We start from the raw sequence: 56,558 nt of genomic DNA on the forward strand, positions 1-56,558 counted from the left end.
GCTGCGCAGCTGATCCCGCTGTCGACGATCGGCATGATGCAGTACATGACCCCGACGATGCAGATGCTCTGGGCGGTGTTTGTGATGCACGAAGACCTCGCGATGATGCGCCTGATCGGCTTCTGCATCATTTGGGTATCCGTGGCGGTGTTCCTCACCGATATTTGGCTTCAACGAAAAGCCAAAACGATCTAGCGGTTTTACTCGACCGCCACCGGCCGGATCCCGAATTGGCCCCACGCGGCGTCGTCAGGCAATGCTTCTACCACCGCGATACCTGGCGCCTTCGCTACGTCGCGCAGCTGCTCTGCTGCGGAGTACACCACCACCGCGACCACGCTTTCTGGCGCGGGCAGCACTGAACTGCGCGTCGCGCCACCAATCGGCTCCGGCACTGGCACTGCCGGTTTATCGCGGTACACCGCGGCGCTGAGCCGCTGCACTGAGATGGCATCGAGGGGAGCCAGGTCACCAGGGCGTTCGAGGGTGACCAGTGCAAAGCAATCCCCCGTGGCGCTGTCAACGGTCGCCTGAGCGCGCGAGTGGTACTCCGGGAAGGTTTCCCCGGTCTCCATCCCGACGACATCACCATTATTGTTTCGCGGCGGGGTGGAATGATCTGTGAATTGTGCCCACACCAATGCCCCGGCGATGATCATGCAGGAGACCGCCGCGACTCCGCGACGAATCATGCCCGCAACACATCCAAAGCGTGTTGTAAATCAGCTGGGTACGGAGACTCCACCACCATGTAGCGCCCGTCAGCCGGGTGATGGAACCCCAGGGACACGGCGTGCAGCCACTGTCGCGTGAGCCCCAACCGCTTATTGAGCTTCGGGTCCGAACCGTACATCGGGTCGCCGCAGCACGGGTGGTGCAGCGAAGAAAAATGCACACGAATCTGGTGGGTACGCCCGGTTTCCAAGTGAACGTCCAGCAATGTAGCTTCCCGGAACGCCTCCAGCGTCTCATAGTGCGTAACCGACGGTTTGCCGTCAGTGGTCACGGCGAAACGCCAGCCGGCGGAAGGATGCCTACCGATCGGGGCTTCAATGGTGCCTGTCAGTGGGTCGGGATGGCCCTGCACCAGCGCGTGGTAGGTCTTGTCTACCGTGCGGTCACGGAACGCCCGTTTCAGCACTGTGTACGCCCGCTCCGAGGCGGCTACCACCATGACACCCGAGGTTCCCACGTCCAGGCGCTGCACGATACCTTTGCGTTCCGGCGGGCCAGAGGTGGAAATGCGGAAACCTGCTGCGGCGAGCCCGCCGACCACCGTGGGGCCCTCCCATCCGACCGTCGGGTGTGCTGCCACGCCCACTGGCTTATCGACGGCAATAATGTCGTCATCCGAGTAGAGAATATTCATCCCCGGAACCAGCTCCTCTTTGGGCACCAATGGCTGCTCTGGCTCGGGGAGAGTGACATCGAGCCACGCATCCACGGTCAGCCGGTCTGATTTTCCGACGGGATGGCCGTCGACAAGCACGTCGCCGGCCGTGGCCAGTTCAGCGGCGACGGTGCGGGAAATGCCGAGGAGTTTGGCGAGAGCGGCGTCGACACGCATGCCCGCCAGCCCCTCAGGGACAGGAAGTTGCCTTGTTTCACGCATGAGCCCGCTCCTGACGCATCACACCGAGAACAAAACACAGCACGCCGATGGTGATGCAGGAATCGGCGATATTAAAGACAGCAAAGCTACCGACGGAAATAAAATCCACCACGTGCCCGAAATAGAAGCCGGGCTCGCGGAACAACCGGTCGATGAGGTTTCCCAAGGCGCCACCGGCAATCAAAGCCAGGCCTACCGCCTGCCATTTTTCGTCGACCTTACGCGAGTACCACGCAATGCCAAGCACAAAAGCAAGCTGGATGGTGGTGAACAGCCAGGTGGAGCTGGTGCCCATCGAGAAGGCGGCGCCTGGGTTGAACAGGAGGTAGAAGCGGAACCAGTCGCCGATCACAGGCTGCGGAACCCCCGGTTCCAGCCATGTCACCATTAATTTTTTGGATGCTTGGTCCACCACCGCCGCGGCGACGGCGATCTGCATCATCAGAGAAACATAACTCCTACCTTGTGCACTCACGCGCTCTATCTTTCCTTATTCCGCAACAGTTTTTCTATTCACCCCACCACTGTGACGTCTCGCCAGCACAAACCTAGTACCTTAAACAGGTATGAAACGGATCCTCGCACTCACTGTCGCAGCTATCATGCTCACTGCTTGCAGCGGCGGTGCAGAACCTACCCCGGAGACTAACGAGCAGGCAGTCTCACTGAACATCGACGCCCCCAAGGTGACCTTGGTGAGCGCCGGAGAAAGCACCCAGACGGTGATCAACTACCAGGATGCCGGAGCGTCCCAGCAGGTAACCGTCACTTTCACCGATGGTTTTGACCAGGGTACGGGAGAGGACGACACCTTGCCGAAGGACCCTCCTGACACCCTGACCACAGACACCTTCACAACGTCGCTCGACGCCACGGTATCCGAGCAGTCCCCGCGTGATATCACGCTCAAGCTCGGACAATCCGAGCACTCAAACCCCTCCTACGCCAACGACGTGGCTTCTTTACAGGGTTTTGAGCTCGGCTGGGTAGCCAAGCCCTCCGGCCAAGTGGATACGGTGCGACTCGCCGCCCCTTCCGGGGCGACCGACCAGGGGAGATCGCTGGCTGAGCTCTACTTGATGAAGCTCCTGGCACAGCCGATCGTCTTTCCCACCGAACCCATTGCTCCGGGCGCGACGTGGACCGTGGACAATCGCGTCACCGGCGATTCAACAATGCTGCGTACGACTACGTACACCTTGGATTCGCTGCGCGACGGTGTAGCAGAGCTCAGCCTTACTGCTGCTGAACGCCCAGCGGTCGGTGCGCTTCCAGTGTCAGAGCTAGGCGACAACGCGGAACTAAAAGTGGTAAGTTCACGGTCTCGTGGCGTCGGTAAGCTGCGCGTTGATCTTTCCAAACCTCTGCCTACCGCCGGCGAAGTCACCTTGAATACCCGCGTGATGTACGGCGAAGATGGCAAAACCACCCGCGTTTTCCAAGACTTCAATTCCGGTGCGAAGTTTTCATAGGCTACAATCTGTAGGCATGGCAATTTCCTAATACAACCAGCGCCCTTATTCCCGCTTCGACGTTGTTAGGAACAACCATGCCTTCACTTTTCTCTTTCGATCGAGTCAGCTTTTCTTACCCGCAGCGCCGCGTTCTGACTGATGTCTCCTTTACCGTCACGCCCGGCCGAGTCGCGGGCCTGATCGGCGAGAACGGCGCCGGTAAATCAACTCTCCTGTCGCTGCTCACCGGCGTGCACCCCGACGCAGGCACGATCGTGGTCCCGGAGCGGGTGGGATTTATTGAGCAGGAAACGTCACTCCCCCACCACGCGCCCGCCCGCTTGCTTATCGACGCCGCCGTCGACGAAGTCCGCCAACTCGAGCGGGATATCGAAGACTTGAGCGCCGAGATGGCCACCCGCGATGTGGCCGATGAGTTTGACCTTGCCTTAGCCCGCGCCGAGCAAGCGCAACTATGGTCACTGGATGCGCGCATTGCGCAGGTGCTGGACGGATTGGGGCTCGGGACGGTAGACCTGGGTACTGCTATCGGCGAGATGTCGGGCGGGCAGCGGCGTCGTTTCGCGCTGGCTGCGCTCCTGATCCGACCGTCGGATGGCTTGTTGCTGGATGAGCCCACCAACCACCTGGACGATGCGGGAGTTGATTTCCTGATCTCCGAGCTCACCGCCTTTTCGGGGCCGGTGATCGCCGCCAGCCACGACCGGTGGTTCCTCGATCATTGCGCGACTGACATCATTGACCTCGACCCCGCGTTGGGCGCCGAGGGTGGCTATGGGGAGGATACCCGCCAGGCCGCGCTGTTTACCGGTTCGTTCAGCGAATACCTCTCCTGGCGCACTGCTGCTCGACGACGCTGGGAGCACGATTACGCCGCCCAAGAGCGTACGCGCGAGGAGTTATCGAACAAACTTGGCCTGACAGAAGGGGACATTTTCCATTCGACAGAGGCTAAGTCCGAGACTCGGAAGGCTGCGAAATTCTACGCCGACCGCGCTGCGAAAACCGTGGGCAACCGCATCAAATCAGCGCGGTCGCGATTGGAGGAGTTGGATCGCTTCGCCATCCCGGCGCCACCACCCAGGCTCTCTTTTGAGTTCACGCAGGCTGCTTCCGCTATGGAAACGAGCGAGCCATTGTTGAGTGTACGGAACGTGAGCGTGCCGGGACGCCTGGCTTCAACGACAGTGGAGCTGTTCGCCGGACAGTCACTGCTCGTGGAAGGTCCAAACGGAACTGGAAAATCCACCTTCCTGCAGTTGGTCGCCGGATGTTTGCCCACTTTCGACGGCGAGCGCATCGTTCACGACGACGCCCGGATCGGCTATCTCCCCCAAGACATCGAATGGCCCGCCATGGCAGCGACCCCCGCATCACTATGCCCGGATCTCGTGGCCCTGGGTTTGCTCGGGGAAGATCACATGAACACTCCACTTCGCCAATTGTCGTTGGGGCAACAGCGACGTGTGGCCATCGGCATGGTGCTCGCAGACCCGCCAGAAATCCTCATCCTGGACGAGCCCACCAACCACATTGCGTTGACCCTCGCGGAGGATCTGGAAGCCGCGCTCTCCGATTACCCAGGAGTGTGCCTCATCGCCACCCATGACCGCTGGCTGCGGTCGCGCTGGCAGGAAAAACGACTGCATTTTTCGGAAGGTTCATAGTGTTCCCTCTTGGGAAACCCGGGAAGCATTTCCCGGATCTCAGGGAAAGTATCACGTCTGCGGCTTCCCAATGTCCCTAAACCCGGGAAATGCTTCCCGGGTTTATCACCTGGTCGCCCCAGCTACGGACTAGCTACCTCTTCACCTTGCAGGTATCGATACCGATGATGCGGTACAGCGGGCAAAAACCTGCAACTGCGGTGATTGCCATGATGGCTGCCACCCCCCAAAGAACAATCTGGGTGACGCCCTGGGTGAAGACTGTGGCGCAAACAGCTGCAACAAGTGCGATGACGGCGCGAAGTGCGCGGTCAGCGGTTCCTTCATTTGCAATCATGGAACCAATTCTAAGCCACTTCGATAGACGTCAAACTAAAAAGAGTTAGATGTCACATCAAGTGCCGCGAGAGAAGGAGTTGGGCAAAATCCAGCGTACCGATGGGATTTTTCACGCCTGAAAAATACCAACCGTACGCTCGATTTTTTGGGGTTTCGCCCTGGGGCCTTAACCCTGCGCTGCACACATAGCCGGAACCTGCTCCGGCTGGACGGTGTTCTTGATCAGCGTGCATGCCCAGGACTGGGAGAGCTTCCAGGTGCCGCCTTCGTAGATGAATTCGACGTTATCAGCGGTTTGTGGCTCGCGTTCTGGGATGGTGAAGTTCACGGTCGCGAGAACGGAATCTGGGGTGTAGCCAGGAAGAATTGGGTCAACTACCTGGAAGTCTGCGCCAGATTCTGCCTTGGAGGCTGCCATGGTGTCGAAAAGTTCTGGGGCAGATTCACCGTTTTGCACGGTTTGGGTTTTTTCTTCCAGCGGTGTCCCTGGGTCCGTGGCCTTGGCCAGGATAGCGTTGAGGTCGGCTGCAGTTGGCTGCTGAGCTGCGGCGCCTTGTGCTGGGGCTGCCTTAGTGGTCGCAGGCGCGTTTGTGTTGGCCGGTTGATCGTCGCCAGAGCAGGCGGTCAGGCCGAGTGCTGCGGTGAGCATCGTCGCGGCGGCGATGGTGGTGGAAAACTTCAACGACATCTCCTCGTCAAGTTGATTGTCAGTAGGACGATCTGTCTCACTGCTAATGCGTCGACGATAATAACATGTACCTCATTGGTGCTTGAAGTTCGTGGGCTTGTGTACGCCTGTCGGTTCGCTGTGTCATTCTTATTACATGACTGAATCTCGTGTTGTCGTTATTACTACTGGCGGAACCATTGCGTGCACCACGGATAAGAATGGCGTGTTGCTCCCTACGGTGTCGGGTGAGGAGTTGGTGCGTCCGGTTGCTGGGCGGTTTGCTCCTGGCACGATGCAGATTGAGGTACGAGAGCTAACCCGACTGGATTCCTCGTCAATGACGCTGGCGGATATCGATGAGGTGGTGGCCGCGGTGCATGCTGCGCTAGAGGATCCGACGGTGGATGGCGTTGTGGTGACTCACGGCACAGATTCCATGGAGGAGACGGCCGTCGCAGTGGATACGTTTCATAAGGATCCGCGCCCGGTGGTGTTTACGGGTTCTCAGAAGCCTTTTGATCACCCGGAGGCCGATGGCCCGAATAATCTTTTCGAGTCGATCGTCATTGCCAGCGACGCCTCTGCCCGCGATATCGGTTGCTTGATTGTCTTCGGACATGCGGTTCTCCCCGCCCGCGGCGCGACGAAGTGGAACACCACGGATGAGCTCGCCTTCGCCACGAACGGCCCTGAGGAACCGACCCGCCCTGACCCGGTGCCGGTCGCTCCACTCGCGGACATTGACGTGCGTATCGTGACGGCATACCCGGGTGCGGGCCGCGATGTCTTGGACTTCCTGAAGGACAAGAAGGTGGACGGCATCGTGGTCGAGGCGATGGGGTCCGGCAATGTCAGCACGGAGTTTGCGCACGGGCTTATCGACGTCCTGGAGGCCGGAATCCCCGTTGCCCTATCGTCTCGTGTTCCACGAGGCGATGTCCTCCCGAGCTATGGCGGCGTCGGCGGTGGCGCATCTCTCGCAGCCAAGGGAGCCCTGTCTACAACCTATTTCCGCTCCCCACAGGCGCGTATTTTGCTGGCGATCTCCATCGCTACGGGGCGTCATCTTGCGACGATAATGTAGTGAGCCAGTCTCCCCAGTCCAGGCTGTCAAGCGCGTCGGCGGGCACGAGATCGGGGTCATCGACGGCGAAGCTGCGGGTGACGCCTCGTTCGGTGGTGCGGGTTTCAAATCGCACTGACACCACCCCATGCCCGGAACCTTGCACCCACCCGTGCCCATATTCTGGGTGGAACACATCCTGGGTGCTGTACCAGGTCACTTCCTGCGCCGGAGTGGCTACGACGGGTGTGGTCGTGGCCCGCACTCCGACCTCATAGTCGCTGGTGGTGTCGATAACGATGTTCTGGTCCAGCTCCGGAAACATCACATCTTGGCGTTCCGTTTCGAGGCCGGAGTAAGACACCCCGATGAGCCGGATCGGCCCGACCTCTTCGGGGTATCGGGTGAGCTTACGGGCGCTGGCGTGCAAGGTAGCGAACTCGTCGGTGGCATAAGGAAGCGTCATGGATCGTGACTCGGTGTCGAAGCTCGCGAGTTTCGTTTTCACGGTGATGGTTCGGGCGGCACGGCCGTCGTTAAGCAGCCTGCGGTGTGCGGCCCGCGCCGACTTTTCGATCGCCTCGTCGACCTGAGCGGTGCTGGTCAAATCGCGCGGGTAGGTGTGTTCAGCGCTTACTTGTTTCGCCTCAGCGCGCGGGACGACGGGCCGGTCATCGTATCCGCGAGCGAGCTGCCACAATGCCACCCCCACGTTCTTTCCCAGCGTGATTTCCACCTCGCGTTGCGGCAGCTCCGCGAACTGGCCGATGGTGGCCACCCCCACCGCGGCGAGCTTCGCTTCCGCAACAGGGCCAACCCCCCACAGCTTTCGGACAGGAAGCGCTCCCAACAGGTGGCGCTCTTGGTCCCGCGGAACCACAAACACACCATCGGGTTTTGCCAGGCCGGAGCCAATCTTTGCGAATTGCTTCCCTGAGCCTGCGCCTATCGACGCCGGCAGCCCGACCTCACGTTTAATTGTGTCGCGCAACTGCTGCGCCCACTCGTGCACCTGCTCACTGTCGGCCCCCACCAGTGCTGCAGGTTCTAAAAACCCTTCATCGATGGACAGTTGCTCCACCACCCCGGCTTCGTGGGCGATGATGTCAAAAACCCGGCGCGACACGACGGAATAGACCTGGTGCCGTGGGCGCACCGTCACCGCAGAAAATCCCACCAGCGCCCGGGCCTGATACATGGGCATCGCGCTTTTTGCCCCGAAAGCGCGGGCTTCGTAGGAGGCACCGGCCACAACTCCGCGGCCGTCGATCCCGCCGACCAGCACGGGACGGCCCCGCAGCGTCGGCCGGGTGAGCTGCTCCACGGAGGCGAAAAACGCATCCATATCAATATGAAGCACCCAGCGCTGAGCCATTGGAATCTTACCTAAAACGTGAGCGTGCTGAGCAGTTCGTCCACGCGTTCCCGGGTGGCAGCCGGGCTGTGGTCACCGGAATATAGGCGCTCCAGGTCGTCCGTGGTGATACCACCGCTGACTGTGTTGAGGGTGATCCGGTCCTGGCGGGTCAGCGCGACCTCACGAAACACTGGGACCAGGTTTTGGGGCAGTTCCGGCCCATCGTAGTTGTCGCAGCCCTTGGCGTTGGAAGGATCGGTGGCCATGAGGGCATTCGGGAGGGAGCCGACCATCGCCTGGTAGACCTTGTCGCGCCAGGTGCCATCGTTGGGGTCGAGGCCTGCCTTCTTTGCCGCTACATATTTTTCTGACATTTCCTGAGCAAGCTGCGGGTTGAGATAGTGCAGGAACTCTCCGGTGCAGCCGATCACCACGTCAGCCTCTCCGGACTGTACCCGGGAAATCCGCGGTTTTTCTTTACTGTTGCTTTCAGCCTCTAGATACGCCTCCCGGCCACTGCGCACAAAGGCACCCGTGACCATCTCCCCCAGCACTTCTTGCTGGTACCAGTTGTCGTTGATGGAGACGGTGATCGCGTTGGCTTCGGATTCGCGAAGCTTGCCACGGGGTTCTGGGGCGCAGGACGTCGAAAGGACAGCAACGCACAGCAGCGCGTACAGCTTGCGGACGTTTGAGATACGACGCACCTTGCGGAAACCACCTTCTCCTCGCGATGAATGAAACACCATCAGTGTAGACCGCCCCACTTGGACGAACTACCTTTAGGGTTGTATTGTCTGTGCTGTTATTTTCAGTGCGTTATCACATCTAGGAGGGGAAACTCGTGGCTGGTAATTTTCCACTGCCCAAGCGGCCTAAGGCTCAGGTGCCTGTCCCCTCCCCCACGGTCGCGCTGGGATCGAAGATCCGGGTGCCCGTCGAGCGGGCCATTGAGCGGTGCGTCATTTACCGCGACGGTCGGCCTGTGCGCGGCGCCTACAACTACCGGGAAGCGTTGGAAGAGGTCCGCCGCACTGGTGAGGGGTACGTGTGGCTGGGTCTGTATGAGCCCGACGAGCGTCAGATGATGCTCATTTCACAGGCATACGACGTGCACGAGTTGATCGTGGAGGACGTCGTCTCCGCACGTCAGCGTCCGAAGTTGGAGCGCTACGGCGACCAGTTCTTCTTCGTTATCCGCAACGTCAAGTACACCGACGACGCGATCGTTAGTGATGCCCGGGAAATCATCGAGACCGGCGAAGTGCAGATGATTGTGGGCCGTGACTTCATCATCACCATTCGCCACGGCGAAAAATCGACGATCACGGGGCTGAAAAAGCGCCTGGAAGGCGACCCGGAGCAATGTGCGCTTGGTCCTTCCGCTGTCGCGTGGCTCATTTCCGACGTCCTGGTCGACGACTACATCCGAATTGCCCGACTGCTCTCCATCGACGTCGACGACCTGGAAAACGAGGTATTCTCCCCCGACTCCAGCTTCGACATTGAACAGATTTACCGCCTCAAACGCGAGATTCTGGAAATGCGCCACGCCATCGACCCGCTCGCCCCGGCGCTACGCACCCTGACAGCTAACCAGCACGGCCTGCTTTCGGACCAGATCAGCAAATACTTCATTGACGTGTTGGACCACGAGATTTCAGCGATGGATCAGATCGCCTCCCACGATGAGCGGCTCACCTCGCTGATCAATGCTGGTGTCGCAAAGATTTCGATGCAGCAGAACGCTGATATGCGTCGCCTGTCCGCCTTGGTCGGCATGGCGGCGGTGCCGACGATGATCGCTGGTATTTACGGCATGAACTTCCAAAACATGCCAGAGTTGAACACGGAGTATGGATACTACGTGGTGCTGGGCGTGATGGCCTTGTCAGTAGTCGCGATGTGGCTGTTGTTCAAAAAGAACAAGTGGCTTTAGGCCCCACCAGAAACCTTGCCTCCTAAGTTCGCGCGGGCGATGATGTCGCGGGCCGCGCGGGCATGGTGTGGGTCGCACAGGACGTCGTAACGCCCGGCCACAATTTGGGTCTTGGAGGAAAAATCACGGCGCCCCTGCGTGCTCGCGTAAGACACGGCCGAGGACACCGTCCCGAAAACCAGCCCCATGACGATGCCGACGAGCAGCGGGCTGATCCAGTTTTCACTAAACAGGCCAATGAGCAGGCCGAAGAACACGCCCATCCACGCGCCGGATGCGGCGCCACCGGCCAGGACGCGCCCCCAGGACAGCCGACCGATCACACGCTCGACCTCCATCAAGTTCACACCGACAATGGTCAGTTCACTGACAGGAAAATCTCCCGTGTCCGAGAGCATGTCCACGGCCGCTTGTGCTTCGACATACGTCTGAAAACTTCCAACCGGCCAGCCTGACGGCAACGGGCGCGGATCTTGCTGGGGCAACGGGCGCGGCTGCGATTCCATGTGAACCTACTTTCTAAAAAAGCCTCTGTATCCGCAACGACTCACACATCGGTTTAGTTCCCGCCCACTCCGAATACAGCAGGATTGCTGCACTAGTACAATGGCACCCTATGAGCACCTCAACTCGCGTGTACGCCGGTCGTCTCAACGGCATGATTGTCCGTGGTCCCGACGCGGAACCTATTGGTCGTGTCCGCGATGTCGTGGTGAGCCTCAGACCTACGTCACTGTTGTCCCGCGCGCTCGGGTTGGTGGTGGAGCTAACCAACAAGCGGCGTATTTTCGTGCCGATGCTCCGCGTGGCCAACATTGACCCCAGTGACATCACGCTGGTTTCTGGCTCCGTGTCGATGCGCCAGTTCAAACCGCGCGCTGGCGAGTCCACGGTGATGCACGACCTGATCGGCGCGAAGATTCAGGTCAACGATCCAGAGCTGGAGCACCTACACGGCCGCCCGGTGGAGATCGCTGACGTGGAATTGGAGCGTACCCGCACCCGCGACTGGGTGATCTCCCGACTCGCGGTGTTTGGCGAGCGCCCGAAGTTTGGGCGGCGCACAGATCTGCATGTGGTGCCGTGGTCGCACGTCCTCGGCGTGACGGCCGGCGGTTTTGGTGATGCCGACGCCACAGCTGAGATCATCGCCTCATTCGATGACATGCGCCCCGCCGACATCGCTACGGTCATGCATGAAATGTCCATGTTGCAGCGCCATCAGGTGGCTGAGGAACTCGACGACGAACGCCTGGCTGACATCATCCAGGAAATGCCGGACGATCACCAGGCAGAAATCATTGAGTCGCTCGACATCGAACGCGCCGCTGACGTGCTGGAGGAGATGGACCCCGACGACGCCGCCGATCTGCTCGGAGAGCTTCCCGACGCCAAAGCCGACGTCCTGCTCGAGCTGATGGATCCGGAGGAGTCGGCGCCGGTTCGACGGTTGATGACCTTCTCCCCCGACACCGTCGGCGCGCTCATGACCCCCGAGCCGCTGATCCTCACCCCGCAAACCACGGTGGCGGAGGCGCTGGCGATGGCCCGAAATCCAGAGCTGCCCACCAGTTTGAGTTCGTTAATTTTTGTGGTTCGCCCGCCCACAGCCACCCCAACGGGCAAATATTTGGGGTGCGTGCACTTGCAAAAGTTGCTGCGTGAGCCCCCGAGCTCGCTGATCGGCGGTATCCTTGACCCGGATTTACCGCCGCTCTACGCAGATGACAGCCAAGAGACCGCAGCCCGGTTCTTTGCTATGTACAACCTGGTGTGTGGCCCGGTGCTGGACGATGACAAGCACCTGCTCGGCGCGGTTGCAGTGGATGACCTGCTGGACCACATGCTCCCCGAAGATTGGCGTGAGACCGGACTGCGACCTGAAAGCCCTAAGAGCCCTGTAGGAGGTGCCCATGACTGATAAGCGTTCCTACCTGGATACTCCGTCCATCGCTGCTCGCAAGAGCCGGTTCCGTGTCGATGCGGACGCGGTGGGCGCCTTCGCGGAGAAGGTCGCCCGGTTCTTCGGCACGGGTGAATACCTGTTTTGGCAGACGGTTTTTGTTGTTATTTGGATTGGCCTGAATGTTGGTGGCTGGTGGTGGAGCTGGGATCCGTACCCGTTCATCCTGCTCAACCTCGCCTTTTCCACGCAGGCTGCCTACGCTGCGCCACTGATTTTGTTGGCACAGAACCGTCAGGAGGACCGGGACCGCTTGGTGCTGGCCGAGGATCGCCGACGCGCGGAGGAAACGAAGGCGGATACGGAGTTCCTGGCGCGGGAGCTGGCAAGCGTGCGTTTGGCACTCGGTGACAATGTCACCCGCGACTACCTGCGCCGCGAGCTCGAAGACGTGCACGCCCTCCTCGAGCGTATTGAGGCAAAGCTTGACGACGAGTCAGCTGCCCGCATCGCCCGGGAACACGAGGGTTCGGAGTACACAGGTTCGGAGTTTTCCGAGCCTCGCCACGGCGACCTGGCGGATAAGGACGATGACGAATCGCGGTAGGATAGCTAACCGTGAACCACAAGATTTCTGAATCCGATGTTCGTGCCGCGCTGGCCCGCGTGGACGATCCTGAAATTGGTAAGCCAATTACAGAATTGGGCATGGTGAAGTCGGTTGAGGTCGATGGTGCGGATGTTCGCACAGAGATCTACCTCACCATCGCTGGTTGCCCGATGAAGAACACGATCGTAGCTGGCGCCGAGGCCGCTATCAAGGAGATTCCGGGCGTCGGAGCTGTTACCGTCACCACTGACGTGATGAGCGACGAACAGCGCCGTGAGCTGCGCACATCATTACGCGGCCATGCTGATACCCCGGAGATTCCTTTTGCCCAGCCGTCCTCCACCACCCGAGTATTCGCGGTGGCCTCCGGTAAAGGCGGCGTAGGCAAAAGCTCCATGACGGCTAATCTTGCCGTGGCGTTGGCCCAGCGTGGGCTAAAGGTCGGCATTGTCGATGCTGACATTTATGGTCACTCGATCCCCGGACTGTTCGGCACCGACGAACGCCCGACTGCGGTTGATGACATGATCATGCCGGTGCAAGCGCACGGCGTGAAGATGATTTCGATTGCACATTTCACCGAGGGCAACGCCCCAGTGATGTGGCGTGGTCCGATGCTGCAGCGCGCTATCCAGCAGTTCTTGGCTGACGTGTTCTGGGGAGACCTGGACATCTTGCTGCTGGATCTACCTCCGGGAACTGGTGACGTTGCCATTGCCGTCGGCCAGCTGCTGCCCAACGCTGAATTGCTCGTGGTCACCACGCCACAGGCGGCCGCCGCAGAAGTGGCAGAGCGGGCTGGTACGGCGTCGTTGCAAACGCACCAGCGGGTGGCCGGTGTGATTGAAAACATGGGCGCGATGGTGCTGCCGGATGGCTCCACCATGTCGGTATTCGGTGAAGGCGGTGGCTCCCGGGTGGCTGAGCGGCTATCTACGCTCACGGGCACCACGGTACCGCTGCTGGGCGAGGTTCCCCTGGATCCCGCGCTGCGCACCGGTGGCGATGAAGGAACCCCGGTGGTCATCGCCGCCCCTGAGTCCCCCACGGCCCTGGCGATCAACAAGATCGCAGATGCGCTGCACAAGCGTCGCGAGTCGATTGCAGGTAAGACACTCGGGTTGGGCGTCACTCCGAAGTAGATATGGAACGGTGTGATGTCCTGATTATTGGCGCTGGGCAGGCTGGACTTGCCACGGCCTATTACCTCCGCCGATCTGGGCTGCACACCGTCCTCGTCGATGCCACACACTTTCCCGGTGGCTCCTGGAACCGCACCTGGGAGTCGTTGCGGCTATTCTCCCCTGCTCGGATCTCCTCGCTCCCGGGCTGGCGACTCGATCTTCCGCCGGATTCTTATCCGTCACCGGAGCAGATCGTGGCCTATTTCACTGCTTACGAGCTACGCTACGGCTTCGACATTCGCAGACCAGTAACTGCGCTGCGAACCAGCGGATCCGGCCCCTTCACCACCCAGCTCTCTACTGGAACATCGATTCAATCTAATTTCGTCGTCAATGCCACCGGCAATGCCTCTCGGCCGTTTGTCCCCAGCGTGCCAGGTCAGCGACTATTTCTCGGCAAGCAGCTCCACTCCCGCAATTACCGCACAGCAACGGAATTCCGAGATCAACGGGTTGCGGTTGTGGGTGGGGGAAATTCCGGCGCCCAAATCGCGGCGGATCTCCTTGGCCAGGCTCACGTCACCTGGTGTACATTGCGGCCACCTCGTTTTCTCCCCGATGACTACGACGGCGCAAAGTTATTTAGCATCGCTTCCCGATACATTTCCTCAGTGGAGGAAGAGTCACCGAAGATTTCCGACCTCGGGGATATCGTCATGGTGCCCGCCGTGAAGGAAGCCCGGGACCAGGGCAAGCTGCAGGCAACGGAGATGTTTGCGCGGCTGACGTCGTCAAGCGCGGTGTGGGCCGATAGGCACGAAACCGAACTAGACGCGGTTATTTGGTGCACGGGTTTTCGGCCGGCTCTCCGCCACCTAAGGGGTTATCGCTTAGAGCTTAACGGGACCGCTGTGGTCGGCGCACCGGGAATGCATGTGGTGGGTTACGGCGATTGGGTTGGGCCAGCTGCAGACACGATCCTCGGGGTAAGTCCTTACGCTCGGGCTGCAGCGAAGGACATTATGGAGCAAGCTTAGGTGATATCCGCCCAGGAGAACCCGCCGGCTTTAGGGTCTTCGCCCTGGTCCGGGCGCTGAATTTTTGTGGTTTCCGGGGTGGTCTGCTGTGTGGGATCAGTGTTGTAGAGCGCTGCCCGGGCTCGCTCAGTTTTGCCGGCGGTGTCCTCTCCCATGACTTTCTTTGGGTCGAAGGAGTCGAAGAAAGAATCGTCGCCTTCGAGAAGTGTTTTAGTCAGTGCTGCGCGTGGCCCCATCCGGGTGAGCGTGGCAAGTTCTTGGACTGGCTTACGGAAGTCATCAAATTCGGGGCCGAATTCTTCATTGAGCCCCTGCTTGGCATTATTGATTGCGGTGCGGGCGGCCAACAGCGCGGCGCGCAGATCCTGAATGACCTTGGGGAGCCGTTCCGGCCCGATCACGATCAAACCAATCACAAAAATGACGAAAATTTCGCCCCAGCCAACATCGGTAAACACTGTTATAACCTTAGTCTGCTTTCACCCAAAAGTCGTGTCATGCTGCTAACCGCGTTGGTTGCGACGCACCGCGCGGTAGAAAAACTCCACGCGATCTAGGATCGTCGCCCCCTTAGGGTTCACAATGTCCTTTGCGTCCGGACCGTCGGGGCAGCTTTGCGCGATCAACGTCAGTTTCGCCATCAGTGTGGAGGGCACTGAAATGTCCTCATCAGCAACTTCCCGGAGGCGCTGCGCCGCCCGTCGCTGCTGCATCACCTCGGCCCGGCACTCCGGGCAGTGCACGAGGTGAATCCGGGCCCGATTCATCGCCACCGGGCTGAGTTCATTGTCAACAAACCCAGCTACGGCCTCGGGGCTCAAGTGCTCGACGGATGCGAACTCGCGTGGCTTCTCAGCTGCTTTTTCCGAGGCTTTGTCAGCGCTGTTACCGGACCGCCTGTGAGGCCGTGAGGCGCGAGAAATCATAGGAAAAACGCCTCCTTCCTCGCCTGACAGAACTGATTGTTGCGCTTAGTGTCAATACTAGACGTGCGCAGGCAACAGCAGCTGTGCATTTTCGTCAGTGATCGCCGCGTGCTCGAGGTACGCTCGGATTTGCGAACGCCCTCGGTGGATCCGCGAGCGGACAGTTCCCAGCTTCACGCCGAGGGTATCGGCTATCTCGTCGTAAGAAAGCCCCAGCATGTCACACAGCACAACCGCCACGCGGAACTCGGGACTCAGCTGGTCCAGCGCTGCCTGCAGAACTGGATCCAGGTTAGAAACGGAGTATGCCTGCTCCGGAGTGAGGTCGGTGCCTGGCACCCGTTCGTAGTCCTCCGGCAAGGCCTCCATCCGGATTTTGCTGCGGTGCCGGACCATATCCAAAAACAGGTTGGTGGTGATGCGGTGCAGCCAGCCCTCGAACGTGCCCGGCTGGTAGCTCTTCAGCGAGCGGAAGACGCGCATGAAGGTTTCTTGAGTGAGGTCTTCCGCGTCATGTTGGTTACCGGAAAGCCGGAACGCGAGGCGATAAACGCTGTCTGCGTGTTCCGCAACCAGTTCCGCCCATGTTGGCATGTCCGCGTGTCCAGCATCGAACGCTGCGGTGCCCGTCAACTGTGCGGGTTCCTCGGTGTGCGCTGCGCCGGGCAGCTCCGGGGAATCGAATGAGCTCATAGAAGTATTGTGCCTGATCTTTCTGTCATAACACCAATTTGTGGGTTCACGGTGGCGCGTCTGTCATTATGTATAACCGCCTGAGGTGAAAATTTGTTCCGTTTCAGTTGAGAAACCTCTGAAGGAACGGTCACGGCTTCGCAACATCTCCCCTTCCACCACTTCCATTTACTACTGTCACAACTTGTGGTTACACGCCCCGAAAATCACGCACGACCAGGTCACGTCGACCTACACTGAGCATCGTGACTGAAACTGCGATGGAAGCCCTCCGAACCTACATCTTCGACACCACCGAATCCACCCCAGCATTGGAAACTGCCCTCCAACACGCTGAGGAGTTTGGACTTCGGGTTCCCGATGCAATCACTGGCTCTTTGCTAGCCACCCTTGCAGCAGGAGCCGCAACCCCTGCTGCGTCCGGAGCCATCGCGGTCACCCCAGCTGCCAGCGTCATCGGTTTGTACCTCTTGAAAGGACTAGGCGACAGCGGTCACCTGACCTGCATCGACCCCGAATCGGAGCATCAGCGCCACGCAAAGTCGTGCTTCCAGGAAGCCGGCTACAAGTCCTCCAGCTTCCGTTTCCTCCCCTCACGACCACTCGAAGTGATGGGCAGGCTAGCCAACGACTCCTACCAATTCGTGTACGGAGATGTAGCGCCCGTCGATCAGCGCGCCTTCGTTGACGCTGCCTGGCCACTCCTCGCTTCAGGTGGCGTCCTGGTGCTCGCGGATTCCTTGCTCGACGGCACGCTTGCCGACGCCACCCGCACCGATCGTGACACCGTCGCAGCGCGGGAGACTGACGCTTACCTACGAGAGATGCCAGGCACCCTGGTTACTCGTCTCCCGCTGGGCGCTGGGCTGACTATCGTTACCAAGCGCTAGCCATGTTAGCTAGTAGCCACGTCACGGTTACTGGCCGGCAACACAGCTTTTGCTCCCCACTTCTCAGGGCGAGCGCCAGCTAAAACATTTGGTAAAAAGTTCGAGCAAAGCCAGCCTCGCCCCTGTTGTGGCGCCTTTTCCTTTTCAAATTCTCTACTAACCGATCCACATCCGATGGTGCGTCCTATTCCACCTGGAAAGTTCGTCCCTTTAAAACGCTCCCCGAACCACGTACCAGCACCACAACGGAACCAGAACCGATCGAAACAATGGTGTCCCGACAACCACACGTCGGTCGAATACATTTTTTGGGTTTAGGGACAAAATGTGTGCCCGGGCGGGCATTTTTGTGTTGTTACTTCACCCCTGGGGGCTCTGACCACGGCCCCTGAAGTTTCTTGCTAAAACCCGGGAAACATTCCCCGGATCTCGGGCCAAAAACAGTGAAATAGCAGGCGTGAAGCCTTAAAAGTTCACTGAAACCCGGGGAACACTTCCCGGGTTTTGCAAGGTTAAGTAACACAATGTGCGCCCGGGCACACATTGTGTTACTTAACCCTAAAAACAGCGCCACCCCACTGCAAAGAATGGGGTGGCGCTGCGTAAGTGTGAGAATTCTAGACGCGCTGGTTCTTTCCGACACAAACCACTCCGCCAGCGGAGATAGTGAAGCGGGAAGCATCACGCTCAAGGTCAACGCCGATGAATTCGCCTTCGGAAACTACGACGTTCTTGTCCAGGATGGCGTGGCGAACCACAGCTCCCTTGCCCACGCGCACGCCTGGCATGAGAACGGCACCTTCCACGGTGGCGCCTTCCTCCACGATGACGTTGTTCGACAGCACCGAATTGCGCACCGTGCCGCCGGAAATAATACAGCCGGAGGCAACCATGGAGGACTGTGCGATGCCGCCTTGGACGAACTTCGCTGGTGGGAAGTTACCGTCTTCCGTGCAGTGGATAGGCCACTTGCGGTTGTACAGGTTGAACACCGGGTGCACGGAGATGAGGTCCATGTGCGCCTCGTAGAAGGCGTCGATGGTACCTACGTCACGCCAGTAGCCCTTGTCGCGGTCAGAGGAGCCTGGGACGGCGTTGGCGGAGAAGTCGTAAACGTTCGCTTCGCCCTTGTCCACGAAGTACGGGATGATGTCGCCACCCATGTCGTGGTCGGAGTCCTCGTTGTCTTCGTCGGCGGTGAGCGCCGCGATGAGGGCATCCGTGGTGAAGATGTAGTTACCCATGGACGCGTACGTCATGGTTGGGTCATCCGGGGTGCCGGGTGGGTCAGCAGGCTTTTCCAGGAATTCGGTGATGTTGCCGTCTTCGTCGGACTGAATGCAGCCGAAGGCCGTTGCTTCTTCCCGTGGCACGCGAATACCGGCGACGGTGACGGACTTGCCAGACTTGATGTGGTCATCGAGCATCTGACGCGGATCCATGCGGTAGACGTGATCGGCACCGAACACAATGACGTAATCCGGGTTTTCGTCGTAGATAAGGTTCAGCGACTGCAGGATAGCGTCGGCCGAGCCGGTGTACCAGCGCTTGCCCAGGCGCTGCTGTGCAGGTACTGGGGTGATGTATTGGCCGGTAAGTCCGGACAGCTGCCAGGATTGGGAGATGTGCCGGTCAAGGGAATGCGACTTGTACTGGGTCAGGACGCAGATTTGCATAAATCCTGCGTTGACCAGGTTGGACAGCACGAAATCGATGAGTCGGTAGGTGCCACCGAATGGTACTGCCGGCTTTGCTCGGTCCGCAGTCAACGGAAACAGACGTTTGCCCTCGCCACCAGCGAGAACGATTGCTAATACATGGGGTTGAGTTCTCACATATTCCAACGTATCTACATTCACCACCTTCTGCAGTGGCACAGAGAAGTTTTTCCCCACAAAACCCCCTGAGCAGGGAAAATGATTTCATATTTAATTATTCATTCGGCCTAATGTGGGGTTATCGCCCCCATTTGGAGTCCCCAAATCTCACACGCTGCGGGTAACCGGGCAAATGGCTACATTCGAAAGTATGCGAGTTGGAATGATGACCAAGGAATACCCACCGGAGATTTACGGCGGTGCGGGTGTACATATTGCTGAGCTCACCCGCTACATGCGTGAGATCACCGAGGTGGATGTGCATTGCATGGGGGCTCCCCGTGATGAGGCGAACGTTTTCGTTCACGGCGTTGACCCGGAACTTAAGGATGCCAACGCATCCATTCAGACCTTGTCTACTGGCCTGCGGATGGCTAATGCTGCAAGCAATGTGGACGTTGTTCACTCCCACACCTGGTACGCGGGGCTTGGTGGCCACTTGGCTGCACGTTTGTACGACATCCCGCATATTGCCACTGCGCACTCGTTGGAGCCACATCGCCCGTGGAAGCGTGAGCAGCTCGGCGGTGGCTACGAGGTGTCCTCGTGGTCGGAGAAGAATGCGATGGAGTACGCCGACGCAGTGATCGCGGTGTCGGCCCGCATGAAGGACGCGATCCTCGACGCCTACCCTCGTATCGAGCCCGACAAGGTCCGAATCGTGCTCAACGGCATTGATACGCAGTTGTGGCAGCCTCGCCCGACGTTCGAAGAGAACCCACAGTCTGTTCTCAAGGAGCTGGGTGTGGACCCTGAACGTCCGATTGTCGCATTCGTCGGCCGTATCACCAGGCAGAAGGGCGTGGGGCACCTGGTGAAGGCCGCTAAGCTTTTCGACGACGGTGTCCAGCTTGTTCTCTGCGCCGGCGCACCGGATACCCCGGAGATTGCTGCAGAAACGAAGGCGTTGGTCGAAGAACTCCAAGCACAGCGCGACGGCATTTTCTGGGTTCAAGAGTTCCTGCCGAAGGACAAGATCCAGGAGATCCTCACCGCCGCTGATACTTTCGTCTGCCCTTCCATTTACGAACCGCTCGGCATCGTGAACCTGGAGGCTATGGCGTGTGGCACTGCTGTGGTGGCTTCCGATGTTGGAGGTATTCCGGAGGTTGTGGTCGATGGCACCACCGGCACGCTGGTCCACTACGACGAGTCTGACCCGGATGGTTTCGAGCGCGGCATCGCAGAGGCTGTGAACAAGATGGTTGTTGATCGCGACAACGCCCAGAAGATGGGCCAGGCCGGTCGTGACCGCGCTGTCAATGATTTCTCTTGGGCCACCATCGCCCAGCAGACCGTGGATGTGTACAAGTCACTGATGTAAGACGCATCGCGCCTCCATTTCCGGTCGGATCCTTTCAATCCGGCCGGTTTATGCTGTCGCCACTTGTCGCTACCCGCCCCTCCGACGGAGAAATCGGTACGCTGGTTGTGTCTAGCAAGTGGCGTCACACAATCTAGCTGCTTCACGTGCAATCCCTCCCCCGGCAATCGAAGGAAAGCCAATGACTTACTACACCCACCGTCCAGAACTGCACATCACCGCTGAGCAGGGCATTTTGAACGCCCCTGCTGGTGTGCTCCGCAGCGGTGACCATTGGCACATGTTCCACCAGTACCAACCACAATTGGATGCTCCGGCACGGTGGGCGCACCAGTTTGCGGACCGGTTGCCGTTCGATTGGGACATCTGCGATGACGCCCTCGCACCGGAAGAGGGGGAAGTGCAGCTGCGCGCGGGAGCTGTCATCGGTACCCGCAGTGGCGCGGTGGAGCTGTACTTCACCTCGATCACCCCAACGGGAACCTCCATTCACGCAGCGGTCATTGAGGATATCGACGATACCCTGGAAGACATCTCGGATGACGCTTTGGCCGTCGATAAGCACGTGCGTCGCGTGGGGCAGGTCGTTGGCAACCAGGGTGAGTTCAATGATTTCCGCTCCCCGTGCGTTGTCCCGCGGTGGGACTTCGATGAGGTGTCCGGAGAGCCCTTGAAGGGATGGCTGATGCTCGCTGTGACGGGTCATCAAGATCATCCTCAGTTGGTTGTGCTGGATTCTTACGACCGCCGGGACTGGAATTTGCGGGGACCACTGACCTTCGACGGTACCTCCGGCCTGGAGGCGGTAGAGCGACTAGTCAGCCCACGTATCATCCGCTTGCAGGACGAAGTCGACGGCACGGTGTACGACGCTCTCCTCGTCACTATCGAGCACGAAGGCATTGACATTTCCGGCTACCTCATTGGCCGACTCAAGGGCACAACCTTCCAGGTAAAAACCCCGTTCACGCGCCTGGATTTCGGCCACGATTTCACCCGGCCACGCAATACCAACATTGCCTTGCCGGACATCCCTGAAACCCCCGACTACACCTCCGCGCACCTTTTCGGGCTAATGAACGGAATCGGGCGCTACGACGACCCGAGCCAACACCTCAGCCTCACCGAAGAGGGCTGGGCCAACTGCCTCACCCTGCCACGCGTAGCCACCCTGCAGGACGGACTGATTTATCAAACCCCCGCCCCAGGCCTACCGACTGCCATTCGCAGCTCCGATCGCGCCTGCATGTACACCGGACTCATCGATACCTCCGCCACCAATGCTGAGGTACGCGTCGCGCTTATCGACGACCAAGGCCGCACCGCCGCGGTCATTGCGCATCAGGGAGACCTGCTTACTTTTGACCGGTCAATGAATCCCCACCACACCGGGGATCACATCGCAGAAGGTCCACTGATCGCCGCGGACACCGATGCGCTAACCATCATCGTGGACGGTTCAGCCGTGGAGGTGTACGCCGACGGCGGTGCGATGACCATGGCAAGTCGCCTCTACGCGCAGTCCCGCATCGTCGATTTCCAGGTGACAGTCGTGGGCGAAGCGGTCATCGAGCAGGAAACCGCGATCTTCCCGCTCGAAGCACCGAAGATTCACGGCATTGAGCCAGCCTTCCCCGGCGAGGACAACTAACTCGTCTGTCCCTAGGCCCGGCGCAGGCGGGTGATCTGCGCTTTGGCCGTCACAGTCATCTTGTCCGGCAGCTTCGCGATCCTGCGGGCCAGTTCCTCCTTTTCAATGTGTCGCGCAGAAGGGCTCATGCCGATCTGCGCCGCAATGGAGTCACGGTCCAGCTCCATGGGGAATTCAATGAGGGTGTCCTCCCCCACCCGGGTCAGGAACCCCTGGGACTTCTCCAGCAAGTGGTCAATTTTTCCTTCTTCCACGCCAATGATCCCCAGTGGCTCGCGCAGCTCATCCAGGTGGCCGGGATGAGCGGTCAGCACGATCACCTCGCCGTTTTCGCGGAGGATCCGGGCAAACTCCTGCGGATTGCGCGGCGCGAAAATAACAGTAATGACATCAACTGAGTTGTCCCGGATCGGCAGGCGCTGCCACGCATCAGCAACCACGGCCCCCACGCGTGGGTGACACTTAGCCAGGTGCTTTGCTGCAGGTACGGAAACGTCGATGCCGACGCCACGCGAATCCGCCACATCATCCAGGGCATGCGCTAGGTAGTAGCCGGTACCGGCACCAATTTCGACGATCACCGGGTGGTGGTCATCCGATACTCCTGCGTCGTCAAGCACCTGGTGGATATGCTCGGAGACAGCTTCCACGAAGGGGGCAAAGTGCCCCCGAGACAGGAACGTTTCCCGCGACTGAACCATCGCTGCATCATCACCGGTATGTTTCAGGCCTTCGCCCGCGATCAACGACACGTACCCTTGGCGGGCAACATCAAAGCTATGGCCGCTGGTCGAAATGACGCGGCGATCGTCGTCGGTAAGCTGCAGGTCGGTGCCGTCGGTCGGGTCGGCAAGAATGTCGATGATGTCACGCAGCATCTGCGCACCTTTCGTTAAAGCATGGGAATAAAAAAGACACCACGAAAACAGGCGTGGTGTCACGACAGGGAAAAGTTAGCTGGAAGCCTCTACGAGCAACGCACCAAGCTCGGCTGCCTCTTCCTTGTTAAGTTCGACCACCAGGCGGCCGCCACCGTCAGTTGGAATACGCATTACGATCTTCCGGCCTTCTTCGACCGCTTCCATCGGACCGTTGCCTGTCCTTGGCTTCATGGCTGCCACGATGAGTCAGCTCCTATTCTTTAAAAGCGTGTGTCCTTAACTGACCATCCTAGTTCAAAACACACTGCCGTGAGTTAGGTGAAATTAAAAACACCAGGTCCCTGCCCTATTATCACTCACGGAATTTAAAACTATGGCACAATCCCTGGTTTTTTAGTCGCTGTGGCAAGCTCGGCCCGTGCCTCATCTAGTTGGGTAATGAGCTGCTCCAATACGGCGTCAACCTGGTCCTGGCGGTACCCGCGCAGGACAGTATCGAAGCGCACCACATCATATTGCTGCTGGGCCACGGCCTCTCTGTTGAGTTCTTGCAGGTCAAGGTTGTCCACCAACGGTGGCATGATTTCTCCCCGACCAAAGGCCTTACCGAACACCACCGTGAGCACGGCGACCACAACAGCCAAGCCCACCAAGTACGACATCCACACGAGCACGACGGCGACCTTTCACAGTCCGACAACAGCTATTCGTCATAGCGTAGCAAGGGGTGGGCGCTGCTCGGGGCACTGAGCAGGTGTGAGCACTTCCTCACGCAGACCGGGCACCCGTGACAGCACCGTGGCCACCACCACGTCCGCCATGGGCGCCAACTCAGCAAGGGGCCGATTCCGGTGGTGCCGGGCTCCCAAATCAACCTGAGCTATTGCCGCTACCCCGCGCAGCTGCGCGACGTCCAGTAGGATCCCCACCTCCACGCCATAACCTGCGGTGAACGGCAGCTGCCTGGCGATGTCCCGCCTAATCGCATATTCCCCAGATAGGGGTTGGGCAATGCCAGCCAATTCCGGAAACAGCTGCCGGAGCAAGGGCTTGGCGGCCAGTTCGGTGACCCGGCCGCCGCCAGTTCGGGCGCCATGAAACCCGCGCTCGTAACGGGCTTTCACCAGCTGGATTTCGGGGTTGGCGAAGGGCTGTACCAGGTCACGCACCAGGTGGGCACGTGGCTGGATCAAGTCAGCGTCCACAAATGCGATGAACTCGCCACGCGCCGCCGCCACGCCTCGCCAAAGCGCCTCTCCTTTTCCCGGAACCGGTGGGATCTGAGGCAGGATGTCGCGCCAATTCAACACCGTAGCCCCCGCCTGCGCTGCTACGTGTGCGGTGCGGTCGGTGGAATCGGAGTCGATCACGAGTACCTCACAGGGATCGTCGGCACGAACGGAAGCCACCACCTCCCCCACTGTCGCTTCTTCATTCAGCGCTGGAATGACCACGCTCGTGCGCGCCAGAAGTTCGTTCACACCAGACCTCGGATGGTGCGCTTCGGGGGCACAATCCCAGCGATGGCGCCAGTCATATGAATCACGTCAATGGTTTCCTTTACTTGATGTGCCCGGAACGCCGCCACGCCACGGGCCGCTGACCAGGCGGTAGCCGCGAGAGTCCCGGGGACCCGCTCGCTCACGTCCCGTCCCACAGTCTCACCCACAAAGTCCTTGTTCGACAGCGCCATCAACACAGGCCACCCAGTAGCTACGATCTCGTCGATGCGCCGCAGTAGCTCCAGGCCATGGAACGTGTTCTTGCCAAAATCGTGGGTGGGATCGATAAACACCAGGTTTTCGGGCACGCCACAGGCCACGGCACGTTCGGCCTGGCGGGTGGTTTCCGCAATCACGTCGGCCACCACGTCGTCGTAATGCACGCGGTACGGGCGGGTGCGTGGGATCGCGCCACCGGTGTGCGAACAGACGTACCCCACTCGGTGTTGCCCCGCTACTGCTACCAGTTCTGGGTCGTGCCCAGCCCACGTGTCATTGACTAGTGTGGCGCCCGCGGCGATGGCGCAGTCCGCAACCTCACTGCGCCAAGTATCCACGGAGATCGCTACCCCTGGGCAGCGCTGATGCAGCTCTGCGATCAAGGGGACAACTCGATCGATTTCCGCTGCGGCGTCGACAAGCGGCCCTGGCCCCGCCTTCACCCCGCCGATGTCAATGATGCGCGCGCCCTGCTCAGCCGCCGCCACCGCCGCTTGCACTGCCTTATCGACGGCAAACGTCGCACCCTTGTCGTAAAAGGAATCGGGGGTTCTATTCACGATCGCCATGACCACCGCTAACTCCGGGCGTGCGGGATCAGCGAACCCGGATCTCACATGAGGCTTCATCTAAGCGTTGCTCATCCCTGCAGCGACCTCTGAGGCCTCGGAGGCCTGCCCACCCACGGCTGGCTCTCCCTGTCGCAAGTGCTCATGCTCATCGACGATGAACTCGATGGCTTCCTCCACGGAATCCGTCACCACAAACAAATCCGTGTCCTTGTCGCTGATCATTCCTTCACCGATCAGGCGATCCTTGATCCATTCCACTAGTCCGCCCCAGAACTCGGTGCCGATCAGCACGATGGGATAGTTAGTGATCTTGCCGGTCTGCACCATGCACAGCGCTTCAAACAGCTCGTCGAGCGTGCCAAAACCGCCCGGCAAGCACACGAACGCCTGCGAGTACTTCAGGAACATCGTCTTACGGACGAAGAAGTACCGAAAGTTTAAGCCCAAATCCACCCAGGCGTTAAGAGCCTGCTCATGCGGAAGCTCAATGCCCAGGCCCACCGATAGCCCGTCCGCTTCCGAAGCACCACGGTTCGGAGCCTCCATCAATCCTGGTCCACCACCGGTGATGACTGCGTAGCCAGCCTTGACCAACTCCTCACCCAGGCGCTGCCCCTGCTCGTAGTACGGGTGATCTTCCTTAATGCGGGCCGAACCGAACACAGTCACAGCCAGTGGCATCTCAGCCAACGCACCGAAACCGCTCACGAACTCGCTTTGAATACGCAGCACTCGCCAAGGATCGGTGTGCAGCCAGTCAATATTGTGCTGCTGGTCCAGCAGCCGCTGGTCCGTAGTACTTTCCTGAGGCCCAGCATGCCGCAACAACACCGGGCCGCGCAGCATACGCTTCTTATCCTCGTTCGGGGTCTTGCTGGGCGCCACTATGAACCTCTTTCAGTGCATCGTTGTTCACTTTGTCAGTATTCGACGCTAGTGGTTTTCAGCATCCTTTGCTTGCCGAACCACCATTCATCGCTCTCGATACATGCTTTTGCGCAATACCCTTTAGACTGGACATATGACGATTGTGGGCGCATTGGCAGACGGAATTGCAAACATCGCAGCCGACGGTACGGTTCTTGATACCTGGTACCCGGCACCCCAGCTGAAGCGTTGGCCGAAAAATAATGTGCCAGAATCGGACACCGTTCGCCTCGGAGCTCAGGATCTCACACCAAAGATGCTGTCTCTGGTGGGAATAGATGAAGATCGCATGGTGGAGCAGGTAGCTGTTCGGACGCGGATCGCGGACCTAACGAAGCCTCCAGTGGACGCCCACGACGTATACCTTCGCCTTCATCTGCTCTCCCACCGACTGGTGGAACCCGGAAAGATGAACATGGAAGGCTCCCTGCGGATTTTGGCTACTGTGGTGTGGACCAACAAGGGCCCCTGCCTTCCCACGAACTTTGAATACGTCCGTCGCGCGCTGCGGTCCCGTGGCTTGATTCACGTTTACGCCGTGGACAGGCTTCCTCGCATGGTCGATTATGTTGTTCCTTCTGGGATCCGTATCGCGGAAGCTGAGCGGGTCCGGCTGGGCGCTTACCTCGCGCCGGGCACCTCGGTACTGCGCGAAGGTTTCGTCTCTTTTAACGCGGGTTCGCTGGGGCCCGCGCGCATCGAGGGCCGTGTGTCGTCGTCGGTCGTTATTGACGAGGACTGCACCATCGAGCTGAGCGCAGTGTTGATGGGCTTGAAGGATAAGGATGGCAAACGCCACCCTCTCCGGGTAGGTAAGGGCTGCACGTTCGGGGTGGCTAGTGGCGTAATCGGTGTTGACCTGGGCAATAACTGTCATATCGGCACGAACCTGATCATCGAACCGGTTACCAGCCTATACTTCCCAGACACTGATTCCATCGCTCCGGCCAGCAGCATCGCTGGCCAGGATAATTGGATGATCCTCAGGGAAGCGCACCACCCAGAACCGGTGGCTCGCCAAATAACTCCTTAGCTGCTCCATTACCCTGGTTTTCATTTCTGCGCGCCCCATCACCCCTAAATTTGGGGAAAATGGGACAGTTTGTCTCGTTTTTCGCGGGTTTTTAATACTCAAGTTGGTGAATGTTATGCACGCACGGAATAGTTAAGACATGACAATTGCGGAACGCACTAAAACTGACTTGGGTCACGGGCTAAAGACCCGCCATCTCACAATGATGGGCCTCGGCTCGGCGATTGGCGCCGGCCTGTTTTTGGGCACCGGCGTGGGCATTCAACTTGCCGGCCCTGCAGTCTTGCTTGCATACATTGCAGCAGGCATCATCGTTATCTTCGTGATGCAGATGCTCGGTGAAATGGCCGCGGCACGCCCAGCATCCGGATCCTTTTCCACCTACGCCGAAATGGCCTTCGGCCACTGGGCTGGCTTTACCCTCGGCTGGCTGTACTGGTTCATGCTTGTGATGGTGATGGGCGCCGAAATGACCGGAGCTGCCGCCATCATGAGTAGCTGGTTCGGCGTTGACCCGTGGATTCCCGCCCTGGTCTGCGTGGTGGGTTTCGCCGTCGTGAACCTCATGCAGGTGCGTGGCTTCGGCGAGTTTGAGTTCTGGTTCGCTTTTATCAAGGTCGCCGTCATTATCGTGTTCCTGGCGATCTCGGTCTTGATGATTTTCGGGCTCCTCCCAGGCACCGAGTTTGTGGGAACCAAGAACTTTATTGGTGACAGCGGCTTCATGCCGAACGGCATCACCGGTGTTGCCGCGGGCCTGCTGGCAGTTGCCTTCGCGTTCGGCGGTATCGAAATTGTCACCATTGCCGCTGCGGAATCCGAAAACCCTTCTGCAGCAATCGGCACCGCGGTGCGTTCCGTGATCTGGCGTATCTCCCTGTTCTACCTCGGCTCTGTGCTCGCGATTTGCTTCCTGCTACCGTACGACGAAATCGGCGGCGCAAAGACCGCTGCGGAGTCCCCATTCACTATCATCCTGGGGCAGGCTGGCATTCCTGGTATCGCTCAGATCATGGAAGCCGTCATCGTCCTGGCGCTGCTCTCGGCATTCAATGCTCAGATCTACGCCACCTCCCGCCTGGTGTACGCCTTGGCAGAGAAGAAGGATGCTCCGGCGTTCTTCGCCAAGCTCAACGCCGCAAAGGTTCCTAACAACGCCGTGTTGCTCTCCATGGTCTTTGCCTTCGCGTCTGTTGGCCTACAGTACTGGAACCCAGCTGGTCTGCTCACGTTCCTTCTCAATGCTGTTGGCGGCTGCTTGATCGTCATCTGGCTCATGATTTGCTTTAGCCACCTGCGGTTGCACCGCGAGATGGAAGCCAACGGCGAGCTCAGCGTACGGATGTGGGGTTTCCCAGCCCTGCCATGGCTGACTGTCATCGCACTGATCGGCCTGACCGTGTTGATGTTGTTTGATGAGTCCGCACGTGGCCAAATCACCTCCGTCACCATCGTGACCTTGGTGCTGGTGGCATTGAGCTTCACCACGCGCAACAAGAACAAAATTTAGTTCTTCTCCCCACTTCGCGGGTCCAACAGTTTTTTTACATGTTGGACCCGCCTTTTCGTGCCCGAAGCTCACCCTTTACACTGCACATGTGGTGTCACATCACCTCACGTCCCCGCGATCATGAAAGTTAGCGAACTATGCACTCTTCTGCGCCATCCCTAGGCAACGGGCTGAAAGTCCGGCACCTCACCATGATGGGCCTTGGCTCCACCATTGGTGCAGGATTGTTCCTTGGCTCGGGCGTAGGGATTAAGGCTGCCGGTCCGGCCGTGCTACTTGCTTACATGTTCGCTGGTTCGCTCGCTGTGCTGGTCATGCGCATGCTCGGTGAAATCGGTTCGGTTGTGCCAGCTTCCGGTAGCTTTTCCGAATATGCGGAGATGGGAATCGGGCGCTGGGCTGGATTCGTACAAGGGTGGATTTATTGGCTCGCCACCATTGCTGTGCTCGGCGCGGAGTTAACCGGCGCCTCCGCCCTGGTTGGTTCCTGGTTCGGGGTGGAGCCTTGGATCCCGGCTGCTGTGTTTGTGGTGTTTTTTGCGGTCATCAATCTGCTGCGGGTGCGCGCCTTCGGCGAGTTCGAGTTCTGGTTCGCTTTTATTAAGGTGGCCGTGCTGGTGGTGTTCTTAGCGATTGGCCTTGGCTTGATCCTTCACATCATTCCCGGCAACGAAATGGTGGGCACGCAGGTCTTTTTGGCAGATGGTTTTCTTCCCAACGGCATCGGCGGCGTCGCCACGGCAATCCTGGCGGTAGCGTTTGCGTTTGGCGGTATTGAGGTCGTCGCTATTGCAGCTGCCGAGTCCGAGGACCCCGAGCACTCGCTCGTCAATGCCGTGAAAACGACTATTACCCGAATCTCGGTGTTTTATCTCGGATCTGTGCTGGTCATTACGTTTTTGCTGCCATGGTCGTCGTTAGGCGCGGCGGAAGGCGCGGCGGAAAGCCCGTTCACGCAGGTGCTGGAGCTGGCGGGCATCCCTGGGATCGCGATGGTGATGGAAGTGGTGATCGTCCTGGCGTTGCTGTCCGCGTTTAACGCCCAGATTTTCGCCAGCTCACGCATGCTGTACTCGCTGGCGAAGCGGGGCGAGGCTCCGGAGCTTTTTGCGCGCACTTCTGGCGCCAATGTCCCGCTTCCTGCCATCATTTTGTCTATTGTGCTGAGCGTCGTGATGGTGGTGCTGAATTACATCGATACGGGCTGGTTGCTCGGGTTCATGCTGAACTCTGCGGGCGCGTCATTGCTCATCGTGTGGGCTTTTATCGCTGTGTCCCAGCTGCGACTGCGCCCTGAGCTTGAACGGCGCTTCGATTTGAAGGTGCGCATGTGGGCATACCCGTGGCTGACGTGGGTCACGCTACTTGCGCTGGCCGCACTTGCTGCGCTGATGCTTAGCGACGCCACTGCCCGCGTCCAGCTAACCTCTGCCGCAATCATGTTCACCGGCCTCTTTATCGCATCGGTCGTCAATGCCAAGGTGCAGGGCGCGTCACCGTGGGCCCGTAAATAGTTAGGGTGCGAAATCGAGCGTACGTATGGGATTTTTCAGCGCTTAGAAGTCCCATCGGTACGCTCTATTTCCGCAGCCCAACCCTGCTCTCCTCCCTCTCTGGGGTGGATTTTTTACGCCTACCCCCTTGCCATAATGTCTAGTTTTCTTTACACTTGGAAAACGAAAGGAGCCATTATGGGAGAAGAACTTAACTCCAACATGGTTCGCAAACTCCGCCGTTGGAACGAGCTATCACAAGCGGAACTTGCGAAACAGGTGGGAGTATCCAGACAAACAATCGCCAATATCGAGGGGGGCAACTACTCCCCTTCCGTACACCTAGCTCTTGATATCTGCCACGTACTTGGTGAAACAGTTGAACGCGTCTTTGGACGCGAACAGGAAAGGAGCTAAAAATGACAATCAATGACCACATTATCGCCCGCGCCGAAAGCTTCTACACAGACGAATTTGAGCGCGCCCAATTGCACAAATCCGCCACGGCGGGCATGTACTGGACCAACTACCTCAGCCTGGCCATGGCACCACTGCTCGCCTGGCTTCTCGACGGCCGACAGGCCTACCTCTCATTCCTCGCGTTAATCCCCATCTCAATTGGCACCTTCACCAGCACTAAGTGGCTCAGCCGAACAGTCCCACATCCTAAACTCAGCAACTTTAGGCACCTCTGGAGCTGGGAATGGGCCTTCATAGTGGCCGTTATCGTGGTGTGGCTTGCCTCGCTCATCTCAAACAACGCTGGCACCCCCTTCTACGCCAACGGCACGGTCACCGGCGCAATTGCTGGATTTGTGGCCGTAATGCTCATCACCCCGCTGTACACAGGATGGCTGCGAAAGCGCGATCAGCGGCGCTTGGAAAGCGAGTTAGAGGACTAACGATGCCGGATTTGGTAACGCAAACTGACGAAAATCCTCCGAAAAAGTCATTTTGCATCACCAAATCCGGCACGCACTCCTATCTAGGATCGGCTTCGATGACTACATGCGTCGGTTTCTTTGTCCGGAACGCCCATAGCTTGTTGATGATGAAGTTCACCGGCATGGCCACCAGGATGGAGATCGCTTGTGCCCAGTAGAACCGGTTTTTCAGCCCTGAGGAGTCATCGAGGAAGTCTGGGAGTGCCAGTGGTGACGTTGGGTTGAGCATGAGTGTGGAGACTGCCATTTGCACGAGCAGGGCGAGCAGCCCTGTGGTGAGGAAGGGGAAGAACCCGCGTAGCCAGCTGCGTTTTTCCAGTCCGCCGAATGTCCATGTGCGGTTGAGCTGGTAGTTCCACATGTTGGCTACGAGGAAGGCGATGGCTTGAAATACGTGGAAGCCACGGATATTGAAGGGGGTGCCGGGGATCCCGAGCACGGCTTCGTGGTAGTCCGGCCCGCCAGAGAATACGGAGATTTTCAGGGCGAGGTACGCCACCAGTAGGTTGACGGGTACTCCTGAGCCGCCGACGATGCCGAATTTGATGAACTGACGAGTATTCGTCCTCAGACGTTCACTAAGCACAACGTAACTCTTCTAATATGTTGACAGGGCTAATCTGCACAATCTTACTCGGTGCTTGCCCAGAAACCCGATTCGACAAGACGTGGCGAAGTCCACACCCCGCGCCCCACACCGCCCCATAAGTCCAGTTCAAGGTGGGTGGCGCAGAGTTTGAGCGTGTCTGAAAAGTTATCAAGTTGCAGCCTTTTGTCTATCGGATAGGTATCGTCCCCGTCGATCGGTGCCCCTAGATGCGAGCACAGCACCCGCAGTTGATGGGTATGTCCGGTCAGTGGTTCAAGTTCCACCAGGTGGTCCTGTAACAGCCGCGCCCTCGTCACGGTCTTTTTCCCACGGGTGTCCACGCGCACTTGCCGCTCCCCTTTCACTTTCAGCATTGGCAGTTCGAAGGTCTGCCATTCTGTCCCCAAGGGCAGGTGGCCGGATACCACCGCCCGATGGCGTTTCTTGGCATGTCGATGAGCGAATTGCTGTTGGTAGAACCCGCGGGTTTCAGCAGATGTGGACAGCGCCAGCAGCCCGCACGTGAGGCGGTCGAGGCGATGCACGGCCACGATGTCATCATTTCCGGTGGCTACGCGCTGTCGGGTTTGCACAGTTTCCCGCACGAGACGGCCGTTGGGGGTGCTTGGCACAAACGCGGGCTTATCGACGACCATAAGCCCACACCCCTGAAACACCGGAATTTCCTGGAACGGAATGGGATCCTCGGGCGGGACTTCTTCGTGATACCAGGCAGGGGTCGGTTTTGGCAGCACTGTACCCGGTTCCAGCACGGATCCGAATGCAAACCCGCTGTCCCCGGAAGCACCAGCGTAGTAGGTGCGATCGGAGGGCACCACTGAGCGCAACACTACGCGCAGCGGTGAAATCCCGTCTCGCGCCGGGATGGGGGCCTTAGCCAAGGCGTGCGCAGGCGGCGTCAATGGCTTCGTCTGAGCCGGTCAGTGCAACGCGCACGTAATCGTTTCCCTTGGGGCCGTAGAATTCGCCCGGCGCCACCAAAATGCCGTATTCGGCGAGCCATGCGACGGTGTCTCGCCCTGGTTCGCCGCGGGTTGCCCACAGGTAGAGTCCGGCTTCGGAATCGGTGATGGTGCAGCCGGCGTCGATAAGCGCGCGCATCAGCTTCGCGCGACGCTTGGCGTAGCGCAGCTTTTGGAGGGCTTCTTGCTCGTCGTCACGCAGCGCAGCGAGCGCAGCGTGCTGAACAGCGTGCGGCACCATCAGGCCCAGGTGCTTGCGGGCGAGGCGCAGCTCAGCGATGAGTGCGGGGTCCCCCGCGAAGAAACCGAAGCGGTAGGACGCGAGGTTCGAGGACTTCGACAGCGAATGCAACGCGAGAAGCCCAGTGAGGTTCCCCTCGTTAACGCGCGGATCCAAGATCGATACCGGCGGGTTGCCATCATCCCAGCCGAGACCGATGTAGCACTCGTCGGATACTACGATCACGCCACGTTCCTGGGCCCAGGACACTACTTTTTTCAGGTGTTCGAGTCCGAGCACTTTACCGGTCGGGTTGGCAGGCGTGTTGAGGTAGATGAGCGACGGCGTCATCGGCCCCAGCTTCGTCAGGGAATCTGCCCGCACGACCTCGGCACCCGCGGTGAGGGCGGCCACCTCATAGGTTGGGTACGCCACCTCGGGAATGACCACAGTGTGGCCAGCGCCAATACTCAGCATCAGCGGGGTGAGGGCCACAGCTTCCTTTGTTCCCACCACCGGCTGGACATGATCCGGGCTGAGCCCAGACACACCGTAGCGACGGTCCAGCCAAGAGACGATTTCTTCCCGCAACCCAGCAATCCCCTCGGTGGGCGGGTATCCGGGGTAAGCGGCGGCACCGACGAGGGCCAATTGGATACCCGGCGCGACGTCATCGATCGGGGTGCCGATGGACAGGTCGATGAGGCCCTCGGGGTGCTGGGACGCGCGCTCACGGGCGGCGGAAAGCGTATCCCAAGGGAACTCGGGCAGTCGGCGGCCTAGGACATCACGCGGGCGGGTTGACATTAGTCGTTGACCTGCGGTGGGAGCTTAGCAACGAGCTCAGCGTCGAAGTCTTGTGGGCCGAGCTTGGCGGCGCCGCCTGGAGAGCCGAGTTCGTCGAAGAAGGCGGCGTTGGCGTCGTTGTAGTCAATCCACTCGTCTGGCACGTCATCCTCGTAGAAGATTGCTTCCACTGGGCACACTGGTTCGCAGGCACCGCAGTCAACGCACTCATCGGGGTGGATGTACAGGGAGCGCTTGCCTTCGTAGATGCAGTCAACTGGGCATTCTTCGACGCATGCTTTGTCCATGACGTCGACGCAAGGTTGCGCAATGGTGTAAGTCATCGGGTTCTACATTCTTTCGACGATGGTCCCCACCCAGTGTGGGGAGGTAATCAATGTGCTCTATTGTGCCACTTGGGGTCGCATGAGTGGCCACAAGCCCCCGGCGAGTCCGGCTGCGAGCAGCCCGAGGCTCCGAGGATTCGCCCCCACTAGAGTATCCCCAGAAATGCTCACCCAGAAAGTCAGGGCAAGAAAACCGAGGATCCACACGGTCAGGGGAACGAGGTATCCCCCCATGTTGGATGTCCAGAGCCGGGCGGTCTTGGTGAGCACTCCGTTAAACAAGAAGGCTATAAGAATCGGGTACGGGAACGCCACTGCGCTGCCGTCGGGCAGGGTGATCCAGGTGCCGAGGTACACCACTTCCAGTACTACGCTGAGTAGCGCACCGAGACTGAGCCAGAACAGCCCGAGAATCTTCTCCCCCATGGAGTGGTCGGTGTAGGTGAAACCTTGTTGTTCTACCACGTGAGCCCCGCTGTCATATCGGACCGATCGGTGATCTCTGTGCCAAGCCCTAACTGGTAGTGCTCAGTGCGCAACAGTGGTTGGGCGATGAGGTTGCTGAGTGCAAAGACCAGGCCTGCCCGATCCGTTGACGCTAACGTGGCGTGCGCTGCGACAGGGTTGACTGGGGAGACGGTGCCGTCGGCAAGCCACAGCTGCGTGGGGTGGGCCCGCATTGCCGACGCCTTGGCCGCGTAGGTGGCGTCGGAAAGCTGCAGCTCAACGTCATGCTTATCGACGCACGCAAGCTCACCGTCCACAGCCCGCCGCCAGCCTGGTGGGATGGAGGCGATGTCCGCCAGCCCCGCAGTCAACGGCTCCCGGCTGGTCACGGCCCACATGATCCGCTGCGGTGGCTCCTGGCATTGCGCGGCCGCCCCGTGGGTGATCTCGTGGGTGCGAATGTGGTCCGGGTGGCCGTAGCCACCATCGGGCCCGTAGGTGAGCACGAGGTGGGGGCGAAGGGCGTCGAAAAGCGCGGTGAGCTGCTGCTGCGATTGCTCGCCGGAACGGAGGAACGCGCGGGGGTCGTCGTTGGCTGGGTCCCCAATCATGCCGGAATCGCGCCATCGTGCAGCGCCACCGAGGAAGTATCCGCGCACCCCGAGCGCAGCGAGGGAGGCGGCTAGCTCGGCAACGCGGAAACCGCCCAGCTGATCTGCCTGATCTGCTACCAACTGGGCAAAGGGTTCGCCGATGACCTCACCTTGTTCACCCAAGGTGCAGGTCACCACAGTGACATCGGCGCCGCGCTGGCTCAGCTCGGCGAGCGCCCCACCAGTCCAAATGGCTTCATCGTCGGGGTGCGCATGTACTGCTACAACGCGCAGCCCTACCAGGTCACGGATCATTGTTTGTCGTCTTTCCACTCGTGCGCGGTCGCGATAACGGACGCCGCCGGCATCGTGGGCCATTCTTCCAGTCGCGGGGCAGGCCCCACAATTCCGGACCCCAGAATGTCTACCCTGCGATCCACCAGGATGGGCACCTCGAGGAGCTGCTCCTCATTCAGCTGACCGGCGAGCTGGAGGATATCTTCCTTGGATCGTTGCCCGGCCAAGCCTGCGAGCAGTTCGGCGTCGGTCCCGGCATCACACCAGCCGGTGAGCGTTGCTCGTGCGATCGCATCCGGCCCTGGGCAGAGGTAGGTGCTCGCTACAGTGGCCACATCGGTTTTCTTCCGCTGCCACGAGACTACGACGTCTACCTCACCAGCAGGAACCTTCTTTGCGGTGATGTCAGCCATGTCGCTTTGCACCAAGTCCGCGGGGATGGAATGGGAGCGAAGCATGTCGGCAATAGCAGAGGCTGCAGATCGGGCGGTTTCGTCCGCTGGGTCCACCGCGATACGAATCGGGCGCCCTAGCTCCCGAAGTTTCTCCGGGTCACCGGCTGGTTTCGGCTGTCCTTCTGCCACACCGAGATCGGCGGAACGGCCAGCAGCGAGACGAGCGAGCAGTGGCACATCCAGTAGGGACGCCACGGCCTTTCGATCCGCCGCATCAGGCAGAGCCACCGAGTTGAAGGTTGCCGTGAGGTAAGAATCCCGATCTACCACCCTGGTCTGCACTCCTCCGGCTAAGGTGAGCGCGTCCATCGTGGTTTCAGCTGGGGTGATGTGTGCGAAGCTGAGCTGCTTATTGCGCATCATTTCAATGATATTGGACACCGAACCGATTTCCCGGAAGGTAAGCAGTTCCACGTCGGCTGGGCGTTCGCCCCAAAACCTGTCATTTCGTGCCAGCTCGATCACTCCCCGGCGTCGATCCACGCTACGAACCATGTACCGCCCGGCCGAAGCGGGAACGGTGGTGGCGAGAACCCGATCGAAAGATTCAGTGCCGACGGAAAACAGGTGGCTCGGCAGCAAGTTGGTGAACAGGCTTTGCCAGTCCTCGACCTTATTGCTGAAAGAAACCGTCACCAATTTCCCGCCTTCCGCGGTGGTGATTTCCTTAATCTGCTGGTAGCCGGCCCGGTTGATGACACCGGGTTGGTGTGCCAGGTTGTGCCACAGATACTGGAAGTCTGCACCGGTGATGGGGGAGCCGTCGGACCATTGGGACTCCGGAGCGATGCGGTATTCGACGGTTTGTGCTGCGCCACCGATGGCAGGGATTTCCCGCGCGCTCTCTAGAAGGTCGCGGTTCATGGCGCCGTCGTTAAATGCGCTGGGCAGCACCAGCCGGGCCAGGGACTGCACGAAGGCAGAATCGTCGGAAACAAGGTGCGGGTTCAGCCCATTGTGGATGGGGTCAATCCCAACGATGATTTCGTTGCGGTTCTTCTTTTCCACCGGTACTTCGGGCACCACGGTGACGCTGCCCTTGGTCTCATCCTCGGGTTGCACCGGGGCGGGGCCTGGCTGCGCGGAACACCCGGCCAGCATCATCGCAAGGGCCAGGGCTGCGCTACGTCGAATCATCACCTATCTATCTTTACCACTGCCTGCGAGTTGTGGGCTGAGCGCCATAATGGTGACCCCGCCCAGCACGACAATTCCGAGCGCGACCCGCAGCGAGCTTGCCGACGCCACCGCCCCAATCACCGGGCTCGCCGTCAAGAAACCGATCCGCATCAGCCAGGACACCATCGTGAGCCCCGCCCCTTCCGAAATCCCCGGGATCCTCGCAGCGGCCACGAACGCGCTGGGGACGATGGTGGCGCAGCCAAAACCAGCGAGAACAAAACCAATGAATAGTGGCAGGGGCGCGGTGCTACTGATAGCGATGATGCCGCCTACCGCGATGAGGACGCCCCCTACGCGTGCCACCGCTACTCTGCCCCACCGGTTGATCATTGGGTCTCCCGCGAACCTGCCGACGCATTGCGCAGTGAGCATCAGGGATAGCGCAATGCCCGTCGCGGACAGCGGCACCCCAGCAAGCTGATGGGCCGCGAGCGCCGCCCAGTTGCTCGCCACCTCTTCCACCACGGCCCCACCGATTGCGATCGCCACGATGGGGATGACCAGCAGGATTGCCCGCTTAGTCGAAGTGGATTGCTGCTGATCAGTGTCCTCTTCGGGAGCGGGAACGGGGCCTACGAGCATCGTCCCCAGCAGTGCCACGGCGGTCACCGCAGTCGCAGCGAGCCCCAGGTGCAGTGCCAGGGGCAGCTTACCGACGGCCATTGCTGCTAACGCACCACCCGACGCCGCCCCCAGGCTCCATGCCGCATGGACACTGGACATGATGGAGAAACCGACCGCGTCCTGCACCCGCACGGCCGTCACATTTTGTGCCACATCCACGATGGGGTCCAAGAATCCAAGGACCAAAAGTAGCCCCGCGAGCGCCCACCCCGAGCTCACACCACCACCTGCGGTGAGAATCGCTGCCATCGCGACAGTGCCTGCAACCACGGTTGCCCGGGGACCGAACCGCTTCACAATCGGCGCAGGGACCGCAGCGGAGAGGATCGAGCCAAGCGGGAAACAGGCCACGATCAGTCCGAAGGTGGCTTCGGTTAACCCCCAACTGCGCATCAGGGTTGGATACCAGGGCAACAGGCTCGCAAACAGTGCGCCGTTGCTGGCAAACATCACTCCAGTACCAATGATGGAACGCCGCTTTAGGGAAAACACGCCCCCAGCGTAGTCAGGTTTTTCCCAGAATCTACAATAGATATGCCAACAATCTCCGAAGTTGCTGACAGGCCATCTCACCTAGTGATACGATGTGCACACTTACAGCAATAGTGTGGTTCAAATCACCCTTTTGAGCCACTCCAACGGGCGATCGTACTTCACCACCAAGGAAGTGCGAGAGCGCGACCTTTTACGTTGATGACTGAAAGGCCGACCATTGGCTACTCCAAATTCCGAACGCCGTGAGGTATTTTCTACCCGGTTCGTCTTCATCCTCGCTGCTATCTCTTCCGCAGTTGGCCTAGGTAACATTTGGCGATTCCCATATGTTGCTTACGACAACGGAGGTGGCGCATTCCTCGTTCCTTATCTTGTCGCATTGCTGACAGCAGGCATCCCGCTGCTCTTCCTCGACTTCGCTATCGGCCACCGTTACCGTGGCTCCGCCCCACTGGCTTTCCGACGCATCAAGGGCTGGGCCGAACCAGTCGGCTGGATCCAGGTGGGCATTTCCTTCTTCATCACCATCTACTACGCCGCCATCATCAGCTGGGCTGGGCTTTACACGGTGAAATCCTTCAACAAGGCCTGGGGCGATAATCCTGGGGACTACTTTGGGGAAACGTTCCTACAAGCCGATACCAGCGCCACCGTGTCCACCCACATCGTGCCGCAGATCGCAATTGCCCTGGCCCTGGTGTGGGTCGTTGCCATTATCGTCCTGGCTGCGGGCGTGGACGAAGGTATTGGCAAGACGGCAAAGATCTTCATGCCGCTGCTCACTGTGTTGTTCATTATCGTGGTGATCCAGGCTCTGTTCCTCCCAGGTGCAGCAAAGGGCCTGAACGCCTTCTTCACGCCGGACTGGTCCGCTCTGAGCGACCCGACGGTGTGGATCGCAGCGTACGGCCAGATTTTCTTCTCCCTGTCGGTGTGCTTCGGCATCATGCTCACGTATTCCTCGTACCTCAAACCACGCACCAACTTGACTGGTACCGGTTTGGTTACCGGCTTCGCAAACTCCTCCTTCGAGGTTTTGGCGGGTATCGGTGTGTTCGCGGCGCTGGGCTTCATGGCAACCCAACAGGGCGTAGAGGTGAGTGAGGTCGCTAAGAGTGGTATTGGCCTGGCATTTATCGCTTTCCCCACCATCATCAACGAAATGCCTTTAGGGCCGGTGTTCGGCACCCTGTTCTTCGGCAGTCTCACCATCGCCGGTTTCACCTCCTTGTTCTCCCTCCTGGAAGTGGTGGTATCCGCTTTCAAGGACAAGCTGAACCTGCCCCGCAAGACCGCAGCCGTCGGTATCGGCGTGTTCATGGCGCTGATCTCCCTGGGACTGTTCTCCACCACTTCTGCCCTGTCCACGCTGGACATCATGGACAAGTTCACCAACAACATCGGCATCGTCGGCATCGCGCTGATCTCCGTGATCGTGATCGACTGGATCCTGCGCCGTATCGATGAATTCGGTCTGCACCTCAACGCTGTCTCCTCCTTCCGGGTCCGCACCATCTGGCGCATTTGCGTGGTGAACGTCAGCACCATCGTCCTCGGATTCACCCTGGTCCAGGAACTGATCAACCTGATCAAGGAACCATACGAAGGCTATTCTTCCTCCCAGTTGATTCTTTTCGGTTGGGGTGTTCTCGCACTGATTGCGGCCTTCGCCTTCATGATGTCCGTCATCCCATGGCGTGGTATCAGTCGCATTGACGGCCCGCCAGGGTCCGACTTCGGTGTCGAACCCGACCCAGAGCGCCCTTACCACCGCCCACGTAAGTTCAACCCAGACCGCGAACGCCACGCAGGCTTCGCTGCCGAACAGTAAAGGATAACGCCATGAGTGGATCCGCAATCATGATGATGGTTCTGTTCATCGTCATCATCTGGGGTGGCCTGGCCGCCTCCATCGCAGCCCTACGTCGCGCTCCTGACGACCAGGTCGGCGTCCTCGGCCCATCCGAACACGCCACCGACGAAGTCCTCATCGGGCACGAGCTGGAAGAAAGCTAGCAAATTTTAAAACTCCCTTTTGAATGCTCAACAGGGAGTTTTTTTAGGTATCTGGGGCCATGAAGCCTTAACCTGCCCCACGGTAGGTCATTTACTATCACGAACCCCAGGTGGAATAGCCCGCGCTGTTCCTAACGTGGGGCACATTACTCGCTGCGCCCTTACATCAGATGGAAATTCCGTGCGGGGCCCGGCTGCTACCCCACCATACTCAGGGCCACGACCTGGGCAAACCTTTTACGGAGCAAAATCTGCGACCAGATTCCGTGGTGAAACCAGGTCAGAGCAGGTAAGCCGTCAGTTTCCCATCTACCAGGGACAATGTCCGGCAGCCGACACGCTTTCCCCACAGGTGAGCGATATCAAAAACAGTTGGTCGAGAAGGGTTGGTAGAGAGTTCGAGTAGAAATCAACCTCGACCCCCTTTTGCCCCGTCTTCCTCTCGAACTCTCTACCAACCAATCTCCACCAACCGGCCCTACGCCGATGTAGTGCCGCTGCACCGCCAAAGTTCAGCTCCGCACACCCGAGCGCTAGCACAACATCGGGATCCCCAAAGGGCACCATGAACTAGCCACACATTGCTTGGCCAGCAAAACACAACACCCCGCGTCCCAAAGAGAACCGGGGCGCGGGGTGAGCAGAAAAACAGCTTACTTGTTCATTTGCTTCGCGCGGGAGCGGGCGCGGGCACGCTCGGTGGCGTTCAGAATTACCTTGCGGACGCGGATGATGTTCGGGGTGACCTCCACGCATTCGTCGGCGCCACAGAATTCCATTGCCTCTTCCAGTGAGAGGGTGCGTGCCTTGGCCAGGGTGACGGTGGCATCCGCGGTGGCGGAGCGCATGTTGGTGAGCTTCTTTTCGCGCGTGATGTTGATGTCCATGTCTTCATCACGGTTGTTGGCGCCTACCACCATGCCTTCATAGGCTTCGGTACCTGGCTCGACAAAGAATTGGCCGCGGTCCGCGAGCTGCTGGAGTGCGTAGGCGGTGATCTGACCGGAGCGGTCGGCAACGAGGGAGCCGGTGGCGCGGTCCTTGATTTCGCCGGCCCATGGCTCGTAGCCCTCGGAATAGTGGTTGGCGATGCCGGTGCCGCGGGTTTCGGTCATGAAGACAGTACGGAATCCGATGAGGCCACGGGCTGGAACCTTGTATTCCATGCGGACCCAGTCGGAGCCGGTGTTGTCCATGGACAGCATCTGTCCCTTGCGCGCTGCCATGAGCTGGGTGATGGCGCCCTGGTGCTCTGCTGGAGTGTCGATCACCATGTGCTCGTATGGCTCGTAGGTCTTGCCGTCGATGATCTTTGGCACGACCTGTGGCTTGCCCACGGTCAGTTCGAAGCCTTCGCGGCGCATGGTCTCCACCAGAATGGACAGTGCCATTTCGCCACGGCCTTGTACCTCCCACGCGTCTGGGCGGTCGGTCGGCAGAACGCGCAGGGAAACGTTACCGATGAGCTCCTGGTCAAGGCGCGCCTTGACGACGCGAGCTGTGAGCTTATCGCCACCTCCCCTACCGGCCATCGGAGAGGTGTTTACGCCAATGGTCATGGAGATAGCTGGCTCGTCCACGGTGATGCGTGGCAGTGCAACCGGGTTTTCAACATCGGCGAGGGTATCGCCAATCATGATCTCGTCGATGCCAGAGATGGCGGCGATGTCACCGGCGATGACTTCCTCTGCCGGAACACGGGTCACGCCGACGGTGCGCAGCAGCTCAGCGATCTTTGCGGTCTTGGTGTGCTGGTTTCCTTCGGAGTCGTAGTGGATCCAGGCGACCTGCTGACCCTTCTTCAGCTTGCCCTTGAAGATGCGGACCAGGCCGATGCGGCCGAGGAAGGACGAGGAGTCCAGGTTGGTGACGTGGGCCTGCAGCGGCGCGTCGATCTCTGCGGATGGCTCCGGCAGTACGTTGTAGATGACGTCAACCAGGGCATCCATGTTCTCAGCCTCTGGGGCGTTGCCATTGCCTGGGTTTTCGGTGGAGCACTTGCCTTCGCGACCAGATGCGAACAGCACTGGCAGGTCCAGGAGTTGCTCAGCTGCCAAAGCGGCTTCTTCATCCTCGAGGGTGGAAGCGAGCTCAAGGAGGAGGTCCTGGGATTCTTCCACAACCTCATCAATGCGGGCGTCTGGGCGGTCGGTCTTGTTCACACAGATGATCACTGGCATCTTGGCTGCGAGGGCCTTGCCCAGCACGAAGCGGGTCTGTGGCAGTGGTCCTTCGGAGGCGTCGACAAGCAGCACCACACCGTCGACCATGGACAGTGCGCGCTCAACCTCGCCACCGAAGTCGGCGTGGCCCGGGGTGTCGATCACGTTGATGATGAGGTCCTGGCCGTCTTTGCCGGCGCCGGCGCGACGGATAGCGGTGTTCTTAGCCAGGATGGTGATGCCCTTTTCACGCTCCAGGTCACCGGAGTCCATGACGCGGTCCGTAACTTCGCCGTGGTCACCGAACACGCCGGACTGCTCAAGCAGTGCATTAACAAGGGTGGTCTTGCCGTGGTCAACGTGCGCGACGATGGCTACGTTACGAAACTCAGTGTGGGTCACTAGGGAAAATCTCCTGAAATCATGGGAAGCACCCCTCACCTGATGTAGGGGCACTTATGACGGGTATCTAGCGTACTCCCCTCTACCCCTTGTGCGCACCTTTTCATTTTTCGGGTGCGTGTGGGTAACGAAATTGCTCCGTCAGGCGACGTAGTACATAGACGAACCAAGGAATGCACCCAATTCGTGTGACAAAACAAGACTTTCGTTGCTATTGTTCTTGTTGTGACTGTTGCGACGGATGTGGTCGCGTCCCCAAATTTCTTCAACACCCAGGAAAGCGAGACTGTTTTACGTGCGTGCACTGACCCGGAGATTGGCACCAGCCGTGCTCACTGGACTCCTGAGCGTCGGCATGGCCATCCCAACACACGCTGCAGAACTGTCTGCCTCCCCCATCGACCACCTCGGCCGACCAGCTCCCCATATTCTGCAGCAAATGGAAGGCTTCGCCTCCCAAAAGTGGGTTCCGGAAGACACTCGCAACATCATTCTTGCGATCGTGGCTTTCTACCGGGGTGACGGAAAAGGCGGTGTCGCTCTCCCTGAAGGAGCACCGGTGTTCAACCAGTTCGTCTGGCCTACCGTGTCCGCCAACTGCATCGGCGGAGAACTTGCGTCAACCGGTACGGCGATCGCTGTGCCAGGTCCAGCAGAGCTCCCGCTGCCCGGTGCCGCACCAGGTCAAACCGCATTCCTCTTCACCGCACTAGGCACGAGCCCCGCGGCCAAAGAGCAACCTGGCATGTTTGTGCACTGGCTCAACGTTAATACCCTTAAATTCGGCGCTACCAAGCTGGAAAACACCGGCATCAACCCGCAGGGACCTGCCACCGTATCAGGGGTTGCCGACACCGGCCACGGCCACATCATCGCCTGGCTCGACGGATCCGTCGCTCTCGCAGACGAACAAGGCAACACCACTAACTCCTGCAACTTCGCCCCGACCGCTACTTCTTTCTTCGTGAGCTAACCCAAAAAGGATATCGACATGACTGACCTGCACCCCGTGAAGAAAGAAACCTTTGATGTGTCCGCCTCCGTGAACACGGATCCCAAGGGTTTCCTCCGGCAGGTCGATGTCTACACTGAAACAGATTTTGGGCTTTATATGGCCCGGGGTGCAGACCATCCCCAGTTTGGCTACCTGGAAAGCTGGCTCTTGCCGTCGTTAAGCCTGCGCGTGAGCAAGTTCCACTTCCGCCCCGGCCACGAACGACCGCAGGACTTCTACTTCGACGTCGCCGCTATCGACACTGCAGAGGGCGTGTGGACCACCCGCGACTTCTACATCGACCTCGTTTCCACCACTGGTACCCCGGTCGAAGTGGTGGACATCGATGAACTGGCCGCCGCTACTTCCGCCGGAATTATCACCGCCGAAGAAGCAGAAAAGGCCATTGAAACCACCCTCGTTGCGGTCGACGGCATCACCCGCAATGGTGACGACGCCATGGCCTGGCTCGCCGCAAAGGGCATGAACCTCACTTGGGCCTCCACCGTGGATCTGATGCCTGCTGGCTAAACTGGCCACATGGATATCACCGTTTACCACAACACCCGCTGCTCTAAATCCCGCTCCGCGCTGGCCTACCTCGCCGAACGTGGGCTCGACTGTAACGTGGTCGAATACCTCAAAACGCCGCTCACCGCCGCTGAACTCAGCGAACTGCTGGACCGCGCCGGCCTCAGCCCCCACGACGCAATCCGCACCCGCGAAGCCGAATACAAAGAATTGGGCCTCAGCCCCACCACCCCGCCCGCCGAGCTTATCGACGCCATGGTCGCACACCCTAAACTCATCGAACGCCCCATCGTCGCCACCCCGAAAGGCGTCCGCATCGCCCGACCGACCGAAGTGATCCAGGAAATTTTGTAACCCCTGTGCGCTGGAACGAGCGCGCAAAAAGCCCGGACCTTCACAAGGCCCGGGCGTTACGCGTGTGAGGTTACACAGACGTCCCCAACTCGATGCCGAGACCGGGCACGGAGTCAATGAGGTTGCGGGTGTAGTCCTCTTGCGGATTAGCGAAAATCTCATCGGCAGTGCCGAGTTCGACCAGCTTGCCCTGCTTCATCACGGCCACGTCATCGGCGGTCTGGCGGACCACCGCGAGGTCGTGGGTGATGAACAGGTAGCTAAGTCCCAGTTCTTCCTGGAGACTGGACAGGAGCTTCAGGATCTGGTTCTGCACCAGCACGTCTAGCGCCGACACGGCCTCATCGAGGATAATCACCTCAGGGTTCAGCGCGAGGGCACGCGCAACCGCGATGCGCTGGCGTTGGCCACCGGATAGCTCGTTCGGGTAGCGACGCATCGTGGACCGCGGCATCGCCACCATGTCCAGCAGCTCCGCGACGCGCTTTTCCCGCTCCTTACGCGACCCAACGCCGTGAACGGCCAGTGGCTCCTCGATGCAGCGGAAGATCGAATACATCGGGTCCAGGGAGCCGTACGGGTTTTGGAACACCACCTGCAGCTTGCGCCGCATATCAAAGAGCTCCTTAGAGTTCAGCGAGGTGAGGTCAGTGCCTTTGTACAGCACTTTTCCGGAAGTTACCGGCAGCAGGTTCAACACCATGTTGGCCACCGTGGACTTGCCGGAGCCGGATTCACCCACCAGCGCCAGCGTGGTGCCTTTGCGCAGATCGAAGGTGACGTCATCGACGGCCTTGAACTTCTTCTTGTCCCCCTTCGCACCTCGGACATCGAATTCCTTGGTCAGGTTCTCCACCCGGATCACCACCTCATCGGTGGCTACGTGCGGGGCAAGCAGTTCCTCCGACTCGATGCCGTGTTCCTGGGCAGAACGAATGCGGGCAGACGCCAGCGACGGTGCCGCCTTCACCAACCGCTTGGTGTAGGGGTGCTGGGGGTTTCGCAGAATCTGCAGCGACGGGCCAGACTCTACGACGCGCCCGCGGTGCATCACCACGAGGTGTTCCGCGCGCTCAGCAGCAAGGCCGAGGTCGTGCGTAATGAACAGCACCGCGGTACCCAGCTCCTTGGTGAGCCCTTCCAGGTGATCCAGGATGCGCTTTTGCACAGTGACGTCCAACGCGGAGGTCGGCTCGTCTGCGATCAGCAGCTTCGGGCGCGCTGCCATGCCGATTGCGATCAGGGCGCGCTGGCGCATACCACCCGAGAATTCGTGTGGGTACTGCTTAGAACGACGCTCGGCGTCGGGAAGCCCGGCCTCCTCGAGCAGCTCGGTGACACGCCCCTCCATCTCAGACCCCGGGACCACGTTGTTGGCCTTCAGGGATTCCTTGATCTGGGTGCCGATCTTCCACACTGGGTTCAGGTTGGACATTGGGTCCTGGGGCACCAGGCCGATGTCGGAGCCGCGGTGGGTTTCCATCTGCTTGCTGGACAGCCCAGCGAGGTCTTTACCTTCGAAGAGGATCTGTCCGCCGGTTACTCGCCCTGTTCCGGGGAGCAGCCCGATGATGGACATAGCGGTGGTGGATTTACCGGAACCGGATTCGCCCACGATAGCCACGGACTGGCCGGGATAAATCGTCAGGTTAACGCCACGCACGGCGTCGACGGTACCGGTGGAAGAGGTGAAGGAGATCTGGAGGTCCTTCAGCTCCAACAACGGAGCATCAGTGTTTCGGTCAGTCATGTCACCCTACTTCTTGCGGTTCTTCGGATCGAGCGCATCGCGGACGACATCGCCCATCATGATGAAGCTCAGTACGGTCAGTGCCAGACCCATCGCGGGCCAGAACAGCACCATGGGCTGGGTACGCAGCGAGGACTGCGCCTTGGAAATATCGCCACCCCAAGAGACGATGCTCGGTGGCAGACCAATGCCCAGGAAGGACAGCGTGGCCTCAGCCACGATGAAGGTGCCGAGCGCCACGGTGGCGTACACGATGATCGGCGCGGCAGCATTCGGTAGCACGTGGCTGGTCAGGATCTTCCAGCGCGACGCCCCCACCGCTCGGGCGGCGGTAACGAACTCTTCGTTCTTCACGCTCATCACAGCGCCACGGGTGATACGTGCGATATTGGTCCAGCCAAACAGGGCCAGAACGGCCACCACGGTGAAGATCGTGCGGTGTTCCTTGAACATCTGCATGACCACGATCGCAGCGAGCACCAGCGGGATCGCGTAGAAGATATCGGTGACACGGGACAGCAGCGTGTCCAGGAACCCGCCAAAGTAGCCGGCGAGTGCGCCGATGACGGTGCCGATCAGCACCACCAGCAAGGTGGTCAACACGCCCACGCTTACCGACGCCCGGGCGCCGTAAATCATGCGGGAGTAGATATCGCAGCCCTGGCGATCAAAGCCGAAGGGGTGGCCGGATTCAGGGCCATTAAGGGATTTGCTGAGCTCGCACATGCCAGGGTCGGTCGTGGTGAACAGCTGTGGCACCAGAGCTAGCGCAACCGCGATGAAGATCAATGCTGCGGATACCCAAAACAGTGGCCGGCGGCGGAGCTGGCGCCACGCTTCGCCCCAGACAGAAGAAGGTGCGGATTCGTCCGCGACGGCGTCGACCGCGCCGAGGCCGGTTTCGTCAGTTTCAGCGATGAAGTGTTCTTGGCCAGGTCGGGCCGCGAAAAAGGTGTTGTCGGTGTTAGACATAGCGAATCCTCGGGTCCAAAATGGCGTAGATCAGGTCAACGACAAGGTTGGCGAAAATGTAGACAATCACCAGCACGGTGGTGAAGGACACCACGGTGGCAGGCTCGCCTTTCACAATGGCCTGGTAGATCGTGCCACCAACGCCATTGATGCCGAAGATGCCTTCGGTGATAATCGCGCCGCCCATCAAAGCACCCAGGTCAGCGCCCAGGAAGGTGGCGACGGGGATTAATGAGTTACGCAGCACGTGACGACGAGTCACATCACTGCTCTTCAGGCCTTTTGCACGAGCGGTGCGCACGTAATCTGCGTTGAGGTTCTCGGACACCGATTGGCGCGTCAGGCGTAGCACATAGGCGAAAGACACGGCGCCCAAAACGATCGCGGGCATCAGTAGTGAAACGACATCCTCCCGCGATCCCACGGTGGTCGGTAGCCATTTGAGCTTCACGCCCACGACGAACTGGAATACGAAGCCAATGACGAAGGATGGCACTGCAATAACCAGCAGGGACAGCACCAACACGGTGGAGTCGAAAAAGCCTCCGCGACGCATACCTGCGATCACACCGAAACCTATGCCTAACACGGCTTCAAAGATCAGGGCCATCACAGCAAGTTTGATGGTGACTGGGAAGGCATTTGCCATTGCTTCTGCGACAGGACGTCCGGAGAATGTGGTGCCGAAGTCCAGCATGAAAATGCCCTTGATGTAGAGCAGATATTGAACGAGGAACGGTTTATCGAGGTTGTAATCCGCGCGGATTTTGGCAGCAGCTGCCTCGGAAAGACCACGATCGCCGCCGAGGGCCTGAACTGGGTCACCAGGCATCAAAAAGACGAGGGCGTAAATAAGCAATGTTGCTCCGAAGAAGACCGGGATCATCTGGAGCAAACGTCGCCCGACATAACGCAACATAAGGTTTCCTTGGGTAAAGGGGGCAAGTTCGCAAGATTAAGCGAAGCTAATCACTATATTTCAACACTTCACTAAAAATACCACGAGCCCCCAGTTCTGCTGCGGAGCATCACTCGGGGCTCAAGTTAGTGGGTACACTGAGGCGAAATATTACTTCTTGGTGATGTTCTGGTATTCCGGAACGGACTTCCAGTTGAACTTCACGTTGTCAACGTTCTCACCGTAACCCCCGGTGACGTTGGAGTACCACAGTGGGATGGAAGGCAGGTCAGTAAACAGGATCTCCTGAATCTGGTTGTACTTCTCGTTTGCTTCCTCAACAGACGCCGCTGCAGCAGCTTCCCTCAGCAGCTTATCCACCTCAGGGTTGGAGTAGTCACCATCGTTGGAGGAGGCGCCAGTAGCGTACAGCGGGGTCAGGAAGTTGTTCAGACCTGGGTAGTCTGCCTGCCAGCCGGTACGGAACGCGGTGGCGATGGTACGGTTGGTCACTTCGTCACGCAGGGACTTGAAGTCTGGGTAAGGTGCACCTTCGGCATCAATGCCCAGGGTGTTCTTGATGGAGTTCGCAGTGGCGTCTGCCCATGCCTGGTGGCCGCCGTCAGCGTTGTAGGCAATGGCGAACTTGCCGGTCCATGGAGAGATCTCGTCAGCCTTGGCCCAGAGCTCCTTTGCCTTCGCTGGGTCGTACTTCAGCACTGACGCGCCCTTGAGGGTGTCGGAGTGGCCATCGATCACTGGGGAGGTGAAGTCCGTGGCAGGAGTGCGGGTGCCTTCGAAGATCTTGTCGGTGATCTCTTCGCGGTTGATAGCAAGGGAGATCGCCTGACGACGCAGCTTGCCTTCCTCACCGGAGAAGTGCTCAAGCTTCTCTGGGATGGTGAAAGACTGGAAAATAGCTGCAGCCTGATTTACGCCACGGCCGTCGAGCTCGGTCTCGAACTGGGAGAAGGCGGAGTCTGGAACTGCATCCAGAACATCAAGGTTGCCGGAGAGCAGGTCGGCGTAAGCGGCATCCTGCTTCGGGTAGAAGGTGAACTTCACGCCGTCGTTCTTAGCCTTGCGCTCGCCAGCGTAGTTCTCGTTAGGAACAATGGTGATGGAGCTGTTGTGCTCCCAGCTCTCCAGCTTGTATGGGCCGTTGGAGACTGGCATCTCGCCCTGTTTCTCCATGTCATCATAAGCGGAGTCAGGCAGTGGGAAGAATGCGGAGTACCCGAGGCGCAGCTCGAAGTCGGAGGTTGGTTCAGCGAGTTCGACGGTGAAGGTCTTGTCGTCGACAACCTTCAGGCCTTCCATTTCCTTCTTGCCCTCTTCAAAACCCTTGATGGGTTCGAAGAAGTAAGCGCTCTGCAGTGAGTTCTCCATGGCGTAGTTCCACGCCTTGACAAAGTTCTCGGCCTTAACCGTAGAACCGTCAGAGAACTTCTGGTCTGCCTTCAAGGTGATTTTGTAGTTAGTGTCGTCGATCTTTTCAATCTTCTCGGCCAGCTCGTTGTGAACCTTGCCGTCGGTGTCATAGTACACCAGACCTGCGAAGATCATATCGATGACGCGACCGCCACCGGTTTCGGTGGTATTGGCAGGAATCAGCGGGTTCTGTGGTTCAGAGCCGTTGGTAAGCACGAGGCCGCCACCGGCACCAGAGCCAGAGTCGCTGGAGCCACATGCTGCCAGGCCAAATGCGAGGGCTGCCGCAGACACTGCAGCCAGGGACTTCTTCAAAATCATGAACTTTCCTCCATGGTGACATGGCTCCCGGGTTCAAGAGCCAGACCGAGCTGATTGCATGAGCGGGTCTACTAAATCAGCTACCCACGCCTAGAGTGACGCAGTTCATACCTGTTTACAGAATTAACTCATGCAACACAACTTCTTCCCTGAACTTTGCCACACTGCGCTCTGCATATGCAACCTCGTTAAATGCACTTTAGTTGAATTAATTCTTTTCTTAGCTTCAGGGTGCACCTAGGACTTTCCAACCTTTGCCAGTAGAAATCCAGACTTTCACCGGCAAAACACCATGACAAATCAACAATGACGGCCGCATAATATTCACCCCCGCTGGCCAGTCACCTGTTCAACAATCAACTATAAGGGTGAGGTCTACTGGGACTGATTGCGAAAGGAACTCCTCCTCTTGCACCGCCCACATGTCCCACCACTCCGCGAAATCTGGATCACGAGACAGCGCCCGACGCTTGCGTATGTGCGCAGCGCAATCGATCCGTACGCTAAGGGCAGGGCCACGCAGCCGAGCCGCAGCTACCGAAGCCGCAGTAACCGCCCCGACGCCTTCCACGATCAACGGCTCCCCGGGATCTAACGACACCCACTGGCCGGGCTCTGAAAGCTCCCAATTCCAGCGTCGAAAACCTGGCTGATCCAAACGCAGCACATCGCGCGCCACCATCTGCGCCCCCGCAGCAAGGCCCCACCAGCCCGGATAGAAGTCATCCATGTGCACGACACGCCAGCCCAGTTTGCAGCCCAGTTCAGTGGCATACGTCGTCTTTCCCGATCCCGAGCGACCATCGACCAAAATAGTAGGCGCTACCATTTAAGCCCCCAGGAAACGGAACTCGCCTACATACACAGCCACCACGATCGATAAGATTCCGCAGCATAAGGCCACTGCAAGCACCACCCAATCGATGAACGAGAGCGTCGATACGCGCGCATGCGACCGTGGCGTTTCCCCACCGAAACCGCGTGCTTCCATCGCCGTGGCCAGCTTGGTGCCACGCCGAATCGCGAGCACCAGCAGAGAAAAAGCCATTCCCAGAGCGCCCCGGATACGTCCCACGTCAGCCACTCCCCTCGCGCGACGCGCCCGTGCCAATGCCGCCCAGTCACGCTGGAAGAGAGTCATGAGCCGAACCCCTGCCACGCTGCCGATCACAAAGCGTTCCGGAAGTTTCCATACCTGCGCCAGACCGTCACCGAGTTCCGTTGGATCGATCCCGCGAGTCAACACGATCACCGGCAGGGCGACCGCGAGAATGCGGAGCATGATCGCAACAGCCAACTGCAAGGAATTGTCCGTGACATGGGCGAACGCGAAGGAAAAATACTCGTGGCCCTCCGGGCGACCGTACAGCGCCATCGATAGCCCCGCGATCGGAGTGGCAACGAAAATAGGCACAGCGCGCTTAAGCAACACCCACCAGCTCATGCCGCACAGGGGCGCATAGACCAAGATGAGGGCCAGCGCCACCGTGGCCGACACCCAGTCCACGCTCAGCAACAACGGTGTGGTGAACAGCAGCAACGCCCCCAGCCGAGTCACGGGATTAGTGTTTGCCAGGACGTTCACTTGCACACCTCGATCCTATGATCGCCGAGCAGCCGAATGTATAAGTCATCGTGGGTAATCGCGGCGACAGCAGTTCCGCTAGCTGTCAGTTCGCGAAGCAACTGCACCAGCTGCAAGAAGGTCCGCCGGTCCTGACCAAAAGTCGGTTCATCCAATATGAGCACCCGCGGAGTGCTCACCAACGCCGTCGCGACAGAAAGCCGACGTTTCTGGCCACCCGAGAGCGTAAACGGATTCGCGGCAGCCAAATGCGCCAGCCCTAACCGCTCCAGCAGCTCACCGGCTTTATCTTTAGCGTCTTGGGGCGCAGGAGGCAGCGAGGACCAGGGCCACCTACGCCCAGCACCGCGCGCCCGGGCAGCAAGCAGCATCTCCTGCTCCACCGAGCTGGTCAGAAATTGGTGTTCTGGGTCCTGGAATACAAACCCAATCCGCTGCGCGAGCGTCGCCGAACTCCACTTATGCGGCAGGCCGTTAAAACCGGTCACCGTCACTTCTCCCGACAGCGGTGGCAGCAAACCAGCCATCGTCAAAGCCAGGGTGCTCTTCCCGGCCCCATTTGCACCGGTGATCACCGTCGATGCTCCTTCCGGTAAAACCACAGAATGGGGTGCGCCAACCGGGGTGGACCATCCCACCACGAGGTCTTGAGTGCGTAGCGCGGGAGAGCCAGGGGGCACCAGCGATCCAGTCAGGGGCTCTGCCAGGTACCTTTCCGGCACCCACATACCCGCCTCGGCCAACTCGGTGCCGTGGCGGTCAAAGAGTTCGGGCAGTGGGGCGTCGTAAAGCAGCGTGCCTTCCTTGCTGATCACCAACCCCCGCGTTGCCACATCCAGCCACGTCGAAACTTGATGCTCCACCACAATCAGTGTGGCACCAGTCTCCGTAACCACATCCGCGATGGCCCGCTGCACGTCCCGAACTCCCTCGGGGTCCAGATTCGCCGTCGGTTCATCCAGAACGATGAGCCGAGCCCCCATCGCGATCACACCGGCCAACGCCAGACGCTGCTTCTGCCCGCCGGATAACTGTGCGGTCGGGTGGTCCAAGGGCAGATCCAAACCAACCAGCTGAAGTGCTTTCGGTACTCGCCGCCAGATCTCCTCGCGGCTGACACCGAGATTCTCGCAGCCAAACGCCACATCATCCCCCACGCGGGAGGCGATCACCTGCGAATCCGGGTCCTGGAGCACCATCCCCACCAGACCACGAGCCGCCGGATCCCGAACATCCAGGCCATCGACGGTCAAAGAGCCATAAAAATCACCCTCGTCGTCCCCGCCCAACACCCCGGCGATCGCGGTCAGCAACGTCGACTTCCCCGCGCCCGACTCACCCATAAGCAGCACGCGCTCCCCCGGCGCGATCTCAAAACTTATATCGTGCAGCGCGGGCTTTTTCCGGCTAGCGTGACGCCACCCAAAGCCACGCGCCATCACACCTGCGCCACGCATAGCGACGTTAAACCAGTTTTCGCTGTTCGCGTCCTGCCGCAAAGCGATCAAGGGCGCCAGTAGCCGCCAAAGCTCGCATCAGAATAAACCCGACCACACCGGCGAGGATCGCACCGGAAATAGTGAGGGAAATCAGGTAGATCAAGTTGAACGTCGCGCCCTTAGCTAGGTTGCCGAACACCAACAGCTCAATGACGAACGCACCCCACGCAGCACCGATACCAGCGGAAATCGAGTTAACAATATTGAAGTGTCGGTACGCGAAGATCAGGAACACCAGCTCAGCTCCCAAGCCCTGCGCGAGTCCTGACCAGAGTGTCTCAATTCCCCACTGGTTGCCCAGCAATGCCGAGACGATGGCGGCCAGAACCTCAACAAAAACCGCGGCACCAGCCTTGCGAATGATCAGTCCGCCGAGCACACCGCCCAGCAACCAAATACCTACCGCAACGCCACCAAATCCCGGAGTCAGCGCATTCATCGCCTCGTACCAGGCATATCCTGCTGAGTTCCATACGAAGAAAATGAGGCCGCAGGCCACGCCCAGTACAACGGCCACCAAAATATCAACAACGCGCCACTTAGCCACGTCTTTCCTCCCTCTCGCCGGCATTACCCGGATCAGGTGCTACGGTTCACACGTTTCGTGTATCTCAGCCTTCGTCGCGCGATTGCGCTCAGGCACCCGTGTAGTTCACTTTTATGCGAAAATTACTCTATCAGTCTTGGGAAGCAGCGTATTGTTCGCTCCCGGGTTCCCCGTCACTGCGACGCCATGTCACGACCAGCTCGTCTTTCGCGCCGAATCGCACCAGGTGCGATCCCACTACCTTCTCGAAGCGGGGGATCAACCGTTCCGGGGCCTCAATGTGGATAAGGAGGGTGGATTCGGCGGCAACGAGACTGACCTGAATGCGACCGTCGAAAGCCTTCTTGGGATTGTCGGCCTCTGCCCCTTCACCGATGAACGTGATGTTTCCGCAACCGTCGTCGCTGCTCCAGTGGCCTTCATTGGTTGCACTGAAGTGCGACACTAATTGCTTGGCGTAGCGTGCTGGGCGTGCGGTTGCTACCCGTGCTGTCGTCGTTGCGTGTACTTCTCCAGTCATGCACACAGTGTAGTAGGTTTGGGTAACCTAACCCTAATTATCGGGTGGTAGGCTCATTGTTTCCTCCTGGTTAACCGCACGAATCGCTGCCAGCCAGGGTAAGATGTGCGTTTGGTTTTGTTGCCGATGAAAGGGACGTGTGATGGCTGGCGGACTCGCTGCTTTGCTTGATGATGTCGCTGCGATTGCTAAAGTTGCCGCCGCCAACGTCGATGATGTCGCGGTCAATGCTGCGAAGACCAGCGCGAAGGCCGCTGGCGTGGTTGTTGACGACGCCGCTGTCACTCCGCAGTATGTGAGTGGGGTGACACCCGCCCGGGAAATTCCGATCATTTGGCGGATCGCCAAGGGTTCTCTGGTGAACAAGTTGGTGTTCATCCTGCCGGTAGCGCTCGCGCTGAGCGTGTGGGCGCCGTGGGCGCTGACCCCGATTTTGATGCTTGGTGGCTCCTTCCTGTGCTTTGAAGGCATGGAAAAGGTCATCGAGAAGTTCTCCGGAGATCACTCGCATGCCGCTTCTGTACAAACAGAGCCGCAGGATGAAAACAAGTTGGTGCGCAGCGCCATCACCACCGACCTCATTTTGTCCGCAGAAATCATGGTGATTTCCCTCAATGCCGTCACTGATCTCAGCTTCCCTATGCGCACCGCCGTACTCGTCTTGGTCGCCATCGGCATCACCCTCCTGGTATATGGGGCGGTGGGGCTGCTGGTGAAGATGGACGATATCGGCCTGCGGATGGCAGCGCGGGAGGATGCCGGCTCGCAGAAAATGGGCCGCGCGCTTGTCGACGCCATGCCCAAACTCCTCACCGCTATCGCTGTGATCGGCACCTTTGCCATGCTGTGGGTCGGTGGGCACATTGTGCTTGTTGGCCTCGCAGAGCTGGGATGGACACCGCTTTATGGCTTCGTCCACCACCTGGAAACCATGGTTCCCGCAGGCTTCCTCGCTTGGTGCGTTAACACCTTTTTCTCGTTGATCCTGGGCGCGGTGTGGGGCGGTATCATCGCCGGGATTGTCCATGTCACCCCACTCAAGCGATCCCACTAATTGCCCCCTAGGCAAAGAGCAGCAGGCTGATGGCCATGATCGCCATCCCGACGATCAACCCATAAATAGCAGCGTGGTGGCGCCCCGTCGCAACGGCAGTGGGGAGCAGTTCATCTATTGAGATGAACACCATGATTCCCGCCACGGCACCAAAAGCAATCCCTAGCGTCATCGGTCCGAGCAGCGGCAAGAGCAGCAGGAATCCCACCAGCGCGCCGATGGGCTCTGCCAATCCTGTAAGCGCCGCCCAAGTAAATGCGCGTTTGCGGGAACCCGTCGCCTGCCACATCTGGATCGCCACAGCGATACCCTCCGGGATGTTGTGAAGGGCAATAGCGGCGGCAGTCATAATGCCCATATTCCCGAGCTTCCGCACATCCACCCCACCGGCTTCATGCTGCTCAGGGGGGTTAACAACATCCGGCACAAGGCGGTCAATCAGGGCAATGAGCAGGACACCGCCGAAAAACGCTGCCACTGCAGCAGCCTCTCCCCTGTCACCAAAAGCCTCAGACAAATTCTGCGTCGCTTTTGGCACAATCTCCGCGAAGGATACCCACAGCATCACGCCAGCCGAGAAACCGAGGGACGTGGCCAGAAAGCGATCGGAAAGCTGCTTCTTTTTGAGCACGACGAGTCCACCGATGGCCGTCGATAAGCCCGCGGCTAGGGTGAGCGCAAACGCGATGAGGAGCTGAGTTGCCATAATGCCTTCACATGAAGGCAGAGAGCAATAATGATACGCAACTTCATTTTTGATATGGGTAGCCACGATAATCAGCTGGCTGCCGTCATGGCTTACTAAAGTCTCGTTTTCTAGAGACACACCCTCTCGCAGGAAACATCATTCAACACGTTCAACAATATAAAAACAGTTGATTTATCGCTTAACCTGCAGCGGGAAGCTCTTCCAGGTATCTTCACCCTCTTGAATTTCTCCTCTTCCATCAAAAAGTCCCTCGGTTTGGAAAAGGCCCAGACCACTGCTGATCAAACCCCAGCGAGATCCCCAGCTGCACCGGAAAATCCACCCCTCGACCCGATGTTCGTTATAAACGATTGCGTAAACCCAGCGATCATTGAAATACTCCGCGATGTTGTTGAGGGGCCAGAAATTGACGTGATTCACGGACACATCACTTTCGACGGTCACCTGCGCGTGTCTGCGGTCAACAATCTCGTCCGGAACGATATTCCAGTTCAAACGACCTTAGAAACTATCAATCGAGCAAACAAGCTGCTCGTGCCACTGAGTCAGATGCCTGC

The 56,558-nt window shown here is 59.2% G+C and carries 61 protein-coding genes (2 of these 61 only partly in view); 24 read left to right on the forward strand and 37 right to left on the reverse strand.

The window, feature by feature from the left end:
- A protein-coding gene (gene rarD, locus HW450_RS02485) for an EamA family transporter RarD (protein WP_182386456.1) crosses the window boundary here: on the forward strand, positions 1-195 show its 3' end. Its footprint begins 663 nt before the window's first position; only the last 195 of its 858 coding nucleotides appear in the window; its start codon lies off the left edge, out of view; its stop codon occupies positions 193-195.
- A 5-nt stretch (positions 196-200) separates the two neighbouring features.
- Here rarD and HW450_RS02490 read toward each other — a convergent pair whose 3' ends face one another.
- From HW450_RS02490 to lspA, 3 genes are read right to left on the reverse strand one after another with little or no spacing between them, the layout of a single operon-like run.
- Positions 201-692 carry a hypothetical protein gene (locus HW450_RS02490; protein WP_182386457.1) on the reverse strand — a complete coding sequence of 164 codons (492 nt, stop codon included), beginning with the start codon at positions 690-692 and terminating at the stop codon, positions 201-203.
- A complete protein-coding gene (locus HW450_RS02495; protein ID WP_182386458.1) occupies positions 689-1,612 on the reverse strand; it encodes an RluA family pseudouridine synthase in 924 nt (307 codons plus the stop codon). Before HW450_RS02495 ends, HW450_RS02490 begins: the two co-directional genes overlap by 4 nt.
- A complete protein-coding gene (gene lspA, locus HW450_RS02500) occupies positions 1,605-2,054 on the reverse strand; it encodes a signal peptidase II (RefSeq protein ID WP_182387274.1) in 450 nt (149 codons plus the stop codon). Before lspA ends, HW450_RS02495 begins: the two co-directional genes overlap by 8 nt.
- 124 nt (positions 2,055-2,178) lie before the next feature.
- Between lspA and HW450_RS02505 the strand changes: the two genes are divergently transcribed.
- Together HW450_RS02505 and HW450_RS02510 are read left to right on the forward strand one after the other, a co-directional pair.
- Positions 2,179-3,084, forward strand: coding sequence for a membrane lipoprotein lipid attachment site-containing protein (locus tag HW450_RS02505; protein ID WP_182386459.1), 906 nt, complete (start codon positions 2,179-2,181; stop codon positions 3,082-3,084).
- A 77-nt stretch (positions 3,085-3,161) separates the two neighbouring features.
- Positions 3,162-4,754: an ABC-F family ATP-binding cassette domain-containing protein gene (locus HW450_RS02510; protein WP_182386460.1), complete on the forward strand. Its 1,593-nt coding sequence runs from the start codon at positions 3,162-3,164 to the stop codon at positions 4,752-4,754.
- Between the two features lie 133 nt (positions 4,755-4,887).
- On the opposite strand, the gene HW450_RS02515 is transcribed toward HW450_RS02510, so the two are convergent.
- On the reverse strand, positions 4,888-5,091 hold the full coding sequence (locus HW450_RS02515; protein ID WP_182386461.1) for a YgaP family membrane protein: 204 nt from the start codon (positions 5,089-5,091) through the stop codon (positions 4,888-4,890).
- A gap of 168 nt (positions 5,092-5,259) precedes the next feature.
- Positions 5,260-5,781 carry a hypothetical protein gene (locus tag HW450_RS02520; RefSeq protein WP_232843301.1) on the reverse strand — a complete coding sequence of 174 codons (522 nt, stop codon included), beginning with the start codon at positions 5,779-5,781 and terminating at the stop codon, positions 5,260-5,262.
- Between the two features lie 136 nt (positions 5,782-5,917).
- On the opposite strand from HW450_RS02520, the gene HW450_RS02525 reads away from it, so the two are divergent.
- Positions 5,918-6,847 (forward strand): asparaginase, encoded by a 930-nt coding sequence (locus HW450_RS02525; RefSeq protein WP_182386462.1) that lies wholly within the window; start codon positions 5,918-5,920, stop codon positions 6,845-6,847.
- On the opposite strand, the gene HW450_RS02530 is transcribed toward HW450_RS02525, so the two are convergent.
- On the reverse strand, positions 6,816-8,201 hold the full coding sequence (locus tag HW450_RS02530) for a DNA polymerase IV (protein WP_182386463.1): 1,386 nt from the start codon (positions 8,199-8,201) through the stop codon (positions 6,816-6,818). The genes HW450_RS02525 and HW450_RS02530 overlap by 32 nt on opposite strands.
- A gap of 11 nt (positions 8,202-8,212) precedes the next feature.
- Positions 8,213-8,890 (reverse strand): type 2 periplasmic-binding domain-containing protein, encoded by a 678-nt coding sequence (locus HW450_RS02535; protein ID WP_182386464.1) that lies wholly within the window; start codon positions 8,888-8,890, stop codon positions 8,213-8,215.
- Positions 8,891-9,027: 137 nt separating this feature from the next.
- Between HW450_RS02535 and corA the strand changes: the two genes are divergently transcribed.
- The gene (corA, locus tag HW450_RS02540; protein ID WP_331251784.1) at positions 9,028-10,122 is read left to right on the forward strand and encodes a magnesium/cobalt transporter CorA; all 1,095 of its coding nucleotides are present in this window, start codon (positions 9,028-9,030) and stop codon (positions 10,120-10,122) included.
- Here corA and HW450_RS02545 read toward each other — a convergent pair.
- Entirely contained in the window at positions 10,119-10,628 is a 510-nt protein-coding gene (locus HW450_RS02545; protein ID WP_182386465.1) for a general stress protein, read from the reverse strand. The two genes, corA and HW450_RS02545, sit on opposite strands and share 4 nt — an antisense overlap.
- 110 nt (positions 10,629-10,738) lie before the next feature.
- Between HW450_RS02545 and HW450_RS02550 the strand changes: the two genes are divergently transcribed.
- From HW450_RS02550 to HW450_RS02565, 4 genes are read left to right on the forward strand one after another with little or no spacing between them, the layout of a single operon-like run.
- On the forward strand, positions 10,739-12,043 hold the full coding sequence (locus tag HW450_RS02550) for a magnesium transporter MgtE N-terminal domain-containing protein (protein ID WP_182386466.1): 1,305 nt from the start codon (positions 10,739-10,741) through the stop codon (positions 12,041-12,043).
- On the forward strand, positions 12,036-12,632 hold the full coding sequence (locus HW450_RS02555; RefSeq protein ID WP_182386467.1) for a DUF1003 domain-containing protein: 597 nt from the start codon (positions 12,036-12,038) through the stop codon (positions 12,630-12,632). The genes HW450_RS02550 and HW450_RS02555 overlap by 8 nt, the downstream gene beginning before the upstream one ends.
- An 11-nt stretch (positions 12,633-12,643) precedes the next feature.
- Positions 12,644-13,777: an Mrp/NBP35 family ATP-binding protein gene (locus tag HW450_RS02560; RefSeq protein ID WP_182386468.1), complete on the forward strand. Its 1,134-nt coding sequence runs from the start codon at positions 12,644-12,646 to the stop codon at positions 13,775-13,777.
- A 2-nt stretch (positions 13,778-13,779) separates the two neighbouring features.
- Complete coding sequence (locus tag HW450_RS02565; protein ID WP_182386469.1) at positions 13,780-14,796, forward strand: FAD-dependent oxidoreductase; 1,017 nt, start codon at positions 13,780-13,782, stop codon at positions 14,794-14,796.
- Here the strand turns inward: HW450_RS02565 and tatB are convergent.
- Genes tatB through sigE form a run of 3 tightly spaced genes read right to left on the reverse strand, consistent with a single transcriptional unit; the run spans position 14,793 to position 16,415 of the window.
- Positions 14,793-15,254 (reverse strand): Sec-independent protein translocase protein TatB, encoded by a 462-nt coding sequence (tatB, locus tag HW450_RS02570; protein ID WP_182386470.1) that lies wholly within the window; start codon positions 15,252-15,254, stop codon positions 14,793-14,795. The two genes, HW450_RS02565 and tatB, sit on opposite strands and share 4 nt — an antisense overlap.
- A gap of 45 nt (positions 15,255-15,299) precedes the next feature.
- Entirely contained in the window at positions 15,300-15,719 is a 420-nt protein-coding gene (locus HW450_RS02575) for an anti-sigma factor family protein (RefSeq protein ID WP_407926291.1), read from the reverse strand.
- Positions 15,720-15,779: 60 nt separating this feature from the next.
- Positions 15,780-16,415 (reverse strand): RNA polymerase sigma factor SigE, encoded by a 636-nt coding sequence (sigE, locus tag HW450_RS02580; RefSeq protein WP_182386471.1) that lies wholly within the window; start codon positions 16,413-16,415, stop codon positions 15,780-15,782.
- A gap of 260 nt (positions 16,416-16,675) precedes the next feature.
- Here sigE and HW450_RS02585 point away from each other — a divergent pair, with 260 nt between their 5' ends.
- A complete protein-coding gene (locus HW450_RS02585) occupies positions 16,676-17,305 on the forward strand; it encodes an O-methyltransferase (protein ID WP_182387282.1) in 630 nt (209 codons plus the stop codon).
- A 617-nt stretch (positions 17,306-17,922) separates the two neighbouring features.
- On the opposite strand, the gene glgC is transcribed toward HW450_RS02585, so the two are convergent.
- Complete coding sequence (gene glgC, locus HW450_RS02590) at positions 17,923-19,140, reverse strand: glucose-1-phosphate adenylyltransferase (RefSeq protein WP_407926292.1); 1,218 nt, start codon at positions 19,138-19,140, stop codon at positions 17,923-17,925.
- Positions 19,141-19,333: 193 nt separating this feature from the next.
- Between glgC and glgA the strand changes: the two genes are divergently transcribed.
- Complete coding sequence (glgA, locus tag HW450_RS02595) at positions 19,334-20,506, forward strand: glycogen synthase (protein ID WP_182386472.1); 1,173 nt, start codon at positions 19,334-19,336, stop codon at positions 20,504-20,506.
- A 181-nt stretch (positions 20,507-20,687) separates the two neighbouring features.
- Positions 20,688-22,157 (forward strand): GH32 C-terminal domain-containing protein, encoded by a 1,470-nt coding sequence (locus HW450_RS02600; protein WP_182386473.1) that lies wholly within the window; start codon positions 20,688-20,690, stop codon positions 22,155-22,157.
- Between the two features lie 11 nt (positions 22,158-22,168).
- Here the strand turns inward: HW450_RS02600 and HW450_RS02605 are convergent, their stop codons facing one another.
- The 6 genes from HW450_RS02605 to HW450_RS02630 form a co-directional block, all read right to left on the reverse strand.
- Entirely contained in the window at positions 22,169-23,035 is an 867-nt protein-coding gene (locus HW450_RS02605; RefSeq protein ID WP_182386474.1) for a methyltransferase domain-containing protein, read from the reverse strand.
- A 75-nt stretch (positions 23,036-23,110) separates the two neighbouring features.
- Complete coding sequence (locus HW450_RS02610) at positions 23,111-23,278, reverse strand: DUF3117 domain-containing protein (RefSeq protein ID WP_182386475.1); 168 nt, start codon at positions 23,276-23,278, stop codon at positions 23,111-23,113.
- Between the two features lie 131 nt (positions 23,279-23,409).
- Complete coding sequence (locus tag HW450_RS02615) at positions 23,410-23,712, reverse strand: DivIVA domain-containing protein (protein WP_182386476.1); 303 nt, start codon at positions 23,710-23,712, stop codon at positions 23,410-23,412.
- Positions 23,713-23,748: 36 nt separating this feature from the next.
- Positions 23,749-24,519 carry a glucosyl-3-phosphoglycerate synthase gene (locus HW450_RS02620; RefSeq protein WP_232843303.1) on the reverse strand — a complete coding sequence of 257 codons (771 nt, stop codon included), beginning with the start codon at positions 24,517-24,519 and terminating at the stop codon, positions 23,749-23,751.
- Positions 24,516-25,388, reverse strand: a complete 873-nt coding sequence (folP, locus tag HW450_RS02625) for a dihydropteroate synthase (RefSeq protein ID WP_182386477.1) — start codon at positions 25,386-25,388, stop codon at positions 24,516-24,518. Before folP ends, HW450_RS02620 begins: the two co-directional genes overlap by 4 nt.
- Positions 25,389-26,216, reverse strand: coding sequence for an LOG family protein (locus tag HW450_RS02630; RefSeq protein WP_182386478.1), 828 nt, complete (start codon positions 26,214-26,216; stop codon positions 25,389-25,391).
- A 136-nt stretch (positions 26,217-26,352) separates the two neighbouring features.
- Between HW450_RS02630 and HW450_RS02635 the strand changes: the two genes are divergently transcribed.
- The 5 genes from HW450_RS02635 to HW450_RS02655 all read left to right on the forward strand — a co-directional run bounded on the left by HW450_RS02635 (position 26,353) and on the right by HW450_RS02655 (position 31,196).
- Complete coding sequence (locus HW450_RS02635) at positions 26,353-27,291, forward strand: DapH/DapD/GlmU-related protein (RefSeq protein WP_182386479.1); 939 nt, start codon at positions 26,353-26,355, stop codon at positions 27,289-27,291.
- A 139-nt stretch (positions 27,292-27,430) separates the two neighbouring features.
- Entirely contained in the window at positions 27,431-28,801 is a 1,371-nt protein-coding gene (locus HW450_RS02640; RefSeq protein ID WP_182386480.1) for an amino acid permease, read from the forward strand.
- A gap of 137 nt (positions 28,802-28,938) precedes the next feature.
- Positions 28,939-30,315, forward strand: coding sequence for an amino acid permease (locus HW450_RS02645; protein ID WP_182386481.1), 1,377 nt, complete (start codon positions 28,939-28,941; stop codon positions 30,313-30,315).
- Between the two features lie 177 nt (positions 30,316-30,492).
- Positions 30,493-30,711: a helix-turn-helix transcriptional regulator gene (locus tag HW450_RS02650; protein WP_182386482.1), complete on the forward strand. Its 219-nt coding sequence runs from the start codon at positions 30,493-30,495 to the stop codon at positions 30,709-30,711.
- 2 nt (positions 30,712-30,713) lie between these two features.
- Positions 30,714-31,196, forward strand: a complete 483-nt coding sequence (locus HW450_RS02655) for a hypothetical protein (protein WP_182386483.1) — start codon at positions 30,714-30,716, stop codon at positions 31,194-31,196.
- Between the two features lie 79 nt (positions 31,197-31,275).
- On the opposite strand, the gene HW450_RS02660 is transcribed toward HW450_RS02655, so the two are convergent.
- From HW450_RS02660 to HW450_RS02695, 8 genes are read right to left on the reverse strand one after another with little or no spacing between them, the layout of a single operon-like run.
- Positions 31,276-31,824, reverse strand: a complete 549-nt coding sequence (locus tag HW450_RS02660) for a GtrA family protein (protein WP_232843304.1) — start codon at positions 31,822-31,824, stop codon at positions 31,276-31,278.
- Between the two features lie 44 nt (positions 31,825-31,868).
- Entirely contained in the window at positions 31,869-32,750 is an 882-nt protein-coding gene (locus HW450_RS02665; RefSeq protein ID WP_232843305.1) for a pseudouridine synthase, read from the reverse strand.
- Positions 32,722-33,837: a succinyldiaminopimelate transaminase gene (gene dapC / locus HW450_RS02670; protein WP_182386484.1), complete on the reverse strand. Its 1,116-nt coding sequence runs from the start codon at positions 33,835-33,837 to the stop codon at positions 32,722-32,724. The genes HW450_RS02665 and dapC overlap by 29 nt, the downstream gene beginning before the upstream one ends.
- Positions 33,837-34,160, reverse strand: coding sequence for a ferredoxin (gene fdxA, locus HW450_RS02675; protein ID WP_182386485.1), 324 nt, complete (start codon positions 34,158-34,160; stop codon positions 33,837-33,839). Before fdxA ends, dapC begins: the two co-directional genes overlap by 1 nt.
- Positions 34,161-34,220: 60 nt before the next feature.
- Entirely contained in the window at positions 34,221-34,589 is a 369-nt protein-coding gene (locus tag HW450_RS02680) for a hypothetical protein (protein ID WP_182387292.1), read from the reverse strand.
- A gap of 32 nt (positions 34,590-34,621) precedes the next feature.
- Entirely contained in the window at positions 34,622-35,518 is an 897-nt protein-coding gene (gene mshB / locus HW450_RS02685) for an N-acetyl-1-D-myo-inositol-2-amino-2-deoxy-alpha-D-glucopyranoside deacetylase (RefSeq protein ID WP_182386486.1), read from the reverse strand.
- Positions 35,515-37,092 carry an ABC transporter family substrate-binding protein gene (locus HW450_RS02690; RefSeq protein WP_182386487.1) on the reverse strand — a complete coding sequence of 526 codons (1,578 nt, stop codon included), beginning with the start codon at positions 37,090-37,092 and terminating at the stop codon, positions 35,515-35,517. The genes mshB and HW450_RS02690 overlap by 4 nt, the downstream gene beginning before the upstream one ends.
- A 3-nt stretch (positions 37,093-37,095) precedes the next feature.
- Positions 37,096-38,253 (reverse strand): MFS transporter, encoded by a 1,158-nt coding sequence (locus HW450_RS02695; protein WP_232843307.1) that lies wholly within the window; start codon positions 38,251-38,253, stop codon positions 37,096-37,098.
- Positions 38,254-38,473: 220 nt separating this feature from the next.
- Between HW450_RS02695 and HW450_RS02700 the strand changes: the two genes are divergently transcribed.
- Together HW450_RS02700 and metS are read left to right on the forward strand one after the other, a co-directional pair.
- The gene (locus HW450_RS02700; protein WP_182386488.1) at positions 38,474-40,087 is read left to right on the forward strand and encodes a sodium-dependent transporter; all 1,614 of its coding nucleotides are present in this window, start codon (positions 38,474-38,476) and stop codon (positions 40,085-40,087) included.
- 11 nt (positions 40,088-40,098) lie between these two features.
- A complete protein-coding gene (metS, locus tag HW450_RS02705) occupies positions 40,099-40,272 on the forward strand; it encodes a methionine/alanine import NSS transporter subunit MetS (RefSeq protein ID WP_182386489.1) in 174 nt (57 codons plus the stop codon).
- A gap of 653 nt (positions 40,273-40,925) precedes the next feature.
- Here metS and typA read toward each other — a convergent pair.
- Positions 40,926-42,836 (reverse strand): translational GTPase TypA, encoded by a 1,911-nt coding sequence (typA, locus tag HW450_RS02710; RefSeq protein ID WP_182386490.1) that lies wholly within the window; start codon positions 42,834-42,836, stop codon positions 40,926-40,928.
- Between the two features lie 355 nt (positions 42,837-43,191).
- Here typA and HW450_RS02715 point away from each other — a divergent pair, with 355 nt between their 5' ends.
- The 3 genes from HW450_RS02715 to arsC are packed head-to-tail and all read left to right on the forward strand — an operon-like array spanning position 43,192 to position 44,715.
- On the forward strand, positions 43,192-43,809 hold the full coding sequence (locus HW450_RS02715) for an Rv1157c family protein (RefSeq protein ID WP_407926293.1): 618 nt from the start codon (positions 43,192-43,194) through the stop codon (positions 43,807-43,809).
- A gap of 18 nt (positions 43,810-43,827) precedes the next feature.
- Complete coding sequence (locus tag HW450_RS02720) at positions 43,828-44,361, forward strand: DUF402 domain-containing protein (protein ID WP_182386492.1); 534 nt, start codon at positions 43,828-43,830, stop codon at positions 44,359-44,361.
- Between the two features lie 9 nt (positions 44,362-44,370).
- Positions 44,371-44,715 (forward strand): arsenate reductase (glutaredoxin), encoded by a 345-nt coding sequence (gene arsC, locus HW450_RS02725; RefSeq protein WP_182386493.1) that lies wholly within the window; start codon positions 44,371-44,373, stop codon positions 44,713-44,715.
- Between the two features lie 70 nt (positions 44,716-44,785).
- Here the strand turns inward: arsC and HW450_RS02730 are convergent, their stop codons facing one another.
- The 9 genes from HW450_RS02730 to HW450_RS02770 all read right to left on the reverse strand — a co-directional run bounded on the left by HW450_RS02730 (position 44,786) and on the right by HW450_RS02770 (position 54,238).
- Complete coding sequence (locus HW450_RS02730) at positions 44,786-46,465, reverse strand: ABC transporter ATP-binding protein (RefSeq protein ID WP_182386494.1); 1,680 nt, start codon at positions 46,463-46,465, stop codon at positions 44,786-44,788.
- A gap of 6 nt (positions 46,466-46,471) precedes the next feature.
- Complete coding sequence (locus tag HW450_RS02735) at positions 46,472-47,437, reverse strand: ABC transporter permease (protein ID WP_182386495.1); 966 nt, start codon at positions 47,435-47,437, stop codon at positions 46,472-46,474.
- The gene (locus tag HW450_RS02740) at positions 47,430-48,356 is read right to left on the reverse strand and encodes an ABC transporter permease (RefSeq protein WP_182386496.1); all 927 of its coding nucleotides are present in this window, start codon (positions 48,354-48,356) and stop codon (positions 47,430-47,432) included. Before HW450_RS02740 ends, HW450_RS02735 begins: the two co-directional genes overlap by 8 nt.
- 150 nt (positions 48,357-48,506) lie before the next feature.
- Entirely contained in the window at positions 48,507-50,087 is a 1,581-nt protein-coding gene (locus HW450_RS02745) for a peptide ABC transporter substrate-binding protein (RefSeq protein WP_182386497.1), read from the reverse strand.
- 349 nt (positions 50,088-50,436) lie between these two features.
- On the reverse strand, positions 50,437-50,916 hold the full coding sequence (locus HW450_RS02750) for a nucleoside/nucleotide kinase family protein (RefSeq protein ID WP_182386498.1): 480 nt from the start codon (positions 50,914-50,916) through the stop codon (positions 50,437-50,439).
- Positions 50,917-51,672 carry an energy-coupling factor transporter transmembrane component T family protein gene (locus tag HW450_RS02755; RefSeq protein ID WP_182387298.1) on the reverse strand — a complete coding sequence of 252 codons (756 nt, stop codon included), beginning with the start codon at positions 51,670-51,672 and terminating at the stop codon, positions 50,917-50,919. It lies immediately after the preceding gene.
- The gene (locus HW450_RS02760) at positions 51,669-53,129 is read right to left on the reverse strand and encodes an ABC transporter ATP-binding protein (RefSeq protein ID WP_182387296.1); all 1,461 of its coding nucleotides are present in this window, start codon (positions 53,127-53,129) and stop codon (positions 51,669-51,671) included. Before HW450_RS02760 ends, HW450_RS02755 begins: the two co-directional genes overlap by 4 nt.
- Positions 53,130-53,136: 7 nt before the next feature.
- Positions 53,137-53,742: an ECF transporter S component gene (locus tag HW450_RS02765; protein WP_182386499.1), complete on the reverse strand. Its 606-nt coding sequence runs from the start codon at positions 53,740-53,742 to the stop codon at positions 53,137-53,139.
- A 106-nt stretch (positions 53,743-53,848) separates the two neighbouring features.
- Positions 53,849-54,238: a DUF2218 domain-containing protein gene (locus HW450_RS02770; protein WP_182386500.1), complete on the reverse strand. Its 390-nt coding sequence runs from the start codon at positions 54,236-54,238 to the stop codon at positions 53,849-53,851.
- A gap of 142 nt (positions 54,239-54,380) precedes the next feature.
- On the opposite strand from HW450_RS02770, the gene HW450_RS02775 reads away from it, so the two are divergent.
- Positions 54,381-55,292 carry a DUF808 domain-containing protein gene (locus tag HW450_RS02775; RefSeq protein ID WP_182386501.1) on the forward strand — a complete coding sequence of 304 codons (912 nt, stop codon included), beginning with the start codon at positions 54,381-54,383 and terminating at the stop codon, positions 55,290-55,292.
- 7 nt (positions 55,293-55,299) lie between these two features.
- Here the strand turns inward: HW450_RS02775 and HW450_RS02780 are convergent, their stop codons facing one another.
- Positions 55,300-56,001, reverse strand: a complete 702-nt coding sequence (locus HW450_RS02780) for a ZIP family metal transporter (RefSeq protein ID WP_220463916.1) — start codon at positions 55,999-56,001, stop codon at positions 55,300-55,302.
- A gap of 333 nt (positions 56,002-56,334) precedes the next feature.
- Between HW450_RS02780 and HW450_RS02785 the strand changes: the two genes are divergently transcribed.
- Positions 56,335-56,558, forward strand: partial view of a hypothetical protein gene (locus tag HW450_RS02785; RefSeq protein ID WP_182386503.1) — the 5' portion only. Its footprint extends 76 nt past the window's final position; only the first 224 of its 300 coding nucleotides appear in the window; its start codon is at positions 56,335-56,337; its stop codon lies beyond the right edge, outside the window.

This window comes from Corynebacterium hindlerae, from assembly GCF_014117265.1.
Taxonomy (GTDB): Bacteria; Actinomycetota; Actinomycetes; order Mycobacteriales; family Mycobacteriaceae; genus Corynebacterium; species Corynebacterium hindlerae.

Coding starts and splice junctions, on each gene's coding strand:
- HW450_RS02735 (WP_182386495.1), bottom strand. CDS start 47,437: ATGTCTAACACCGACAACACCTTTTTCGCGGCCCGACCTGGCCAAGAA.
- HW450_RS02760 (WP_182387296.1), bottom strand. CDS start 53,129: ATGCGTGGCGCAGGTGTGATGGCGCGTGGCTTTGGGTGGCGTCACGCT.
- fdxA (WP_182386485.1), bottom strand. CDS start 34,160: ATGACTTACACCATTGCGCAACCTTGCGTCGACGTCATGGACAAAGCA.
- HW450_RS02550 (WP_182386466.1), top strand. CDS start 10,739: ATGAGCACCTCAACTCGCGTGTACGCCGGTCGTCTCAACGGCATGATT.
- HW450_RS02720 (WP_182386492.1), top strand. CDS start 43,828: ATGACTGACCTGCACCCCGTGAAGAAAGAAACCTTTGATGTGTCCGCC.
- HW450_RS02545 (WP_182386465.1), bottom strand. CDS start 10,628: ATGGAATCGCAGCCGCGCCCGTTGCCCCAGCAAGATCCGCGCCCGTTG.
- HW450_RS02490 (WP_182386457.1), bottom strand. CDS start 692: ATGATTCGTCGCGGAGTCGCGGCGGTCTCCTGCATGATCATCGCCGGG.
- HW450_RS02770 (WP_182386500.1), bottom strand. CDS start 54,238: ATGACTGGAGAAGTACACGCAACGACGACAGCACGGGTAGCAACCGCA.
- metS (WP_182386489.1), top strand. CDS start 40,099: ATGAGTGGATCCGCAATCATGATGATGGTTCTGTTCATCGTCATCATC.
- HW450_RS02765 (WP_182386499.1), bottom strand. CDS start 53,742: ATGCCGGCGAGAGGGAGGAAAGACGTGGCTAAGTGGCGCGTTGTTGAT.
- HW450_RS02715 (WP_407926293.1), top strand. CDS start 43,192: ATGGCCATCCCAACACACGCTGCAGAACTGTCTGCCTCCCCCATCGAC.
- HW450_RS02635 (WP_182386479.1), top strand. CDS start 26,353: ATGACGATTGTGGGCGCATTGGCAGACGGAATTGCAAACATCGCAGCC.
- HW450_RS02605 (WP_182386474.1), bottom strand. CDS start 23,035: ATGCTGCGTGACATCATCGACATTCTTGCCGACCCGACCGACGGCACC.
- HW450_RS02530 (WP_182386463.1), bottom strand. CDS start 8,201: ATGGCTCAGCGCTGGGTGCTTCATATTGATATGGATGCGTTTTTCGCC.
- HW450_RS02555 (WP_182386467.1), top strand. CDS start 12,036: ATGACTGATAAGCGTTCCTACCTGGATACTCCGTCCATCGCTGCTCGC.
- HW450_RS02520 (WP_232843301.1), bottom strand. CDS start 5,781: ATGTCGTTGAAGTTTTCCACCACCATCGCCGCCGCGACGATGCTCACC.
- HW450_RS02745 (WP_182386497.1), bottom strand. CDS start 50,087: ATGATTTTGAAGAAGTCCCTGGCTGCAGTGTCTGCGGCAGCCCTCGCA.
- HW450_RS02505 (WP_182386459.1), top strand. CDS start 2,179: ATGAAACGGATCCTCGCACTCACTGTCGCAGCTATCATGCTCACTGCT.
- arsC (WP_182386493.1), top strand. CDS start 44,371: ATGGATATCACCGTTTACCACAACACCCGCTGCTCTAAATCCCGCTCC.
- HW450_RS02650 (WP_182386482.1), top strand. CDS start 30,493: ATGGGAGAAGAACTTAACTCCAACATGGTTCGCAAACTCCGCCGTTGG.
- HW450_RS02740 (WP_182386496.1), bottom strand. CDS start 48,356: ATGTTGCGTTATGTCGGGCGACGTTTGCTCCAGATGATCCCGGTCTTC.
- HW450_RS02585 (WP_182387282.1), top strand. CDS start 16,676: ATGGAAGCCCTCCGAACCTACATCTTCGACACCACCGAATCCACCCCA.
- HW450_RS02495 (WP_182386458.1), bottom strand. CDS start 1,612: ATGCGTGAAACAAGGCAACTTCCTGTCCCTGAGGGGCTGGCGGGCATG.
- HW450_RS02515 (WP_182386461.1), bottom strand. CDS start 5,091: ATGATTGCAAATGAAGGAACCGCTGACCGCGCACTTCGCGCCGTCATC.
- glgA (WP_182386472.1), top strand. CDS start 19,334: ATGCGAGTTGGAATGATGACCAAGGAATACCCACCGGAGATTTACGGC.
- sigE (WP_182386471.1), bottom strand. CDS start 16,415: ATGAGCTCATTCGATTCCCCGGAGCTGCCCGGCGCAGCGCACACCGAG.
- HW450_RS02730 (WP_182386494.1), bottom strand. CDS start 46,465: ATGACTGACCGAAACACTGATGCTCCGTTGTTGGAGCTGAAGGACCTC.
- HW450_RS02750 (WP_182386498.1), bottom strand. CDS start 50,916: ATGGTAGCGCCTACTATTTTGGTCGATGGTCGCTCGGGATCGGGAAAG.
- folP (WP_182386477.1), bottom strand. CDS start 25,388: ATGAAGCCTCATGTGAGATCCGGGTTCGCTGATCCCGCACGCCCGGAG.
- HW450_RS02690 (WP_182386487.1), bottom strand. CDS start 37,092: ATGATTCGACGTAGCGCAGCCCTGGCCCTTGCGATGATGCTGGCCGGG.
- HW450_RS02600 (WP_182386473.1), top strand. CDS start 20,688: ATGACTTACTACACCCACCGTCCAGAACTGCACATCACCGCTGAGCAG.
- HW450_RS02655 (WP_182386483.1), top strand. CDS start 30,714: ATGACAATCAATGACCACATTATCGCCCGCGCCGAAAGCTTCTACACA.
- HW450_RS02680 (WP_182387292.1), bottom strand. CDS start 34,589: ATGGGGGAGAAGATTCTCGGGCTGTTCTGGCTCAGTCTCGGTGCGCTA.
- mshB (WP_182386486.1), bottom strand. CDS start 35,518: ATGATCCGTGACCTGGTAGGGCTGCGCGTTGTAGCAGTACATGCGCAC.
- dapC (WP_182386484.1), bottom strand. CDS start 33,837: ATGTCAACCCGCCCGCGTGATGTCCTAGGCCGCCGACTGCCCGAGTTC.
- HW450_RS02645 (WP_182386481.1), top strand. CDS start 28,939: ATGCACTCTTCTGCGCCATCCCTAGGCAACGGGCTGAAAGTCCGGCAC.
- lspA (WP_182387274.1), bottom strand. CDS start 2,054: ATGATGCAGATCGCCGTCGCCGCGGCGGTGGTGGACCAAGCATCCAAA.
- HW450_RS02775 (WP_182386501.1), top strand. CDS start 54,381: ATGGCTGGCGGACTCGCTGCTTTGCTTGATGATGTCGCTGCGATTGCT.
- HW450_RS02510 (WP_182386460.1), top strand. CDS start 3,162: ATGCCTTCACTTTTCTCTTTCGATCGAGTCAGCTTTTCTTACCCGCAG.
- HW450_RS02565 (WP_182386469.1), top strand. CDS start 13,780: ATGGAACGGTGTGATGTCCTGATTATTGGCGCTGGGCAGGCTGGACTT.
- HW450_RS02640 (WP_182386480.1), top strand. CDS start 27,431: ATGACAATTGCGGAACGCACTAAAACTGACTTGGGTCACGGGCTAAAG.
- HW450_RS02525 (WP_182386462.1), top strand. CDS start 5,918: ATGACTGAATCTCGTGTTGTCGTTATTACTACTGGCGGAACCATTGCG.